This window comes from Chryseobacterium sp. POL2 (genome assembly GCF_011058315.1).
GTDB lineage: Bacteria > Bacteroidota > Bacteroidia > Flavobacteriales > Weeksellaceae > Soonwooa.
Map to the genome: position 1 here is coordinate 634,388 of NZ_CP049298.1, position 57,671 is coordinate 692,058.

The window sequence follows — 57,671 nt, forward strand, 5'->3', positions numbered from 1 at the left end:
TGTTAATTATATAAGGTCCATCAACTCCATTAAGATTATATTTTTCCTGATAATTTATAAAAATTCCAAAATCTCTATCTTTTTCAAATAACGCTCTTAGTCCAGACCATTTATCACGAGTTCCATCTTTGTGTTCTAAATTGAACCCCACAATTAAAAGAAAGAGAAAGATAAATCCAATTAAGGATAAAATTCCGTATGTTATAATTTTAAAAATCTTCTTGATTGGTGGACGTTGTTTCATAATATGTCAGCTAACTCTCAAATATACGCATATATTTTATTCAACCAAATTTTATTTTGTGATTGTTAATGCGCTGTTAGGAAGTTATACAAAATGCGCAATTGGAAATTGTCTATAAAGAATGCGCAGTTGCGCATTCTTTATATTTCAAAAAAAAATTAAAAAAAATTATATCTTAGGCAACCTTTTCTTTTTTTGCTCGTCTTTAGAGTAGAATCTTATGAAATCAGACTTTCAACACATCTTCAATTTGGCGCAAAAACAAAATCGCCACGCTCAGCAACAAATTTTTGAAATGTTTGCTGACAAATTTTTGTTTGTTGCTTCCAGCTACGTTGGCAATTTGCATGACGCCGAAGATGTATTAATGCAAGCTTTTTATAAGGCTTTTACAAAAATCGAGATGTGTCAAAATGCGCAAGTTTTCGCCGCTTGGCTTCGTAGGATTGTTATTAATGAATCGATTTCTTTTGTTCGGAAAAAACAAAATATTTTGTATGTCGATTCAGAATTTATTGAAAACAAAGCTGATGAATTTGAAGATGAAATATTGGAAAACGACGCACAAATCGACGTCCAAAGCTTAATGAAAGCTATGCCAACGGGCTACAGAATTGTTTTTAACCTTGTCGTTTTTGAAGAAAAAAAACACAGAGAAATTGCTGAAATTCTCAATATAACGGAAGGTACCAGCAAAAGTCAATTCAGTAAAGCCAAAAAATTTTTAGTCGATTTTATTTCACAACAAAAAAAGGAAAAACAAAATGTTGAAAAATCTTAAATCACAATACGAGCAAGAGAAACGCTCTGTTTCGCCTGATATTTGGGAAACATTAAAAGATAAGTTGGCGGATTCTCATGCTAATCCAAAATCAAAAATCGAAGGCAAATCGCGAAAAAAAATATTGTGGTGGTCGGCTGCCGCAGTCATTATTTTGATAGCGTCTTTGGCTAAATTTAATTTGACTAAAGATTTTCCAAAGCAAAATACAATTCTCGCTGTTAAAGAAAATAATACCGTTTTAGAGAAAAACGCCTCACCCAATCAAGACCTAAAAACATCTGAAAAGATTAAGTCTATTGATAATATTGAAAAACAACATTTGGTTCAAAATCAAAAAAACACTGAAATTTCAGAAAAAAAAATCATCGTTTCAGAAGTTCCAAAACAAATGTTGTCAACTGTTGAAGAACCACAAGTTTTAGCAGAAAATTCCAAAACCGAAACACCAAAACCCAAATATATTTCTTCCAAAGATTTACTTTTTGGGATTGAACTTGACAAAACCAGAAATGACCAACAAAACAATCAAAATTCGAAATTAGGAATGACGGATTATAAAACTCAGAATTCAGTCAAGGATTTCGATGAAAAACTAACTCCCAAAAGTTTAAAAATTCTTGGTTTTACAATATTTGACAAAGATTCTACAATTAAAAAATAAACAATTTATATGAAATCAAAACTACTCATTCTAGCATTACTCTCCAGTTTTGTTAGCGCTCAAACTACGCTCGAAACTCAAATTAAAAACTATTCTAAAAGCATCGAAAATATGATTGCTAAAGAGAAATCCAAAATGAAATCCGAAATCCAACAACTGGAAGAAGCCTACGAACAAGGAAAGATTTCAAAAGAAGAACTTGTTTCTGAAAAAGCCAAAATCTCTGAAAAATACGAAACGATTATCAATGACAAAATCGAATCGCAACGTAGCAAAATGGATAGCATTACCAAATCCACCGTTGTAGCTTCTGTATTTGGGATTAATACCAAAAACAATACTCAAAATAACAAGAATTATAGCATAAGTACTGGCTTTATAGATATCGATGTTAATACTAAAAATGGGGAAAAGAAAAATCCAAAAGATCTTATTAACACAAGTAGTTTGAGCCTTAATTATGGATTACTGAATTTGACAAAAGAAAAGGTAAGTATTAATCCTTTCGAAGAAGATTCGCAGATGCGCATTGGCAATTCGCATAGTTTTGAGCTTCAGTTTCGTAGAGATTTGCAACTTGGATCGACTTCCAGTCCGTGGTTTTTACGTTATGGTTTTGCTTATCGCACCGATACTTATATGCCAAAAAGGCCATTGGTTTTTGTGCAAAATCAGCAGGATTTATCATTAGAAAATTTTGAAAATGGAAAACTAAAACGATCCAAACTTCGTAATGTGTATTTGACTTTGCCAGTGGAATTTCAGTTCTTAATAAATCCAAAATATACCGAATATGAAGGCCAATCTTACATCGATGGACGCAAAAAAACTTGGAAAATAGGAGTGGGCGCCTACGCAGGCCTCAACACAAGAAGCATTGTGAAAGTTAAATATTATAATCCCGAAGGCAAGTTTGACAAATACCAATATACACTGGACGAGGGCGTTAACAGCTTTTTGTTTGGTGGAAAACTTACTTTAGGTTACGGAAGTCTTAACTTATTTATTAAAAAAGATTTCACACCAATTTTTAATGATAAAGCGCAAATCTCTCATAAAAATGGAATCCAAGTCGGTATAGAATTGGTTAACTTAGATTTTTAAATTTATGATTAATCTATTTATTAAATTTTTCTTTTTTATATTCGGAGTTTTTCTTTTGGCACAGACAGAAATCAACCATTATTGACAAAGTCATTGTAAGATTTGGAAAACTAAAAGATAAATTGATTGGAGAAAAAAATCGTCTAAATTCTAAATATCATGAAACATACTTTCCCGAGTATGTTTTTTTTTTGTATTTTGGCAAAGCATTTAGCAACATGAAAAACATACAATTAATAGGCGTTATTTTGGTTGTCATAGGAAGTTTTCTTCCGTTACTAAAAATACCTTTGGTAGGCAATTGGAATTATTGGAAAATCGATCCTTATCTTGTGAGTATCATATGGATTCTCTGTGCTTTAGCTTTATTTTTCATTCAGAAACAAAAATTAAAAGCAACAAGAATAGTTTCGGGAAGTCTTATTTTTTTATTTGTCTTTACAATTATCGCCATCAAATTAAAATCTTTGGATTTTTTTAGTTTTTTACCTTTTAAGTCTTGGCAAAGTGCTTTTGCGGGAATTGTAAATTTATCTTGGGGTTGGTTTTTCGAGTTTGCAGGTGCAGCTTTAATGCTTTTCGGAATTAATAAAAATCAAAACTTAAATAATTAAAATTAATATAATGAAAGAAGTATTTATAGTTTCCGCAGTGAGAACTCCAATGGGAAGTTTTATGGGAAGTTTATCAACAGTACCAGCAACCAAATTAGGAGCTACTGCTGTAAAAGGAGCTTTAGATAAAATTGGCTTAGATCCTACACAGGTTCAGGAAATCTATATGGGGAATGTATTGCAAGCGGGGGAAGGACAAGCACCAGCGCGTCAGGTGGCTTTAGGAGCGGGACTTTCTAATCATACACCTTCTACAACAATTAACAAAGTTTGTGCTTCAGGGATGAAAGCGGTTATGATGGCTGCTCAGTCTATTAAAGCGGGAGATCAAGACGTTATTGTTGCTGGTGGTATGGAGAATATGTCTTTAGTTCCTCATTATTATAACGCAAGAGTTGCTACTAAGTTAGGAGATATCAAAATGTTAGACGGAATGGTTTCTGACGGTCTTACAGATGTTTACAACAAAGTACACATGGGCGTTTGTGCAGAGAAATGTGCTACAGATTATAACTTCACAAGAGAAGATCAAGATAATTTTGCAATTGAGTCTTACAAAAGATCTGCAGCAGCTTGGGAAGCAGGAAAATTCGATAACGAGATTGTTCCTGTAGAAATTCCTCAAAGAAAAGGAGAGCCTATCATCTTCGCTCAAGATGAAGAGTATAAGTCTGTAAATTTTGATAGATTACCAACTTTGCCAACGGTTTTCAAAAAGGAAGGTGGAACGGTAACTGCTGCGAATGCTTCTACATTGAACGATGGTGCTTCTGCATTAATCCTTGTTTCTAAAGAAAAAATGGAAGAATTAGGATTAAAACCTTTAGCAAAAATCGTTTCTTATGCGGATGCAGCTCATGAGCCCGAAAACTTTACAACTGCTCCTGCAAAAGCTTTACCTGTTGCTCTTAAAAAAGCTGGTTTAGAAGTTTCTGATATTGATTTCTTCGAATTTAATGAAGCTTTTTCTGTGGTTGGTTTAGCAAATAACAAAATTTTAGGTCTTGATGCTGCAAAAGTAAACGTAAACGGTGGAGCAGTCGCTTTAGGACATCCACTAGGAAGTTCTGGATCTAGAATTATTGTAACATTAATCAACGTATTGAAACAAAACGCTGGTAAATATGGTGCTGCAGCGATCTGTAATGGTGGTGGTGGTGCTTCTGCAATCGTTATTGAAAATATGTAATATTATTTTTAAATAGATATTTATAATCAGACTCTTTAAAAGGAGTCTGATTTTTTTTCTTAAAATTATAGATCATTTTTATAATTTATTTCTGCTTAGAGGGCTTATTTTCATAAAAAAAGTTAATTTAGAACCTTCAAAAAAAGATAATCTAAATTATGGATGAAATACTAGAACTAGTTAACAATATTGTATGGAGTAATACTTTAATTTTTTTATGTCTTTTTTCGGGTGTATTCTTCTCCATCCGAATGCGATTTCCACAGATTCGTTATATCCGCGAAATGTGGAAATTATTGTTTAAAGGCTCAGCTTCAGAAAAAGGAATTTCTTCTTTTCAAGCTTTTGCATTGGCTATTTCTGGGAGAGTAGGAACCGGAAATATTGCTGGTGTAGCTACCGCGATAGGAATGGGGGGTCCTGGAGCCATTTTTTGGATGTGGGTGATTGCATTTTTGGGAAGTGCTTCTGCAATTGTGGAAGCTTCACTCGGACAATATTATAAAGAAGTAAAAGATGGACAATATCGCGGTGGGCCCGCTTTTTATATAGAAAAAGGCTTGAAACTAAAATGGTACGCGATAATTTTTGCTGGAGTAACTATTTTAAGTACCGGCCTTCTTTTGCCAGGTGTACAAAGTAACAGTATTGCCATAGCGGTAGAAAATGCTTTTGAAGTTCCTACTTATATCACTGGAATTGTTGTGGCGTTAATACTTGGTGTAATTATTATTGGTGGCGTTAAACGTATCAGTACTGTTGCAGAATTTGTAGTTCCATTTATGGCAGGTGGTTATATCTTAATGGCTTTGGTTATTATTGGGATTAATTATCAACAAATTCCCGCTGTATTCAAATTGATTTTTGATTCCGCATTAGGCATTGATTCTGCTTTTGGTGGAATTATAGGAATGGCTATTGCTTGGGGAGTAAAACGTGGAATCTACAGCAATGAAGCTGGACAGGGAACTGCTCCTCACGCTGCTGCAGCTGCAGAAGTTTCGCATCCTATGAAGCAAGGTTTGGTGCAAGGTTTTTCTGTATATGTAGATACTATTTTTGTGTGCACCGCAACCGCTTTAATGATTTTATTTACAGGAATGTACAATGTTCAAAATCCTGCCGGTGGATTTATTACCGAGAATATTCCCGGGGTGAAGATGGGAGCCGATTTTACGCAGTATGCAGTGGCGCACCATTTACCTTCTGTTGGGAAGGCTTTTGTAGCTATTTCTTTGTTTTTCTTTGCCTTTACTACCATTATGGCTTATTATTATATTGCCGAAACCAACATCAGCTATTTACAGAAAAAAGCAAACAGTAAAATTTACATCAGAATTTTCCAGGGGGTTATTTTAATATCTACTTTTTACGGTGCTGTGAAAACTGCAGACGCCGCATGGATGTTAGGAGATATTGGTGTTGGATTAATGGCTTGGCTGAATGTGATCGCAATATTATTGATGCAAAAAAAAGCTATGTTCCTGTTTAAGGATTATGAGAAACAGAAAAAAGAAGGCAAAGATCCTGCATTAGCCTTAGAATCTGAACAAAATTAATTTTTAAATAAACTTGTGTTAAGTCACATGTTTGAACTTTAATTTTATATTTGTTAAATATTTGAAAATTTTAAACGTGAGTATTAAAAACAATCCGAAAATAATGAAGGCCTGGGCGCTGTATGACTGGGCTAACTCTGTATACTCTTTAGTAATTACATCGACCATTTTCCCGATTTACTATTCTATTTTAACAACCGCTTACGAAAAAAGCGAATATGTTGAAGAAACAGGAAAAACAATACAAGTTCCTGTAAGACATTTGATTGAAATTTTTGGTAGAGAATACCAGCCGGACGCAGTATATGGTTATTCTTTGACCTTATCTTTTGTCGTAGTCGTTTTGTTATCGCCTATTTTATCTTCTTTGGCTGACATTATCGGAAACAAAAAATCATTCCTACAATTTTTCTGTTATTTGGGAGCAACTTCATGTATGGGATTGGCTATGTTTACAGGTATGGATACTGTATGGTTAGGCCTATTATTTAGTATAACCGCAAGTATCGGTTTTTGGGGAAGTTTGGTATTTTATAATTCATTTCTTCCCGATATTGCCACACCAGACAAGCAAGATGCGCTTTCTGCCAGAGGTTATGTGTATGGTTATATTGGCTCGGTAATTTTGGTAGTTATTTGTTTGGTATTAATCCAAGTTTTAGCAAAAGACGCCGAACAAGCAATATTATTTACAAGAGTTAGTTTCCTATTCACGGGAGCATGGTGGTTTGGCTTTTCGCAATATACCTTCAAGCATTTACCAAAATTTGGAAATGTTAAAGACCAATTACCCAAAGATTTGGTATTGTTAAATCATAAAAATTTATTCAAAAGTCATAAAAACAACGGCGGTTTTTTCTTTGTCCTAAAAAAGAATATTATTTTCTATAAAGATATTATAAGAGAAAGTTTTAAAGAATTATACAAAGTTGGAAATCACCTTTTTAAAGACTCCAATTTGAAGTTCTTTTTATCAAGTTTCTTTTTCTTTAGTGTTGGGATGCAGACCATTTTTTTAATGGCAACATTATTCGGAAAATCAGAAATTAATCTGGCACAAGACAAACTGATTTTGACTTTGTTGGTGATCCAGATTGAAGCCATTATTGGTGCGATTATTTTCTCACGACTGAGTCGTAAAATTGGAAATAAAAATGTCATTTCGATTTGCATCGTTTTATGGATTGTAGCCTGCCTTTCAGCCTATTATCTCAACAAAGAAAATCCAAATGTAGAGTATCAATTCTATGGTGTTGCCGCGATTGTTGGTCTTGTTATGGGTGGCTTACAAGCGATGTCGAGATCAACTTATTCCAAACTTTTGCCACAAGATGGTATGGAAAATACAACCTATTTTAGCTTTTACGATGTTTTAGAAAAATTAGCGATTATTTTGGGAACTTTCATTTTTGCAACTTTGATTGAGCATTTCAATAATATGCGTTATGCAGCCTTGTCAATGACGATTTTCTTTGCAATAGGCTTGGTTTTAATCAGATTTTTAAAAGTCAATATCAATAACGAAAAAGCAGCGTAATCGATTTCAATTCACTTCATAAAGTGGAATTAAATTTGCTTATATCATAATAGATTTTTTTTAGTAAATTTGCAAAACAAAACACAGAAAAAGAAACGATGACCAATCCTTTATTTTACGCTAAAATCATCCTTTTCGGAGAATACGGAATGATAGAAAACTCGCAAGGCCTTGTTGTTCCGTATAGTTTTTATAAAGGAGCTTTGAAGTTTTCCGATCTTGCTTCAGATTTCGAAAAAAACTCCAATCAGCATCTTGCAAAATATGCTGAGTTTTTGGTAAGTCTTAATCTTCCAGGAAATTTCAAACTGGATATCGAGGCTTTTCAAAAAGATATTGCTGCTGGTTTGTTCTTTGATTCCAACATTCCACAAGGCTATGGTGTGGGAAGTTCTGGTGCTTTGGTTGCTGCAATTTTTGAAAAATATTCTTCTAAAAAACTTAGCCCCGACAATATTTCTAAAGATAATCTCAAAATTTTAAAAGCCATCTTCGGAGAAATGGAAAGCTATTTCCATGGAAAAAGTTCTGGGATGGATCCTTTGATTTGTTATATGAATCTTCCTATTCTTATCGAAAACAAGGAAAATTTAGATAAAGTTTCTATCCCGGATCATGCTACAGAAGGCAAAGGTGCAGTGTTTTTAATCGATTCCGGAATTACAGGCGAAACAGGACCGATGATTCAGATCTTCTTTGAAAAAATGAAAACTGAAGGTTTCCGCAAAACGCTGAAAGAAGAATTTATCCGCTACAATAACGCTTGCATTGATTCTTTTTTGAAAAAAGATATGAATCCTTTCTTTAAAAATCTAAAAAAATTATCAGTTTGGGCGTATGACCATTTCAAACCGATGATTCCAGAAAGCATTTATAATATTTGGAAAAAAGGAATTGATACAAATGCTTACTATCTTAAACTTTGCGGAAGTGGCGGTGGAGGCTATATTCTTGGATTTACAGAAGATTATGAAAAAGCAGAAAAAATGTTATCCGGATTTCAAAAAGAAGTGATTTACAGATTTTAATTTGCATGAGTCAAAACATACAAAAACGAACTAAAAATTTTGCCTATCGACTAAATCAGTTGATGGGCTTTATTTTGGGGGCACGCTTTTTTGTTGTGGGCTTATTGACTTTTGCATTGTACGTTTCGACGTTTTTTTTGTTCAACCGCGAAGAGTCTTTTAAGGCTTTTGTTTTTGATTATCACGCACATCTCATTATTCTTTGTTCAATTCTTAGTATCATGGCGGGCGGCATCATCAACCAATTTTATGACCGCGAAAAAGACCAAATTACCAAACCTTTCAGAAGTCGAATACAATCTTTCTTTGAACAAAAATATTTTCTTTATGCCTATGTCATTCTTAATGTTTTGGGCTTAGGAATTGCTTGGACACAGTCTTGGCGCGTTTTTATTTTCTTTTTAGTCTATCAATTTTTGATGTGGTTATACAGTCATAAACTAAGTAAAATACTACTAATTAACAACTTGACTTTCGTTGGACTAAGTATGTATCCCTTCTTCGGTATGTTGGTCTATTACAGAACTTTTACCCCGAAAGTCTTCTTTATGGCAATATTTCTTTTTTTGATGCTCATGATAATTGACATGACAAAAGATCTCTTAACCAAAAATGCTGATCGCGTTTTCGGCTACAAAACCATTGCTAATCAGTTCAAATCTATAACAGCGCGACGTATTATTATTCTGTTTTGCTTATTCGCTTTTGTGACATCATTAATTATTATAAAAGGTATTGGCCTACACAGCATTATGGCATTTTACTTTGCTGTAGGGCTTTTTGTTTTGATTGTTACGGTATTTTGGTTACTAAGAAATTATAGAAACGACAAAATAAATGCATTAACCATTCTAAAGTTTTGGATATTCATTGGGATTTTATCAATGCTATTCGATGGCATTTATTCACGCTTTAGTTGGGCAATTTAATAATTAATAAAAAAAAAGGCTTTTTAATATTGACTTAAAAAAGTCTATCTTTGCAAAAAATTTTGAATATGAGCAGAAACGAGAGAAATTCTTCAGACAGAAATAAAAAGACCGGAAATTTTGGAGGGAGAAAATCTTCTGATAATTCGCGTGGCTCACGAGGGGATTCAAAAAACTCATCAAAAGAAGGTGCTTCTTTTGAAAGAGGTGGAAAATTTGGAAAACCTAAAACGACCAGAGGTCGCGATTTTGATTCTCGCAACAAATACGAAGGCGGCGAGAGAAAATTTGGTCCTAAAAAACCATTTATCAAAAACGAAGAAGAAGGAGAGCGCGTAAAATCTTACATCCAAAAAAGAAAATTGGAAAAGCTTTCTAAAGCACCGAAAGAAACAATCAGACTTAATAAATATATTGCAAATTCTGGGATTTGTAGTAGGAGAGAGGCAGATGATCTTATTACACAAGGTCTTGTAGAAGTTAATGGCAAAGTGATTACAGAAATGGGATATCAAGTACAAAAAACGGATAGAGTCGTTTTTGATGGACAAGGTATAACACCAGAAAAACCTGTTTATGTTGTTCTTAACAAGCCCAAAGGCTACATCTCTACAACCAAAGACGAAAAGGCCAGAAAAACGGTTATGGACCTTGTAGCGAATGCTTCGCCATACAGATTATTTCCTGTTGGTCGCCTAGATCGCCAAACAACAGGTGTTATATTGTTAACGAATGATGGACACATGACCAAAAAGCTAACGCATCCATCATTTAATATGAAGAAAATTTACCATGTTACTCTGGATAGAAAATTATCTATTGAAGATCTTAAAAGCATTGGTGAAGGTATTCGTCTGGAGGAAGGTGTGGCAGAAGTAGACAGCATATCTTTTATCGAAGGAAAACCTAAAAATGAAATCGGTATCGAAATCCATATTGGTTGGAATCGCGTTGTAAGACGTATTTTCCAAAAGCTAGGTTACGAAGTAGAATCTTTGGATCGCGTGATGTTTGCAGGATTAACCAAGAAAAATATCAAACGTGGACATTGGAGAATTCTTACCGAATTAGAAGTCAATAATTTGAAAATGTTATAAAAAAGCGCTGAAATATTTCAGCGCTTTTTTATTGGTAATATCTAAACTTTAGAAAGCATAAGAAAAGCCAGCTTGCACAAGGCCTCTTGTACCAATGCTCGGCTCCAGAAATACGCCAAAACTTCCACCATATCTCACACCAATTGGCATAATGTTAAAAGCTAAAAAAGTGTCATTCGCTTTTTGAACTTTTGAATTAAAATCGACATATTCCACATTTCTGAATAACGCCCCCACAGACGCCCCCGAATAAAAACGCCATTTGCTATCCGCATCTGACCAGAAATAATCGACTTTCGGAAGAACAGAGAAATAAGATTGCTCTTTGTAAGAGGTTCCATTTTCGCTAAAAGTCTCTACATTAGCTTCTAGACCGTAACGCCATTTCATATCTTGGCTATAAACAGTTCCTGCAATGGTGAAAACCCCTTTGCTGTTCGGAAGAACAACGTCATCTCCTCCAAAAATTGCTTTACCTGCTACCTCACCAATTCCTTTCAGAATAGAATCTGCAACGCCAAAAAGAGAACTTGTACCATAGCCTGCAGAGATTTCAAATTTTTGAGCATTCATCATGGACAATCCACCTAAAGCTGCTAACAAAAATAGTTTTTTCATGGTTTTATAATTTTATTTATCCATGCAAAAATAATTAAACTTATTTATAAATAAACAAATATTATTGAATTTTCCTTAACCAATAATAGTTACATGATGCTCTAGCAAATCATAAATCGTATTTTTGGCACTTTCTGGTTTTACGTTAACCGCTCTTGTACCTTGAAAATGCAACATAGGGACAAATCCTGCTTCCATTGCATCCAGACATGTATATTTCACACAATAATCAAGCGCTAGACCTACAATTTCTACAATTTGGATGTCATGATATTTAAGATAATCTTCTAATCCTGTTTTTACAAAATGGTTGTTATCTTGAAAAGCACTATAACTATCAATTTCGGGATTGACACCTTTTTGAATAATTTTTGTTGCTTTAGAAACGTCTAGATCTTTATGAAACTCTGCGCCGTGCGTACCTTGCACACAATGATCTGGCCACATAAACTGCGGAATACCATTCATAATAATTGTTTCGCCAACGTTTCTGTTGTTATTAACGGCAAAAGATTTATGATTAGCAGGATGCCAATCTTGGGTCAATATAATTTCGTCGTAGTTGCCTTTTTCCATGAGTGTATTAATGAAAGGGATAATTTCGCTTGCTCCAGGAACGGCCAAACTTCCACCTTCACAAAAATCATTTTGAACATCTACTACTAATAAGGCTTTCTTCATGAGATAATATTTTTACAAATTTAGTTTAAAGACTTTGTTTGCGCTAACAACTTACAGCAATTGTACCAAATTATTAATTGGTACATATTGTCATATTTTTGAAAGAAAAATTATGCTGTTATTAATATAAGAATTAGTATTTTTAAACTTTAAAACGCTTTTGATAGAAATGCTAAAAAATTTCCATAAACATTTGTCAGAAATCCTGGACGTTCCTGAAGAAAATATTCAAAAATGTGCCATACATTACGATATTCGATTTTTTAAAAAAGGGAGTATGTTGGTGCAAGAAGGCGAGGCGTCTGCAGATCGGTTTTTTGTTGAAACAGGCTTGTTAAGGATGTTTTCTATTGATAAAAATGGTAAAGAACATGTTATTCAGTTTGCACCAGAAGGCTGGATTATATCGGACTCCACCAGTCAATTACTTAATGAGAAATCTAGATTTTATGTGGAAGCAATAGAAGATTCGGAAATCGTTGTATTGTCTGATGATTTCTTTTTTAATCTTGGCGAAATCTATCCTCAAGTTGCTGAGAAAAATCAAAGATTGATGCTGAATCATATTAAAAATCTTCAGAACCGTGTCAACGCTTTGATTAGTACAACCGCAGAAGAACGTTATATGGAATTTCTGAAAAAATATCCTAACATTATGCTACGCGTTCCGCAATGGATGGTGGCTTCTTATTTAGGAATAACGCCAGAAAGCCTTAGTCGTGTCCGAAAGGAATTGGCTAAGAAAAACTTTGAAGTTTGAATTTAAAATATCATAAACAAAAAAGGAACAGATTAACTGCTCCTTTTTTTGTCTCAAAACATTCATTTTACAAAGGAATATTTCCGTGTTTTCTTGTTGGTCTTTCCACGAATTTGTTTTCCAACATTGCAAAAGCTTTAATCAATTTTCTTCTGGTATCTTCTGGGAAGATAACTTCATCTATAAAGCCTCTTTGAGCCGCTGTATATGGATTCGCAAATTTTTCGGCATATTCTGCTTCTTTCTCTGCCAATTTAGCAGCGGGATCAGCCGCTTCGGCAATTTCTCTTTTAAAAATAATTTCTGAAGCGCCTTTTGCACCCATTACTGCAATCTCAGCAGACGGCCAAGCGAAGTTCATATCTGCACCGATGTGTTTAGAGTTCATCACGTCATAAGCGCCACCGTAAGCTTTTCTCGTAATAATAGTCACTTTTGGTACTGTAGCTTCAGATAACGCGTACAATAATTTAGCACCGTGGGTGATAATTCCGTTCCATTCTTGATCCGTTCCTGGCAAGAAACCAGGCACATCTACCAACACTAATAATGGAATATTGAAAGCATCACAAAAACGTGTAAATCTAGCGGCTTTTATAGAACTGTTAACATCCAAACATCCTGCTAAGAACATTGGGTTATTCGCTACAATACCGATACTTCTTCCAGCAATTCTGGCAAAACCTACAACAATATTTTCAGCATAATTTTTATGAATTTCAAAGAACGAATCCTCATCGATCAAATGCCCAATAACGTCATGCATGTCGTAAGGTTTGTTGGCATTGTCAGGAATAATGTTTTTTAAATCCTCGCGAAGTTCATCATTTAATTCATAATCTAAACTTGGTGCAGTTTCTTGATTATTTTGTGGAAGATAACTTAATAAAGTTTTAACATCTTCAAGACATTCTACATCGTTAGCAGAAGTTGTATGAGCAACACCAGACTTTGTAGAATGCGTTGATGCGCCACCCAATTCTTCTGATGTTACTTCTTCGTTGGTAACCGTTTTAACAACGTTTGGACCCGTTACGAACATGTAAGACGTATTCTCAACCATCATGGTAAAATCTGTCATCGCTGGTGAATATACCGCGCCACCAGCACAAGGTCCCATAATCGCAGAAATTTGAGGAATAACACCAGAGGCTTGTACATTTCTGAAGAATATGTCAGCATAGCCACCCAAAGATCTTACACCTTCTTGGATACGAGCTCCACCAGAATCGTTAAGCCCAACCATCGGTGCGCCAACTTTAACTGCCATATCCATGATTTTACAAATTTTCTCAGCATGCGTTTCGGACAATGCGCCACCAAAGACCGTAAAATCCTGAGCAAAAGCATAAGTCAAACGTCCATTAACGGTACCATAACCCGTGATAACACCATCGCCTAAATAATATTCTTTATCCATACCAAAATCTTTGGTACGGTGTGTTATGAAAGCACCAATCTCTTCAAAAGAACCTTCATCAAAGAAATATTCGATACGCTCTCTAGCAGTTAATTTTTTCTTAGCGTGTTGCGTTGCAATTCTTTTTTCGCCACCGCCCAATTTAGACTCCGCTAATTTTTTATTTAATAGGTCTATTTTATTTTTCATGATTTAATTTAGAATTGATTAGGGACACGCAGTAATTTTTGATCTTCCAAATATTGTTTAAGTGCTACTAAAGCAGCAACTTCAGCTTCTTTAGCTTGATTCTCCACAATAATTTCTGGACTGTAATATTTCTTAACAAAATTGGTGTCAAAATTTCCAGAACGGAATGCCTCGTGATCGAACACAAAACTACCGAAAGGAAGCGTTGTGCTAACGCCTTCAACTTTATAATCCTGAATGGCTACTAGCATTTTCTCAATAGCTTCGTTACGGTCTTTTCCGTGAACGATTAATTTTGAAAGCATTGGATCGTAATAGATAGGAACATCCATCCCTTCGGCAAAACCATCATCCACACGGATGCCATCTCCAGTTGGCGGTTGGTAAGTCGTTAAAGTCCCAACGCTTGGCAAGAAATCGTTAAGAGGATCTTCGGCGTACACTCTCAATTCTAAAGCGTGACCATTTATTGTTAAATCTTCTTGTTTTATTGGAAGTTCTTCACCTCGCGCTACGCGAATCTGAAGTTCTACCAAGTCCATTCCTGTAATCATTTCTGTTACGGGATGTTCAACTTGAAGACGTGTGTTCATTTCTAGGAAATAGAAATTTTTGTTTTCATCCAACAAAAACTCCACCGTTCCAGCGCCAAGATAATCACAAGACTTAGCCACTTTAACCGCAGCTTCGCCCATTGCTTTTCTAATTTCTGGAGTCAAAACAGCAGAAGGTGCTTCTTCAACAACTTTTTGGTGACGACGTTGTACAGAACATTCTCTTTCGAATAAATAAAGAATATTGCCATGATCGTCCGCCATAACTTGGATTTCGATATGCTTTGGAGAAGCCACATATTTTTCAATGAAAACAGAACCATCACCGAAAGCAGAAGTTGCTTCGGAAATTGCGCGTTGCATTTGAGACTCGAATTCGCCTTCGTTTTCTACAACACGCATACCTTTTCCGCCGCCACCAGCAGATGCTTTAATCAAAATAGGGAAGCCAATTTTTACGGCAACCTTCTTCGCTTTTTCAACATCGGTAATCGCTTCATCAAGACCAGGCACCATTGGGATATCATAGGCTTTTACAGCTTCTTTAGCTGCCAGCTTGCTTCCCATAACGTGGATTGCTTTGGATCTTGGACCGATAAATGTAATATTGTTAGCTTCAGCTTTTTCAGCAAATTCAGCATTTTCTGATAAAAAACCATAACCTGGGTGAATCCCATCAACATGTAGTTTTTTACAAACTTCAATGATTTTGTCACCTAAAAGATAGGATTGATTAGAAGGCGCTTCGCCGATACACACCGCTTCGTCAGCAAATTTAACATGTGGCGATTGGCGGTCGGCCACGGAGTAAACAGCCACCGTTTTGATGCCCATTTTTTTTGCCGTTTTCATGACTCTTAATGCGATTTCGCCACGATTTGCTACAAGTATTTTTTTCATTTTTAACTTAATCGTAATTTCTAAAATTTATTCGAACTCTATTAATAATTGACCTTTGTCAACCGCCTGACCTTTTTCTACCGCGATGGATTTTATCACACCTTGGCGTGGCGAGTAAAAGCTGTTTTCCATCTTCATGGCCTCAAGTATCAAAAGATTGTCACCTTCCTGAACTTCTTGTCCTACGTTAACCGCAATTTCTAAAATAAGTCCTGGCATTGGCGCTTTTATAGCGTTAACCTGTTTCGCTTTACCAACTTCAAAACCCATGTCTTTGATGAGTTTATCGAGTTCGTTTTCGATGTTAACCTCATAGATGTTGTTGTTAACATTTACTTTGTAAGATTTGTGCTGAAAGTCAGCTTCTAAAATTTCCGCGTGATAAGATTGGTCATCGCGTAGAACGTGAAAATGCTCGGCATCCAAGCTTGCAACATCAACCGCTTTAATCTGCTCTTCGGTCAACTCATAACGTTGAGTGCCATTAACCGAAGCATTAAAGGTTTTTCCCATATTCTTCTTATTGATATTTATTTGTAGAGTTTTATAAATTTAGAATGTCATTTCTGGCGTATTATCGTCGGCAACCAATTTACCAAGCGTTGCTTTTTTAATATCTTCTACAGAAACACCTGGCGCTCTTTCTAAAAGCTTGAAACCGCCTTCTGAAAGGACTTCGTAAACGCCTAGCTCTGTCACAATTTTTTTTATACATTTCACACCGGTTAAAGGTAAGCTACATTCTGATAAAAGTTTGCTTTCCCCATATTTATTAACTTGTTGCATTGCCACGATAATATTTTTAGCCGAAGCTACCAAATCCATTGCGCCGCCCATGCCTTTCACCATTTTGCCAGGAATTTTCCAATTGGCGATATCCCCATTTTCTGAAACTTCCATAGCACCAAGAATTGTTAAATCCACTTTTTGTGCTCGAATCATCCCAAAACTCATTGCAGAATCAAAAACTGCAGAACCAGGAAGTGTTGTAATGGTTTGTTTTCCGGCATTAATAAGATCGGCATCTTCTTCACCTTCTATTGGGAAAGGTCCCATGCCTAGAAGCCCATTTTCGGACTGTAACACAACATTAATACCTTTTGGAATATAATTGGCAACCAAAGTCGGAATACCAATTCCTAAATTAACATACGAATTATTCTTAATTTCCTTAGCGATACGCTGGGCAATTTGCTCTTTTGTAAGACTCATTATTAATAAATTATGATGCTTTAAAGTTAAGATTTTTTTGCGTTAGTGAGTGCTATAAAATAAAAAAGAACCTTAAAAAAGACTCTTTTTATTATTCTGTTATTTTCTTGGATGTGTAGGAGGCGATGGCGGCGGCGGCGTACTTCCATCTCCATGAAACTGCATCGTGACTGGAATTTTAAAATAAGAAGCCACAGTTTTGTTATCTTTTTCTGCTGGTTTCCAAGTGGTATTATTTCCTATTTTCTGAATGGCTACTTCTACAGCTTTATTAAATATATTGTTAAGTCCAGTCGTTTTAATATCTACAATTTTACCATTTGCATCAACTTTTATCAAGGCGCTAGAAGTAATGTTTCCACCAATATTTCCAATTTCTGTAAGATCCATTTCCATTGCTAAAGCTTTTCTAAATGCAGACATACCACCAGGAAATTCAGCAGGAATATCCACATCATCAGTTTTTGTTTCGTTTACTTTTTTACTCTTTTTAAAGGCTTTTAAAGAAATTTGGTTTTGTTTCACGGTGTCAGAAACTTTTATTTCTTTTTTATTAATTGAAGTAGAAATGGGTTTTTCTTCTTGATAATTTTCTTTAAAATCAGAAAGAGAAGTTTTGTTTTCGGTTTTCACCAATGCGCTTTTACTTATAGCTTGCTTTGCAAAAATTGGTGTTTTAACTTTCTCAGCAAAAAGAAAAGCAACGCCACAAGTGAAAAGAACAGAGCCCAAAACCCTAGCTTTTAATTTTTTGTTTTGTGAAGTGTTCATCATATTAAATCTTTTTTTGGTGTTGTTATTTTGTTTAAAACTTTGGACTAAAGAATATTGCTGCAAAAGAATTTCTTGATAAATAATTTTTTGATAATGTTTAATTTCAACTTGCTCCAAAACCTTATCATCTGCCAAGAATTCATGATTTGTATTCATCGCTTTTCTATAAAAATAAACGGCAGGATTTAACCAAAAAACAGCTTTTAAAATTTCTATCCATAAAATGTCAAAACTATGTTTCTGTGTTATGTGTGCTTGCTCATGGACAAAAACACAATCATCAATCTCATGATTTTCAAACTTCTTTTGGTTGACAAAAATCGTTTGCCAAAAGCTATAAGCTGTTATATCTTCTTTGATCAATGCGATTTTGAATTCTTTATAAATCAATTTCTTTGAGACTCTTTTCATTTTTAAAATTTGAAAAATCTGAAATCCAAATCTCAATAACAAAAGACAAGAAATCCCAATATATAAGTAAAAACCTATCTGTGAAAAATCTCTTTGCAAAGTATTTTCTGCAATGTCCGTTTCAAAATTTCCATTTTCTAAAGTTGTTGTATTTTGTATTACATAAGTCCCAAATGGAATTTCTAAAAACGGAATCATCAAACTAAAAACCAAACTTCCTAACAAGAAAAACCTTTTGAAATGGTGATTCTTTTGGTTTTCTAAGAACAAATAATAGAAAATAATTAATAAACTACTTGCAAAAATTATTTTCAAATAAATCGGAATCATGACTTCGGATTTTCAATTTTCTTATCGATCATTTCGCGCAATTCTTTCAATTCTTCTTGACTTAATTTGGCATTCTGAGTAAAAAATGATGCAAATTGACTAACAGAGCTTCCAAAAAAATTGTTAATCATACTTTTCATTTCCATCGAAAAATATTGCGCTTTATCAATCTTGGGAAAATATTCCCGCGAATTGCCGTACAATTCGTAACCTACAAAATCTTTGTTTTGCATTCTTTTCAGCAAAGTTGCGATGGTTGTCGTCGCTGGTTTGGGCTCAGGAAAAGCTTCTATCAAATCTTTCATAAAGACTTTTTCTTTCTCCCAAAGAATTTGCATGACTTCTTTTTCTGCTTCAGTTAATTTTAGTTTCATTCTACAATCAATTAATCAACTCTACAAATGTAGAACTAATTTTTATTTTACCAAATATTTTATACTTAACTTTGAAAAAAATTAAAAAATGAGTTTGAAAATTGATGTTGCAAAAATTAATGAAATAGATGCGCTAATGCCGATGATGAAAGACTTTTATGCCATTGATAATTATCCTTTTGATACAGAATTAACCCGCAAAAATTTTGAAATTTTCATCAACAATTCCAATTTGGGACAATGTTTTTTATTAAAAGACGACAGTGGAATAGTGGGTTATATGATTCTCAATTTTCTCTTCAGTTTTGAATTTGGTGGCATGATGTGTTTCCTAGACGAACTCTATGTAAAACCCGAAGCACAAGGTAAAAAATATGGGGGAAAAGCTGTAGAATTTGCACAGAATTTTGCGAAAGAAAAAGATTTAAAAATGATGTTCCTAGAAATCGAAAATCATAACGAACGCGCCATGCATTTATACAAAAAACTAGGATTCGAGATGCATAAAAGAAGTATTATGACCTACGAAACCTAATTGTTTTTTTAAAAAAATTAGTTCAAAATATCGTTAATCTTAGGATATTCTGATATTTTTTTGAATACAAAACGCTGACTTTCTTGTAATTTTTGGATAAACAAATCCAATTCTTTAACCGAAACTTCATCATCCAAATATTGATCATGTGTTAACAAAACCAAATGTCGTGGTGTTTTTTCAAGATCATTGTAAAAAATACTATCGACTTTTTTAATCATTTCTGCATGATTATTTTTCAGCTTCATATCAGCAGTTGCGCGCCATTCGAGATCCCAACCAACCAATTTGAAGCCAGCACTTTGCAATTTGTCCGCAGCTTTTGTTGATGATTTTATATCCGTCGCTGTTACACCGTTAATTCTCCAAATATTACGACCGGGCGTTCTGGCAATGGGATTAAGAAGTTTCAGACTATCACGTAGAATTTTAAAATCCTGAACCACAACTTCTGGATTACGATAAAATTTGGAATATTTATTATTGGCGTGACTGTAACTGTGGTTCGCAATTTCTATCAAAGAATCTTGTTGCAAATCGTAAAAATCATCCATTTGTTTTTGGCTTCCGACAATATGCTTTCCAACAACAAAAGACGTTGCTACAACCTGATGTTTGTTAAGAATTGTCATCAAATTTTTTGTACCACGATTGGGGCCATCATCAAAAGTAAGATAGATAGAACGCTTGTCAGAATCCTCATTTTTTAATAAATCAATATCTTCAACTTTGGGGACATTTTTCTCAGTTAGTGGTTTGACTTTTAACTGTTCAAAAGTATTAAAATCTTCAGCTTCTTTTTTGCAAGAACTAAAGACAATTGCACTGGCGAAAGTCAACACAACAGAACCTAAAAAGACTTTATAAAAAGACCTTTTAGAAGAAAAATGCTTCATAAAATTAATGGGAATTAAATTGTTAAAAAATGTTAATTAATCTTAAAACCTCATAACAATTTGAGTGCCATATTTTCTTAAAATTACTTTTTTGTGGGAAAATAATTTTTAAATTTTTCCATTCCTTCTGTTGCTGAGGTTTTAAAACAATTTTCTTTGTTTTTAAACATTGAAAAATCCAAATTTGGATCAATCACAAAAATATCGCAATTCTCTGGAACATAATGTACCAACCCAGCTGCAGGATAGACTTGCAAAGAGGTTCCGACAACCAAGAAAACATCTGCATTAGAAGCAATTTCTTTGGCATTATCCATTTCGGGAACCATTTCTCCAAACCATACAATATGCGGTCTCAACTGTATGCCATTTTCGTCCAAATCACCAAGATGCAAATCGTCTTCCCAAACTATCGCATCGGTTTCCGAATTGACTGGTCTGGCTTTGCGAAGTTCGCCATGCAAATGCATGACTTTGGAAGAACCTGCGCGCTCATGCAAATCATCAACATTTTGGGTGATAATATAAACATCAAAATCATCTTCTAACTCAGCTAGAATCTGGTGTGCTTTGTTAGGTTTAACTTCTTTGAGTTGTCTGCGTCTAAGATTATAAAATTCCAAAACCAATTCAGGATTTCTCGCAAAACCTTCAGGACTTGCTACCTCTTCGATAGGGTGATTTTCCCACAAACCATTGGCATCTCGAAAAGTTGAAATTCCGCTTTCAGCACTAATTCCGGCACCCGATAAAACGACTAATTTTTTCTTCATCTTAAAACTGATTTTGACGTTTAAAATATAAAAAACGTGTTGATAAACTAAACAAGCTTTTACAAAGGTCTTCACTCTCGATTCTTGACTCTTATTTCACTTCCAAATTGACACCATTCAATCGTAGAGAATTCAAAATTACTGAAAGTGAGCTGAAACTCATCGCAGCAGCAGCTATCATTGGGGATAATAAAATCCCGAAGAAAGGGTAGAGCAGTCCAGCAGCTAAAGGAATTCCTAAGACATTGTAGATAAACGCAAAAAATAGATTTTCTTTGATGTTTTTCAAGAGTTTTTCACTCAATCTTTTTGCTTTTGCAACACCAAGGATATCGCCTTTTAACAAAGTAATTTCCGCACTTTCCATCGCAACATCGGTTCCTGTTCCCATGGCAATTCCGATATTGGATTGTGCAAGAGCTGGAGCATCGTTGATTCCATCACCCGTCATCGCTACAATTTTTCCTTCAGATTGAAGTTTTTTCACTTCATTCAATTTGTCTTGAGGAAGGCAATTCGCTTGATAATGTCTAATTCCAAGTGCATCTGCAACGGCTTTTGCAGTATGTTCGTTATCCCCCGTCATCATCATAATATCTACACCATCATTTAGAAGAAATTCTATAGCTTTTTTGGATGTTTCTTTTATTTTATCCGTAAAACTTACAAATCCTAAAACCTGATTTCCCTCCGCAACATAAGAAATAGTGTGTGCTTTAGATTGCACTTCTGTCGCTTTTTGTTTTAAACTTTCGGGAATTGAAATTTGATGAGAACTTAAAAGACTTTCGTTTCCTAAAAATACTTTTTTTCCATTGATATTTCCTTGAACACCTTTCCCAGAAACGTTTTCAAAGTTTTGAACTTTTTCGATATGAATATTTTCTTCTTTGGCTTTCTTTAAAACCGCATTAGAAAGTGGATGCTCAGAATTTTGATTGAGGGAAGCTGCTAACTGAAGAATATGAGTTGGATGTACATTTTCTAAAGTTTCAATATGTTCCAAAGATGGTTTTCCTTCGGTTAAAGTTCCTGTTTTATCGGTAATTAAAACATTTACTTTATTCATTTGTTCAAGAGCTTCGGCATTTTTAATCAGAATACCATTTTTGGCGCCTTTTCCAATTCCCACCATCAAAGACATTGGCGTTGCTAAACCCAAAGCGCACGGACAAGCGACAATTAAAACGGCAACCGCATTTACAAAAGCGAACAAGGTTTTCTGAGCTTCTGGACCGAAAATTTGCCATAAAATAAAGGTCAAAATAGCCACCGCAATTACCGTTGGAACAAATATTTTTGAAACTTTATCCGTTAATTTCTGAATAGGTGCTTTACTTCTGCTGGCTTCGTTCACCATTTTTATAATTTGAGAAAGCAAAGTTTCATCACCTACCTTTTCAGCTTTCATTAAGAAGACTTGGTTTCCGTTGATGGTTCCAGAAGTTACTTTATCATTTTCATTTTTCTCAACAGGAATAGGCTCTCCCGTAATCATAGATTCATCAATGGAGGAATTTCCTTCCATAATTTTACCATCTACAGGAATTTTTTCACCTGGTTTTACTTTTAAAATATCTCCAATTTTCACTTGATCTAAAGCCACTCTTCTTTCGGAATCTCCTTCCACCAAAGTAGCTTCATCAGGAGAAAGATTCATGAGTTCTTCAATGGCTTTACCCGTTTTTTTATGAGCCATGGCTTCCATCCACTGTCCAAGAATTACCAAAGTTAAAATAACACAAACTGCCTCAAAATAGAGTGGGATATTGCCATCGTGACCTTTTATTTCATGCGGAATCATATTGGGGAAAGCCAATGCAAAAATGCTGAATATAAATGCTGCAGCCACTCCCAAAGCAATTAAACTAAACATATTGAGGTTCCAAGTTTTAAAGGAAATCCAACCTCTTTTCATGAGAAACCAACCCGAATAAAATAAAACTGGAAGCGTTAAAAGAAGCTCTATATAAGCTTGAACATGGTGTGAAAATGGGAAATCTATCCACATTCCGCCCATCGACAAAATGAAAACAGGAAGTGTAAACGCCAAAGAAATCCAGAATTTTCGTTTTAGAATATTATAAGTTTCATCTTCAGAAATGCTATTTTTCTCTGGAATTTTCACCAAATCCATTCCGCAAATAGGGCAACTTCCAGGTTCATCACTCAAAATTTCTGGATGCATCGGACAAGTATATTGGGCTTTTTTCTTTTCGGGATATTTCACTAAATCCATCCCACAAACCGGACAACCCACATTAGAATCATAAACTTTGTCGCCCTCGCAATACATGGGACAATAATATTTTCCAGCTTGATCGTTATTGGTTATCGGTTGTTGGTTGTTGGTTGTTGGATGATTGGGATGGGAATGCTCGTCTTGATTCTTGGCTCTTGATTCTTGATTCTTTTCCTCAATAGGAACCAAATACATTTTACAAACGGGACATCTTTCACCTTGTTTGAAATACACTTTTTCGCCCTCACATTCCATTGGACAATAATAAACCGACGATGGAGAAACACGATCTTGAGGTTTTACAAAACTTTGATCTTTATTATTAGGATCTTGAAGTTTATAATTTCCAACTTTTGAAAGCGCTTCATTAAATTCTTCCAGCGTGAAATCTCTGTGTCCATGAATCACTGCTTCATTTTTTTCTAAGTTGACATCAGCGTGAATTCCATCTATATTATTAAGCGTTTCAGTGATTTTTTTCTGGCAGCCAGAGCAAGTCATTCCCAAAACTTCATATGTACGTTCCATAATCCTTGATTTTACAACACAAAATTGCTGAATGTAAATTGTAGTTTGTTATAAATTTAAGGAAAAGATGTATAGAATTTGGACTTTAGACAAAATTAATTCATAGCTTAAAACTCATCAAGTCCTTTTCTGTTATGATTTTTCAGTTTTTTAAATTCTGTTGGAGTAAAACCTGTATTGTTTTTGAATTGAGTTGAAAGATGCTGAACACTTTTGTAGCCCAGTTTTCCAGCGATTTCTGTTAAAGTAAATTCATTGTAGAGCAGGAGTTCTTTTACTTTTTCTATTTTTTGAAGAATAAAATATTGCTCGAGGGTTATATTTTCATTTTGAGAAAAATTCTTGGAAAGAGCGCTATAATCCCTATGCAAATTGCTACTTAAAAATTCTGACAAAAGAAAATCTTCATCCACATCCAACTCACTGATTTTTTGAATAATAAGCGTTTTAATTTTATCATTCAATTGAAGTACAGCATCTTTTATATGCTCAAAACCAGATTGTTCTAGTTTTTTCTCTAATTCTTTAAGTTGAATTTCAGAAAATGATTTTTTTGTTTTTACTTCGCCCAATTTTATTTCATCAACTGGAATATTTAATTCAGAAAAAATGCCTTTTACTGCAGCAACACAACGATTGCAGACCATATTTTTGATGAAAATTTGCATGAACTATTTTATTTAGGCTTAAAAGTATAAAAAATATAATAGCTGATAATAATATTCTAGAAAAAAAACATATCTTTGCACCCGAATTACATAATAATCATTAAATAATATTGGAATGTATTTAACAACAGAAAAGAAAGCGGAAATTTTCGCAAAACATGGTAAGTCAGCTACAGATACTGGTAGCGCAGAAGGGCAAATCGCATTGTTCACTTACAGAATTAATCATTTATCTCAACACTTAAAAGCTAATCACAAAGATTTCAACACAGAGAGATCTCTAGTGAAATTGGTAGGTAAGAGAAAAAGATTATTAGATTATCTTAAGAAAGTTGAAATCGCAAGATATAGAGCGATTATCGCTGAACTTGGAATTAGAAAATAATTCTCAGTCAAAAAGACAAACGAAAGCAACTCCAAAAGGGTTGCTTTTTTTATTGATATTAGTATTGATTGCTTTTTTAATAATTAACTTTGCAATCAGAAAAAACGAAGTATGAAGCTAACAGAAGAAAATCAAGAAAAAATTTCGGCATTAGAAAAAATTGCTAATGGCACAATGTGGTGGATTGGCTCAATCCCCTCATTAATAGTTCATACGATTTTCTTTTTATTATGTTTTGCCTTACCAGTTTTTGGCATTGTTGATTGGGACCACATGTTATTGGTTTTAACGACTTTATTATCTTTAGAAGCGATTTATTTAGCAATTTTTATTCAAATGTCTGTTAATAAAAGTTCAGAAAATATAGAGGTTCTGAGAGAAGATGTTGAAGAAATCCAAGAAGATATTGACGAAATCCAAGAAGATATCGAAGAAATTAGCGAAGATATTGAAGATATCAGCGAAGACATAGAAGAAATTAATGAAGATATCGACGAAATCCAAGAAGATATTGAAGAGATAAATGACGAAGATGACGAAGACCACAGCGAACGTGCCAGAGCCGTCATGTTGAAAAGCAAAGTTTCCTCTAACCGTTACGAAATCAAACAATTACGAGACAAAATAAAAGAGCTCGAACATCTTATTGAAATTATAAAAGAAAAAGAAGAGGAAGATTAATAATCGTTTGGTAATTATTAAAATTAATTTGTTACTAAATTGATATTTCTTTAATTGTCTCATATTAAAATTCCTTCTTTATCAAATTAACAAATTCCCATAAATTCCGTATCTTTGCCCACGAAAATTTAAAGAGTTTAAATATTAAAACACTCAATACGGAGTGTAAAACAAAATTAATTTATGAGTGCACCACAAGCAATCACAGAGCTAATTACTCTTGCAGACGGAAGAGAAATTACGCTTGAAACAGGTAAATTGGCGAAACAAGCCGACGGTTCTGTAGTCGTAAAACTAGGCGGAACAATGCTAATGGCAACGGTTGTAGCCAACAAAGAAGCTAACCCTGGCGTTGACTTTTTACCATTAACAGTAGATTACAGAGAAAAATTCTATGCAGGAGGTAAAATTCCTGGAAACTTCTTCAGAAGAGAAGCGAGACCATCCGATCAAGAAATTTTGACAATGCGTTTGGTAGATAGAGTTTTGAGACCTTTATTCCCTGAAGATTTCCACGCAGAAGTTCAGGTGATGATTTCCCTAATTTCTTACGATGGACAAACAATTCCTGATGATTTAGCTGGTTTAGCAGCTTCTGCAGCTATCGCAATCACCGATATCCCTTTCAATGGACCAATGTCTGAGGTAAGAGTGGTAAAATTAGACGGAAAACTTTCTATCAACCCTAAATATGAAGATTTAGCCAACGCTGAATTGGATATTATGGTGGGAGCAACAAAATCTTCAATCGTAATGGTAGAAGGTGAAATGAAAGAAATTTCTGAGCAAGAAATGTTAGAAGCTATTCAGTTTGCGCACAAAGAAATCATCAATCAAATTGAAGCTCAAGAAAGATTAGCTGCGAAAGTAGGCAAAGCTTTCCCAAAAAGAGAATATAACCACGAAACTCACGATGAAGAAATTCGTGAAAAAGTGTGGAAAGAAACTTACGATAAAGTTTATGAAGTAGCTAAAACGCCTTCTGCAAAAGAAGAAAGAGCGGAAAACTTCAAAGCTGTTCTTAATGATTTCTTAGCTCAATATACAGACGAAGAAGAATTAGAAAGAGTAACACCTTTCGTTAAAGTATATTACCACGATGTGGAAAAAGAAGCGATGCGTCAAATGATTTTGAACGAAAAAGTTCGTCTTGATGGTCGTGATCCACAAACGATTCGTCCAATTTGGTCAGAAATCGATTATCTTCCAGGAGCTCACGGTTCTGCCATCTTTACAAGAGGAGAAACTCAGTCTTTAACAGCTGTAACTTTAGGTTCTATTAAAGATGCTAACATGGTGGACAGCGTAATTACTAACCACGACGAAAAATTCTTCCTTCATTATAATTTCCCTCCATTCTCAACAGGTGAAGCTCGTCCGTTAAGAGGAACTTCAAGAAGAGAAGTTGGACATGGTAACTTGGCTCAAAGAGCTTTAGCAAACATGATTCCTGAAGAAAATCCTTACACCATTCGTGTAGTTTCTGATATTTTAGAATCTAACGGTTCATCTTCAATGGCAACCGTTTGTGCAGGAACATTAGCATTGATGGATGCAGGGGTTCAAATTAAAAAACCTGTTTCTGGTATCGCAATGGGATTAATTACGGATGAAAAATCAGGAAAATTCACGGTTCTTTCAGATATTTTAGGAGATGAAGATCACTTGGGAGATATGGACTTTAAAGTAACTGGAACAGAAGACGGAATTACGGCTTGTCAAATGGATATCAAAATCCAAGGTCTTTCTATGGATATTATGGAACAAGCTTTAATGCAAGCAAAAGACGGAAGATTACATATTTTAAATAAAATCACGCAAACCATTGCTGAACCAAGAGAAGATGTGAAACCTCACGCTCCGAAAATGGTGATGATGGAAATTCCTAAAGATTTCATCGGCGCAGTAATCGGACCTGGTGGAAAAATCATTCAGCAAATGCAGAAAGATACAGATACAGTAATCGCTATTGAAGAAGTTGGTGAAATCGGACGTATCGAGATTTCTGGTGTTGACAGAGAGAAAATCAATGCTGCAGTTGCGAAAATCAACGAAATTACCTTCGTACCAGTTGTCGGTGAAGTTTACAAAGGAAAAGTTGTAAAAGTAATGGATTTTGGTGCTTTCGTAGCGATTGCTAAAGGTACTGAAGGTCTTCTTCACATTTCTGAAATCGAATGGAAGCGTCTGGACAAAGTTCCTTACGCTGAAGGTGATGAAGTTGAAGTGAAATTCATGGGTTACGATGATCGTAAGAAAATGAAACTTTCAAGAAAAGTTTTGTTGCCAAGACCACCAAGACCAGAACAAAAGCCAAAAGCTGAAAACACTGAAGCTCCAGTTCAAAACAATAATCAAGAGCCACAAGCTTAACAATAGAAAACCATCGCATTTGCGGTGGTTTTTTTATGAGCATTGCAGTGTTTAGTTTTTGGCGCGGCGGCGAAGCCGCCGCGCCAAAAAACTAAACTATAATTACGAGAACAATTTATAAATACAAACTATTTCTGATATCAAATAAAATTTTTTCAGCTTTTTTTAAATCTGGATAATTTGGAAGATTTGAAAATTGATGCAAATTATTCATTTTCAAAATTAATTCATCAGCATATTCTAAAAGTTCATCATAAGAACGATTTCCTGCTTTAATGTCTAATAATTCATCTCTATTTTCCACACGAATATCTAATGTAGATTTTTCAAAAATTTGTACTGCTGATTGTAATAACCGAATGGTGTGCATCATGTTTTTAGAATCATAATTTTTACCGTGTTTTTGATTGGTATCATAACGATCTTAATTCCTTTCATTCACCCATTTCCAGTATTCTTTAAAATAAACAGAATATGCGTCTTGGTTGAAAAATAAATAGGCAACCAATTTTTCACCTTTCGGAATCCGAGGACAAAGAAACTTCGTTAGAGTCTTCATTTTTTATAATACCACGATAGTTTTTATTATCTTCAAAATCATAATACAACCCAAACATTCCTTTGGAATTGGGTATTTTTACCAATCCGCATTTTTCTTGTGAGAATTTATTTTCTGCTAACCAATTTTTGCAAGGAATAGAAGCGGATTCCTGTAAAATAAAACAAAAATCCAAAACATCTTTTCTTTCTTTTTCTAAAAGATTGACAATTTTCTTTTTTAAACCCCTAGCTTTCTGAATTTGAGCCGAGGCATAACCTCCAAAAATATCTTTGCATAATTTGGATAAGAAATCTTCAATTTTTAAGTGATTCATCAATGGAGGTTTGTACAAAATACAATCTTATGGCGCTGCCAAAATCTCCAAAATATTAGGATTGTTTTTCAAGAGTAATTCCACAAAACGACCAATTTCATAATAAACTTCATCGTTGGTTTCGTTAGAAACTTGAGGAATGTATTCCAAACCATAAAACATCTCTTTCGGCAAATAAAAAACTCCGCGAATATCCGTATCTGATTTTTCAGTCGCTAATCCAAAAGCTTTGCTTCCTGAGATGGTTTCTAAAAGAATCAAATTATTTTTTTAAAGAAAATCTATAGTTATCATCTTACCAATTTAATAAGTGAAAGATACCAATCTTTTGTATGCTTGTATATAAATCGGATATCATAATCACTGTCTGGAGATGCAAATCCCCAAGAACGATTTCCCGATTCTATTGCTAAAAGTATTTCTATATTTTTCTCTTTTTCAAGAGCTTTTAATTTTTCTAATATTTTTGTTTTCATTGCAATTATAATTAAAAAAATGAATCTAGACTCTTGGTTCTTGAATCTAGATTCTTTTTATCTACTTTCTAAATTTCTTCTTCTTCCAAGACGCATTTTTCTGCACATCACCTGCCATAATACATCCGTAAGGTAAAACCTCGTCGATGACTTCGCACAAGCCAAACTCTTCAATTTGAGCACGAACATTCTGGGCATTTTTGTAAGCACTTGGAAGTTCAGAAATATCAATATCATTGGTGAAAAATCGTACATCCAATCCTTGGGTTTCTTCCTCAAAAACTTCCTCGATGGTTTTATGAGCCAACGATCTTTTATGTTGCGTTCTGCTAAAATTTCTCCCTGCTCCGTGAGGTGCGAAACCTAAATTTCTCTCGTTTGCAGCACCACTTACAATCAACACAGGTTCTGCCATATTCAGAGGAATCAATCGTGGACCTGTGATGTCAGGAAGAAATTTGTCGTCAAGCGGCGTCGCACCTTTGGCATGGTAGAAAGTATCTCCATCTCTGAATACGAAGTTATGTTCGTTCCAATATCTATCAAGTTTTTCAATATTTAATTGTTCTAAAGTTGCGTTATGAATGGCTTCATGGTTTTCTTTTGTCCATTTTCTTATCAATTGCAAAGCGTTCCAATATTCTTGTCCTTCTTCGGTTTCAAAAGGAATCCAAGCATTTTCTTTCAAAGTTTCTGGAGAAAGTTCCATTCGGAAACGGTTGGCGACTTTCATTCCTTTATCGTACAAAGCAGCACCTGGAGCTCTGGAACCATGATGTGTTACCATCATTGTATTTCCTGTATTTTTAGAAATTCCTACGAACAAGAAATGGTTTCCGTCCCCTTGAGTTCCCATATGCGAACGTGCGATTGAAATCAATTTTTCATCATTCAAAAAAATATTTTCTCTGAAAGCATCCATCAATTCCTGAGACATTTCCATTTGCTCACCTCGTGGTCTTCCGCCATATCCGAAATGCGTGATAGAATGTGCCGCATCTAATACTTCTTTAGGATCAACTTTCCCAAAATCCGTCAACATCACCGAACAACAAATATCCGCCGAATGAAAACCTGGATGAATGGCATTTTTCGCCGCCACCACACCACCAACAGGAATATTTCCTTCTGGTCCAGTCGGACAAGCATCTGGCATAATCGCTCCCGAAATCAAAGTAGGTGTTTTCATTAAAACGTTCATCGTGTTGATTACTTTTTCAACATTGTCGGTTTCAGATTCGTGTTCCGCTCGAATGTTGACTATGAAATCAATTGGATTTTCATGCAACGGAATTGGATCTGTAGATTTGAACTGCTCCAAATAGTCCATCATTTCATTTTCTTCTAACTGATTTTCGTTGATGTATTCTAAAGCTTCAGCAAACCATTTTTGGGGTTGAAATCCTAAAGCGATTAATTCGTTTCCTGTAATTTTCATTTTGTTTATTTTTTATTTGGGCAGCTTTTTCCGCCTTCCGTTCCCGCTTTTTTGTTTCGCTACGCTACACAACAAGAGCTCCACTCAAGTCGGGCTGCAAATTTGTTATACAATTAATAGTTGTTTCAATTTGATGATGCAAAGTAAAAACTCAATTGCGCAATCTTTTTGCGTAGTAAAAAATATTTTCTATTTTTATTGAAATATTAGGATTAAAATAAATTCATAATGTGCAACGGGGGTATTTCTGCTATTTTTTGTCATTTCGACGAAGGAGAAATCTTTTTTGAGATTCTTCACTACGCTTCGCTTCGTTCTGAATGACAACCTGGACCAATAATAAATTGAAACTAATAAAAAGATTAACAATTTCAAATCTCAAACTTCAAATCTCAAAATCAGCCTTATGTCTTCTAATAAAAACGCTTTAATCCGCTACAAAACGCTCGACAAATGCTTAAAAAACAAGTATCGAAAATATACTTTGGAAGATTTAATGGACGAATGTTCGGAAGCTTTGTTTGAGTTTGAAGAAAAAGAATCTTTCGTGAGCAAACGTACTGTACAACTGGATTTACAGAATATGCGTAGTGAAAAATTCGGTTATGAAGCGCCCATTGAAGTCTATGAACGCAAATTTTACCGTTACAGCGATCCCGATTACAGCATTCATAATATCCAAGTGAATGAAAGCGACTTGAAAGCGATGAATAACGCGATCCAAATTTTAAAACAATTCAAAGATTTTTCGATGTTTAAGGAAATGAATGGTGTGATTCAAAAACTGGAAGATTCTGTGAATTCTGTTCAGCAAAAATCCATTATCCATTTAGATAAAAATGAGCAATTAAAAGGTTTAGAACATATTGATATTTTGTATCAAGCCATTTTGAACAAGAAAGTTCTTCGAATTTTGTATAAAAGTTTTACTGCACGAGAAGCCAATTACATGACGGTTCATCCGCAATTACTGAAAGAATACAACAACCGTTGGTTTTTGATTTGTTGGCATAAAAACAAAATTTACAACCTCGCTTTAGACCGAATATTAGAAATATCAATTGATGAAAAATCAGATTACATCAATAGAGAATTCAATGCTGATCGGTATTTCGGAGAAGTAATTGGTGCCACGGTTTCGGAAACACAACGACCACAAAATGTGATTTTCAGAATGGTGAGAAAACAAGCGCCTTACGTTATTACAAAGCCTTTTCATCATTCGCAAGAGATTATTAAAGAAGACGAAAATTATATTACTTTCCGAATTCGGGTGCAACTTAATTTCGAACTAGAGCGTATGATTTTGGGAATGGGCGAATTTATCACCGTTTTAAAACCCAATAAACTACGAGAGAGAATCCAGAAAAGTGTGAGATTGGCGAGTATAAATTACGACTCCGAAATCCAAGATAACAATTAAAGCAAAGTCTTTTTAAGACCTTCCATAAGGCCTTTCCAGAGTATATTAAAAAATGAACGTTCTGGATCTCTTTCTTTAGTAATTTTTACCGTTTTGCCTCCATCTTTTGCATTGCTTCGCACAAAGACATTTACAGCTTTATTCAAAAATTTCTTTTTTTCACCTTTTTTATTTAGAAAATTAACATAGACTTCGTGGTGATTTAAAAAGAAATTTCCTTTAATAATATTTTTATTCCCAAAATAATCGAAGTGCAAATAGTTAATCTCACCATCCAAAGTGATGTTAAGATAAGGCCGTACAAAAAGATTGACTTCATTGGCAGAAAGGCCTTCGATTTTACCATTAATTTTGAATTCATCCATTAGGTTTAATACATCAAAAGTCCATAAAACTTTCGTTGGTGCCGTACCAAAAAATTTGAAATTGCTATCAATTGTGACAAGGCTAGGGGCGGATTTGACTTTGCCATTTCCAACATTTTTGATATTGGCGTTGAAGTGATCTAGGAATAATTTCCCTGGTATATTACTATTAACCGCATCTTCTTCATAAGAAATATAAGAATTTTTGATCTTTACCAAATTGGCAAAAAGTGGTGGCTTTATATGTCTTAGTTTCTCACTGAACATGCTGCGCAAACTTGTATCTTCAGGCGGCAACAAATCTCTATAAATACTACATTTTACGCCATCTAAAACAACTTTATCTAACAGAATTTCATCGTGATTTTCTAATAAAGAATGGCGATTGAAAATCTGGATTTTTTGAGCAAAGATATCGTAAAGGTCTTCTTGTTTTTTGATGATTCGAGAAAAGGCTTTTCTGCTATATTTCGATTTTAGGGTCAATTGATTTATTGTACTTAGTTTTCCATCATTCTGAATGTTTTTGATGCGCAACGTATAATACTTCCCTGCATCGATAAAGATCTCATCCGCATTTATAAAGTATTTTTTTATACTAAATGGAATTCTATTTTTTGCTGTTTTTTCATCAAATTCAAAATGATCAAAAGTGCCATTTATTTTTGAAATCGAAGATTTCGGTTGTCCATCCGATAAAATATGTTGAAATCCAGCATTATTAAGCTTAATATTTTTAATTTCAATACCGAGATTAAATGTTAATTTTTTTTCATTCTTAACCGATTTGTTAAGCTTAGAAATCATCGCCAAATTAGCATCATCAACCAACAGATTATTGAGTTTAAATTTAATTTTTTCACCATCAAATTTCGTGTTGATTTTATTAAAAAAAACTTGTCTAATAGTACCAGACCAAAGATTTTGATTTGCTGTTTTTCCTGCGACAGCCAATTTTACAGAATCTAATTTTAAATCCGAATTATCGGTAAAAACTTTACCAACAAAAATTTCTTGATGATTATTGGCACGAACAAAAAGTTGCGAAATAGCAATTTTGTGCGACCCAAATTTGAAAGGAACTTTCTCCTTAACCGTATTTTTATCCAGGATAATTTTTGACAAATTAACATTAAACTCCTCAGCAGAAGCAGACTTGATTTTGCTATTATTCTGGACAAGAAATTTGCCTTTATTTAATATAATTTCATGCAGTGCTATTTTTACATTAAGCTCTTTTGGCGCGTTTTTGACAGTCTTTTTGTTGAGCGAAGTAATGATAATAGTGGGTTCGTCAAAAGTCGCAGATTCCGCAATCAGCGAGTCGCGATTAATATTAAAATCCTTTGCTGCAAAGCGTTTTACACGGAAATCAAATATATTTTTTGATTGATATTCATTAGGATTTTTGATTGGATTGAGATGAAAATTAAGAATCTCAATTTCTTTGTTTTGAGTATCTATTTTATCAGCAAGAATTTGATAATAATCGTTAATCATTATCACCGAATTTTCAGCTTTTATAGCTACTTTTTTAAATCCAATCGGAAGTCTGGAATTATCCGAATTGTTCAAATCGATATCTTCTAAATCAACATTGATTTTATTAGCATTAAAAACGGTTTTACCATCATAATTTATGGCTTTAATTTCTGCATTTTCAACTTTTAAATGATGGACAAAAACATCAGGTTTTGTCCTTTTTTTATTGTTTTCATTTCCGTTTTTACCCAAACGGATCTTGAGATTGGCATTCTTAAAACTAATATTTTCAGCTTTATAAGATTTGGAGAATACAGCTTTGAAAACTCCAAAATCCTGCACCAACAATTCTCCAATTTTTCCAGAAATCTGAGTTACAGAAGTGTCTTTAGGATTTTTATTTTTAATATCAACATCTTGGATATGAAGATTCCCCGAAATCAAATCAAAACTAAAGTTTTTCAATTCGACTTCGTAAGGCGTCTTTTCGTTGATGAGATCAGGAAGTTTTGATTTTAAATAAAGATTAAGCACCAACGGAAATGCTACCAAAATCAACAAAATAACAGAAATACTTGTTAGGATAATTTTTTTCCATTTCGAAGTTTTGTTGTGCGTTACTTTGTGTTCCATTTGATGGTTTTAAAATTAAATTTAATCAAAATTCAAATAACTCGAAGCGGTATTGTCCGTCGTCGTATTTTGCATAAATGTGCTGTAATCCGTTGGACAAGATAATCTCTGGCGCTTCTATAACCGAATTGTACCTTGCAATCTGTTCAAATTGTTTCTCGGTTAGCTTGACATTTGGCGCCTTCAGTTCTACTAAAATTTGTGCTTTTGTACGATGCGTTACCAATAGATCCAGACGTTTTGTCGTGGAATTCAGTTCCAATTTTTGTTCCAATATTAGGGAAGACGCGTTTTTAGCTTTGATTATCAAGAAATAAGCTACCCAATGCTGTCTAACCCATTCTTCGGGCGTTAAGACCAGCCACATCTTGCGCACCGAATCATAAATAAAAAATGTATCTTTGTCTTGCTTGATTTTAAAGTCAAATTCGGTACTGAAATTTAGTTTAGGTAGTTGCATAAAATCTGATGAAAGATATAGAAATTGTCCTCAAAAGTATTAAAAATAAAGAATTTTTACCAATATATTTCTTACATGGTGAAGAGCCATATTATATTGATGTCGCGACCAGACATTTTGAAAATGACGTTTTAGAAGAGGATGAGAAGGCTTTTAACCAAACGGTAGTTTATGGAAAAGATACCAACTATGGCGAAATATTGTCCTTAGCGAGACAATATCCCATGATGGGAGAGAAGCAACTTATCATTGTAAAAGAAGCGCAAGATCTGAAATTAGAAGAATCTGAGTCCGATGCTTTTCTTGCCTATCTCGCATCACCAGTAGAATCTACGATCCTTGTTTTTGCGCACAAACATAAAAAACTTGATTCCCGAAAAAAGGTCAGTAAAGAACTTGCCAATAAGAAATTTTTATTTTTAAGTGATAAAATTAAAGACTCACAATTAGCGGGTTGGATACAATCGGAAATTGAAAGATTCGGGTACAGATCTGCGCCGAATATCAGCTTCTTACTCGCAGAATATTTGGGAAGTGATCTTTCCAGAATCGCTAATGAACTTAATAAACTAAAACTTGTTCTGAAAGAAAATGATGTCCTCAACGAAAAGATTGTTGAAGAACACATCGGCATTAGCAAAGACTATAACATTTTTGAACTTCAAAAAGCTTTAGCTACAAAAAATAAAGAACGTGCTTTCAAAATTGCTTATTATATGGGCAAAAACAAGAAAACAAATCCTATCCAAATGTCGATAGGCGCGTTGTACAAGTTTTTCTCAGACCTTATTATGTACCATACTTTGATAGGGCAATCGCCATCCATTATCGCCAAAGAAATAGGTGTAAATCCCTATGCCATCCAAAATTTCGCAGAAGCTGCACGTTTTTATCCTTTAAAAATGGCAACCAGAATTATTTCCGTTATCCGTGAGATGGATCTTAAATCTAAAGGTCTCGGTGTTCGTCAAATGGAAGATGATGAAATCTATGTTGAAATGACATTTAAAATTTTAAATATCGACCAACTCAAAACTAAATAATTTTTAATAAATAAACTTCTACAAGCGATTTTGATGATTATTTCAAAATCGTTTTTTATTTATTTTAAAACAAATAAATTTCAATAACAATATCTAAATTACAAAATTGAAAAAATTCATAAGTCAAAATTAGTAAGTCCTAAAATTAATTACGATTTTTGACAATTAGATTTTTAAAAACGAATAAAAGTATATGGAAAACATTTTAGATTGCGTTATCGTAGGATCGGGACCAGCAGGTTACACCGCAGCAATATACGCAGCAAGAGCTAACCTAAAACCAGAATTATTTACAGGACTAGAGCCAGGTGGGCAGTTGACAACCACGACAGAGGTTGAAAACTTCCCTGGATATCCCGATGGTATTACAGGTCCCGAGATGATGATGCAACTACAAAAACAAGCAGAACGTTTCGACACTAAAGTACACTATGAAATGATCAGCAAAGTTGAATTTGCGACAAAAAGAGGAGGGGTACACAAGCTTTCTACAGGAAGTCGCGAAATTTTGGCAAAAACAGTAATCATCTCCACAGGTGCTCAGGCAAAATATCTTGGTCTAGATGATGAAAAAAAATATGCAGGCGGTGGCGTGTCGGCTTGTGCAACATGTGACGGATTTTTCTACAGAGGAAAAGATGTTGTTGTTGTTGGTGCTGGGGATACAGCTGCAGAAGAAGCAACCTATCTTTCCAAAATCTGTAACAAGGTGACCATGTTGGTGCGCAAAGATCATTTCCGTGCTTCTAAAGTCATGGTAGATCGCGTGATGTCCACACCGAATATCGAAGTAAAATTCAATCATGAATTAATTGGTATAGAAGGGGAGAACGCAATGGTAGAACGCGCCGTTGTTATCGATAACCAAACTCAAGAAAAATCAACAGTCGATGTACACGGTATTTTTATCGCCATTGGCCACAAACCCAATACCGATATTTTTAAAGATCAAATTACCTTGGATGAAAACGCCTACATCATTACCGAAGGAAAGTCTTCTTTAACCAATCTACCAGGTGTTTTTGCTGCCGGTGATGTACAAGACCATCATTACAGACAGGCTATTACTGCTGCGGGAAGTGGTTGTATGGCTGCGATGGATGCAGAAAAATATTTGGGCGAGCTACATGGCGAAAACCACAATTGGGTGGAACAAGATTAATGTTAAGAAATTTAATTTTAATATTCATAGGAGGTGGGATAGGCAGCATACTGCGCTATCTCATCTCTTTTTTTTCGGCGCGGTTTATCAAAATAGGGAGTTTTCCTTTAGCCACTTTATGTATTAATCTCATTGGATGTTTTCTCATTGGCTTGTTGGCATCTTATTTTATTAAGCATGACAGCACTTTGAAGTTTCTTTTCATCACAGGTTTTTGTGGTGGTTTTACAACCTTCTCAACTTTTTCCGCAGAAAACCTCAGTTTATATCAAAATGGAAATTATATTTCTCTGTTTTTTTATGTTTTATTGAGTGTCGTTATTGGTTTTTTTGCTGTATTGATGGGAGCTAGCATAATTAAAACTTAAATTTTTAGTTCTGAAAATTAGAGAGTTAAAAATATGTTCTAATTTTTTATTAAAAATATTTGCATGGCATTGAAAAGCTTTCTATATTTGCACCACTGAAAACAACGATACAAACGGTGTTTTTGGAGAGATGGCAGAGTGGTCGATTGCGGTAGTCTTGAAAACTATTGACTGTAACAGGTCCGGGGGTTCGAATCCCTCTCTCTCCGCGAAAGAAATATAAAACCTATAAATGAATGATTTATAGGTTTTTTTTATTTCAAAACTGAACAAATTTAGTTGAATCAAACTTAGAAATCCTGAATCAGTTTCGACGACTTTTCCTTCTTCCGAACAACGTATTAAATGATTCTTCTTTGCACCAAGCAATTTTCATTTCCTTATTTTTTATTTTCTCACGTGGACAAGTGAGATAACCGCCTTAGCAATGGATGCGCATCCGTGAGATGCCCGATGCGCATTGGACAAAGCACGCGTGCGCATCGGTGACATGCCCGATGCGCACGCGTTACCCATTTTCTATACACGCTGTGTTTATGGTACCTCAGAGGGGGTAATCGCGGATAAGAGGTGGAATTCTTTCTTGTTCAGATTAGGGTTTTAGGTTTAGGTTTATGTTTAATTCCGATGCTTTTAAATGAAATGGTGAAATTATTTAGGAAATAACAGAACATATTTTGCTTCGATAGGATAGGCGTTTTAATTTTTTGAAATTGTTTTTAGACTAATTTCCTCTATATCCAAAAAAGCCAGGTTATTTTTTTATTATATTTACATAATGTTTAATCCATTGTGTAGGTATGATTTACAGAATTTTTCATCCCGTTCCTATTTTAGCCGATGTTGTAGAACATTATTGGTATTCGAAGATTGACCTTTCGGAATCTGTCGTACAACATTATGCAACACCACTTTTACAAGGATTGGCTTTCAATTTCAATTTGAAAACAGAAGAACATGAATTTGCCAATCATAAATATACCTTGGATAAATCGGCTTATATTTTTGGGCAACCTACTTGTCCGCGTGTTATAACTACAAATGAAAAAGGGGTCGATATTTTGGGGGTGAAGTTTAAACCTTTAGGAATTGCCAAGATTACCGGAATCAACATGGAAAATATGGCCGATAAAATAATCGCTGTAGATGCTATTTGGGGCAACGAGTTGGAGCTGCTAAGCGATGAGATGCAGTCGGCACCCAACCTTGAAAGCACTATAAGCGTTCTCGAATCTTTTTTGATTAATAAATACCTACATACCAAGCTGCATTACCGAGTGGACAGTGTACAGAATGCCTTAGCTCTTATCGCCTATGCGCAGGGGAATATCGATGTGAAAACGCTTCAGGAAAAGACCAATATCACCCGCAAAACTTTGGAAAGGGCATTTAGAAATTATTTAGGAATCCATCCAAAATTGTATTCCCGCATTATTCGTTTTAATGCGATAAAAAATGTTTTAGATCGTACATCTATGGATTGCAATCTCACTGCACTTGCCATGGATTTCGGGTTTTACGACTGTTCTCATTTTATTTCAGAATTCAAAAATTTCTCCGGCTTAACGCCTCATACCTACCTGAAAAATAGTTCTACTGAATTTACTCGGGAGTTCGTTTAGATCCATTTTGTCCCTTTTCTCCTATATCATTACATTTTTAGAAAATAACTTTGTATGATTCTGAAATACGGTTAACATGTGGAATGCTTCATCCGATCAAATTCATCAGTTATGATACGATTTTTATTGGTTTCGTTACTGGTTCTATTAGGCTATCCTAAAAATCTATTGGCCCAATCTCCCGTACAATTGGACAGTCTGCTCACGCATGAGAAAACACTGTCGGATGGAAGTGAAAAAATTAAAACATTAACGTTCATAGGTTTCAATTATTCCAGAACATCTCCCGAATTGGCAAAATATTATTATAAAAAAGCCATTGAAATTGGGGAAAGAATAGAAGAAAACACCAGCACATCTACAGTCTATAGCCAGATTGCAAATTTTTATAATACTCTTGGAGAAACCGATAGCGTGGAGTATTTTTTACAAAAAGCCCGTATAAAAGCCGAAAAGGCAAACAACAACAACAGTTGGGCTACCTATTATCAAAACAGAACACTAATCAACAAAAAACAGAAAAAATATGAAGAAGCCATCAGCTACGGAAAAGAGTCGTTGAAGTATTGTCTTGCTTTAGGTAAAAAATCGAATATTGCTGGTGCGTACTTGAATTTGGGAAGTTGCTATGTGGGAACTAAAAACTTTGAAACCGCCGCGGATTACTATTACAAAGCTCTCAAAATATTTGAAGAAATAAAAAATGAAAACGGAAAAGCATTTTCCTATAATAATCTGGGCAATGTCTATAAAGAACTCAATCAGCATAATGAAGCGATAAAATACGCCAAACTTTCTCTTGGCTTAAAACAAAAATTGAATGATGAAGCAGGCATGTCAACCAGCTACATGCTGATCAGTGAAAATTATCACATGCTGAAAAATTACAAATCGGCGCTGGAGTATTTAAACAAATCCATCGGTTTGCAAAAAAAATTAAAAAATAAATACGAACTTGTTAATAGCTACCAACTGCAAGGAAGAATTTTCAGAGGGATGATGGATACAGTACAAGCCATAAAATCTTATAATCCCGCTATTACCATTGCTAATAAATTACAAAATACCAAACTGGTAAACGAGCTGCAAACCGAAAAACTAATCCTGACTCCGGTCCATAAAATTTCGGACAATACCACACAAAACATCGAAACCAATCTCAACTTATCCAAAGAAACCAATGATATCAATACCCAGATGCATAATCTGGAATACCTAACCCAATTTTATCATAAAACAGGAAACTACCGAAAAGCATTCAATTACCAATCGGAATTTTATCAGCTCAAAGATCAACTCTACGGCTCCGAAGTGTTACAAAAAATAAAAGCTCGGGAAAGAAATTATGAACTCGAAAAAAAAGAAGCCGCCATAAAATATTTGGAAAAAGACAAAGAACTGAAAGAAAACCAGCTGCAAAAGCAGCGCATAGGAATCTATGCATCCGTAGGAAGCATTCTCTTCATACTGATTATTGCCTCTTTGCTGTTCAACCAGAACAAAATTATTCAGGAGAAAAAACGCTTGCAGGAAATGGAAGCCATGCGCCACAATATCGCAGGAGATTTGCATGATGATATTGGCTCTACGCTTTCCAGTATTCAGATTATCAGCAGTTTGGCATCCGACCAATGCAAACAAAACAAAAACTTGCAGCATTCCATCAACCAGATTCAAGAGCTTTCGGATAAAGTAGCCTCTGGACTTCAGGAAATTGTATGGTCCGTAAATCCCGCTAATGATAAGCTGAACGCCATCGTTCCGCATTTGCATAAATTGGCTGCAGATGTGCTTGGAGCCAATGAGATTGCTTTTAAATTCAAAGAAAATATTGCCGACCTCCACAAAGAAATGACCCCACAACAGCGCAAAGATCTGGTGATGATATTCAAGGAAGCCCTGAACAATACCCGAAAATACAGCGGTACAGAGCGCGTGGATATTCAGATCAAACAAACCGCACAATTAATTGCACTACACATCAAAGATTACGGCTGTGGTTTCTGTACCCAAACCGTAAACCGCGGAAACGGTCTCAGCAATATGGAAAGAAGAGCCCGAGAAATCAATGCCGAATTAGCTGTACACAGTAAACCCGGAAAAGGAACCTTCCTTTCCCTGAAAATTCCCCTCTCCTAATTATGGTATGGACAGGTACTAAAATTATCAGGAAATTTGTAAAAATTTTTGAAAACGCAAGATTTTTAATGAGTTAAAGAACAATTCAAAAAAAAACAAAACCCTGAAACACAAAAGAATATGCCAATAAAAGTTTTATTGTATGAAGATAATACGGAGCTGAGAGACAGCCTCTCATCGCTCATTGCCTTTTCAGAAGATCTGGAACTTGTGGCGGCTTATGAGCATTGTGCAGACGTACTCCGCCATCTTGATACGTATGATCCCGAAATAATCCTGATGGATATTGATATGCCCGTGATGAATGGACTGGAGGGTTTAAAACTGATTCGTTCCATCAATACTGAAATTCCGGTTGTTATGCTCACTATTTTTGATGATAATGAACATATTCTCAACTCCATTATGAATGGCGCAACGGGATATATTCTGAAACAGCATCTTACCACAAAATTAGATTTTGCCATTAAAGAAGCACTCAACGGCGGTGCCCCGATGTCACCTGCGGTTGCACGTTTGGTTTTACAGCATATCAATAATCCCGGTAAAAAAAACTACAACCTCACCGCCCGCGAAAAAGAAATTCTACAATCTTTAACCGACGGAAATAGCTATAAAATGATTGCAGCCAATGAAGGCATCAGCATCGGTACAGTAACGACGCATATTAAAAATATTTATGAAAAATTAGGAGTGCATTCCCAAGCCGAAGCGGTAAGCAAAACGCTGAGAGAAAGAATCCTATAACACAATCAAAGTAGTTTTTTTATAAGGAAGGTGGCCGTTCAAATGATAACGGTCACTTTTTTTTAAAGTCAAGAATTAAGAGCCTCCGATAACCGACAACCGACAACCATCAACCATTTCCTCCCTTATTTATGGGATGGTGAGACTTTTCTATTGAGTTTAATTTTACACCAAGAAATCAGAGTCTATCATCAATTGAATTTTAAAGACTCTGGAAAAATAATTGAGTATAAACCTAATATTAATATCATGAAAAATTTATTTACACGATTAGTGGGTATGATGATCATTCTTTTTGCTTTTCATAATACCTTAGCACAACTTCCCTTAAATTGGGAGAAATCCATTTTTTTTCCAGGAACCAGTTCCGAAATTTTTTCGGTAACAACAACCTATGACGATGGGTATGTCGCGACCGGAATTACTTATAACAGCAATGATTTGTTTGTTATAAAACTCGACAAAAACGGAGTCGAAAAATGGCGATATATAAAAAAGTTGAGCAACTTCAATTTTGTGAAAGGCTATGAAGTGATACAAACTTCTACTCTTGGGATTATTGTTGTAGGATCCTACAAAACATCGACAACCGAATACAAAGGTTTTATGATAAAACTCTCTGCGAATGGCAATGAAATGTTTACGAAATTCTTATACGGGGTAGGAAGTTCAGAAATTTATTCGATTGCAGAAACCCAGGACGGAAACTTGGTTTTTTCGGGCTGGACAAGAAAAGTAGACGGAACAGACGGTACTTGGCGAAGAAAAACCGATATGGCTGGTAACAATATTTGGGATCATTTTAATATATTTAGACAATACGGTATATCCATTCTTCCCATTACCACTATGTTGAATGTCAACCAATATCTGCTTTGGGATGTAGCAGACAGTAAAATAGCGAGTTTATACATCTCTGAGTCTGGAAGTATCTACAGCAATACTGATCAACAGGTTCTTAATGTAGTTCCGGGAGGTTCTTTAGGAAAATCGATCAATGGTTTTTCTCAGATTGGTACAACCAACCTTAGTCACCCAACGAACGCACAAGATGTTTTTGTACGAAAATACACCGGTAATACATCAGGAGGTTATACGCTTAATTTCAATAAAACCTATGGAGGTAGCGCCGAAGAAAAAGCCTACATCGGCGGACGACAAATTGTACAAACCCCTGATGGTGGTTATGCATTCGTAACCTCTACAAAATCCAATGATGCAGATGTGAGCGGCAACCATGGCGGTTTTGATATGTGGGTGGTGAAAATTAACAGCAATGGTACGCTCTTATGGCAAAAATGCTTGGGAACTACTGGCAATGATTACGGTTTGAGTATTGATAATACCAAAGACGGTGGTCTAATCGTTGGCGGAAGCAAAAACGGAAATGCTTGGCTCGTAAAACTTGGCGGAACTTTGGGAACCAATGAGAGTTCAAAAAATAAAGTAACAATTTACCCGAATCCTGTGAAAGATTTGCTGAATATTTCCTCCGAAAATAAAATTGAATCTGTGAATGTTTTCAATCTTGCAGGACAGAAAAGCCTTTCCAATCCTCAACTGATCAACGGGCAACTGAATGTTTCCCAGCTCACCTCCGGAACCTACTTGCTGGATATCACCTATCAAAACGGTGAAACCGAGACGGTGAAAATTATAAAAAAATAACAACAGAGTTTTAAAATGTATTTCAGCCTTTCAGTCTTTGCAACACTGAAAGGTTTTTTTGTTAAAGTCAAGAACCAAGAATCGAGAGGCTTCGATTCCGCTTAGCCTCCGATAACCATCAACCATCAACCATGAACCATGAACCGAAAACCATTTCCTCCCCTATTTATGGGATTGTACCCATTCCTCCCTATACCTACTTTTACAAGAACTTTCAAATCCATACTAATGAAAAATTTAAAATTTTTATTCCTGCTATTTCTTTCAGGAATTTTCGGACAGATTCACGCACAAACAGAAACCCAGCCTTCGGTTACCTCGCAAACGGAGTATTCCGGATTTCGCATTTCGGCTAGAGGTGGATACGATTTCCCTTCCTCTTATGAATTTGATCAAACCACTCCTTTCCTGGATTACAAAGGCGGATTAGAAGTTGGGATTTCCCTTGATTACTATTGGAGCTGGTTTGGGATTGGCGCTGATTTCGATTACCTTCAGAATAAAGTAAAAAATACATTTCCTACTTCCAATCTGTTGGATCCGTATGAACACCCGATTAACCAGTTCACCCTCAATGAAAACAAAATCACCAGGATGTTTTACGGAATTGGTCCTGATTTCAAATTCCTCGCCACTCCAAACTCTGATTTTGAGCTTAAACTGCGTGCCGGATTATCTTCAATAAAAGGTGGAGAAACAGAACTCATCGGCAAGTCCGATAATCCACAATCTTACGGGCCTATTTTGCTCAATGATCACGAAGGTTTTGATGGAGATAAAAACGTTTTTGCCGGAAAAGCTTCTTTGCAATACAATTATTTTTTCAGCAAAAATGTGGGACTACACCTCGGCGGTTATTATATGTATCACCACAACGCCTATGACTTGAAAAATGAAACAAAAGGTTTTTCCAACGGATTTATAAAAACCAATAATCTTGGCAATACTGAAATGGTGAGGACTCCTATTGTACGAGTCGATCCCGTTCAGGGAAATATACAGTCTTTTGGTGTTTTCGCCGGACTTACCTTCAGATTTAACAAAAAAATTAAACCTATCGTTACCGAAATTCCTAAACCGACGGAATGTACTATTACCGTAATGGCAAAAGACAAATACACGGGCGATATTATTCCAAATGCCCAAATAACATTGCTTGATGGAAATGGTAACACGATAAAAAGTGCGACAACCGATGCTTCAGGAATGGTAGAATTTAATCAAATTGAAAAAGGAAACTATAGCGTTGCCGGAAATTTTAAGGATAAAAACCTGGAAGGAACTACCGTGGCAACTTCAGAGTTTGATGATTGTGTTAAAAAAGGAGGTATCAAGAAAGAGGTATTGCTGAATGACGAAAACTTTATTGTCATGGGCAAAGTGGTCAACTGTAAAACTTCAGAACCCATCAGCGATGCTTCGGTAATCGTTAAAAATAACAAAACAGGAGCTTTAGAAACGTACACTTCCGATGCTAAAGGTGAGTTTTCTTTTGTTGCACTGCCACATACCGCATATACCCTCTACGGCAAAAAAGCAAATTACCTATCCCAAAATATCACAGTCACAACCTCGGACTATACCAGAACCAAATCTCAGTATATCCAGATCCAAATATGCATGGATAAAGTGGACTGTAATGACGCAATCATTCTGAAAGACATCCTTTACGATTTGGATAAATCCGTGATCCGAGAAGATGCAAAACCGGAGCTCAACAGATTGGTGCAATTCATGAAAGATAATGCTGAAGTGCATGTTGAATTGTCTTCACATACCGATAGCCGAGGTTCTGATGCCTACAATATGAAGTTGTCTCAAAGAAGAGCGCAGTCTGCTGTAGATTATATCATTTCTCAGGGAATTGCCAAATCCAGACTGATCGCAAAAGGCTATGGCGAAAGCAAACTGCTCAACGGATGTTCCAATGGAGTGAAATGTTCCGAAGAAGAACATCAATTGAACAGAAGAACTGAAATGAAAGTAGTCTGTACCCACAAATAATTAAAGAAAAAAAGTGTGTACCCGCTTTTGATGCGGGTACACTTTTCTATCTGTTTTAATCAAAAATACGAATGATGAAAAAGTTATCTTTCATTTTGCTCATCACATTTCTGTTCATTTCCGCATGTTCATCTGACACAGATCCCAATGCACCCATTACATTAAAAACGATAATCATGAAAACATCAACAGGAACTGCAACATCTTTTTTTATTGATGACCAAAACAAGCTCTTTGCCTGTGGCAATAATTCCAAAAATCAATTGGCTTTTGGTGCCACTTCTTCACAATATGTACCCGTAAAAACAATGGAAAATGTAAGCGAAATTGCTTCCGGAGAATATCATACGCTAATCCTGAAAAATGATAAAACACTCTGGGTAATAGGAAATAATGACGATGGACAATTGGGTATTGGGAACAACAATAGTCTGGCGAATCCACAACAAATTGCCACTGATATTACCGCAATTGCAGCAGGAAAAAATTTTAGTTTCTTCGTTAAAAATGATGCCAGTCTTTGGGCAATGGGAAACAATGTTTTTGGACAATTGGGCAATGGAAATACCAACAACCAAAACGCACCAGTGAAAATTCTGGATCACGTAAAATCCGTTTCTGCCGCAACAGCACACACGCTTATCCTAAAAACAGACGGAACACTCTGGAGTTGCGGGCGAAACTCTTCCTATGAATTGGGCGATGGAACTGATGTTAATAAAAATAGTCCGGTAATGATCGCCACCAATATTACCCAAATGAGTGCCGGAAACCAATTTTCTATTTTCCTGAAAAGTGATGGGAAATTGTACGGTGTCGGCTTCGATGGAGCGGGTCAATTAGGTGATAACAGTACTTACACAGTACATAGTCCCAAAGAAATTTTAGCTGAGGTGAAACAAGCCAAAGCCGGATTTGGACATACTTTAGTAGTGAAAAACGACGGCAGTGTTTGGTCCGCTGGATTAAACAATTTCGGACAATTGGGAAATGGCAACAACACCAATCTTGGTCGATTTGAAAAAATTGGCGATAATACCAAGCAAATCAGCGCCGGGAATTACCATTCACTTTTGCTGAAAAATGACGGTACGGTTTGGAGTTCGGGGAGCAACGGCAGCTGACAATTGGGGACCGGAACAGGATTAAGCGACCGAAATACTTTGGAGCAGGTTAAACTTTAATCAGTTATTCAAAATGAGGGAACACAGATGTTCGCTAATGTGGAAGTCGTATTGGCAACGCTGTATGACAGTGGCGATGAGTACTGAAATGCACTGTGCATACAGCATTGTAACTAAAGATAAAGTCTTGAAAAGAACATTAAATCAATCCTTATCATGTATATCATCGGACTTGTAATTATCATTGGGCTTGTATTAATTGGTACGCTTGTCAGCATTTTCAACCGCTTTGCAAAAAACCGCAATCAGGTAAAAGATGCGTAGAGCAACATTGATGTAGCGCTAAAACGCCGCCACGACCTTATTCCCAATCTCGTGAACACGGTAAAAGGCTATGCCACACATGAACAAGAAACCTTTGAAAAAGTAATAGTGGCAAGAAATTCAGCGATGTCTGCATCGCAAAGCGACATCAATACACAAATAAAAGCCGAAAACCAGTTGCAACAAGCATTAGGAAAACTCTTTGCCCTAAGTGAAGCCTATCCCGACCTAAAAGCCAATACCAACTTTCTGGATTTGCAGGAAAAACTCAATGAAATAGAAGAAAACCTAGAACGCAGTCGAAGATATTACAACAGCACGGTACGTGAAAACAATACCTATGGGGAAAGTTTTCCGGGAGTTGTATTTGCCGGTATGTTCCATTATCAGCATTTCGATTTCTTTGAAGCCCTTGCTACAGATAGAGAAAATATAACAGTAGATTTTAAAAAATGAGCAATGAAAAAAATCGCACTCATACTGTTCTTCGCGTTTGCTTCTATTTTTGCATTTACACAGGGTTTTATTGTTGATCAATTTACGGCTGACATTTACCTGAATAAAGACGGTTATTTTGATGTGGTTGAAAAATATGATGTCAATTTCACCGATGCTAAACACGGTATTTTCCGGGATATTGTTACCGATTACAAATTACAAACCGCCGATGGCAAAACCGAAAAACGTCACCTTGTTATTCAAAATATCGAAGTTCCGGGACATCCGTTTCAGGTCAACAGTAAATTAGAACAGCGCACCGAAGATAAAATTTCCATTAAAATAGGCGATAAAAACCAACTCGTAACCGGCCCACAACAGTATGAAATCAAATACAGGGTGTATAACGCTTTCTTTTTTGATGGCGATCTGGTACAGTTCTATTGGAATATCAAACCATCGGGCTGGTTGGCTATTTTCCAAAACGTACAATTCAATATCCATATCCCCGACGGTACACCACTTTCTGCACAAAACTGTTTTGTCTATGCCGGAGTGCAGGGAACAACAGAACCCTCGACTGATTTTGACTATTCCTATTCAAAGAATGTCTTTTCAGGAAAGAACCACCAAGATTTCTTTTCCATTCCGGGGCAGGATATAACACTTTTGGTAAAAATACCGCGAAACACAATTGCTGAGAATTTTATTTCGGTTCCGCTTTGGCAACAATACGCCTGGATCGGAATCTTGGCCTTCCTGTTATTTCTATTTTGGATGCTATGGCTAAAATTTGGGAAAGACGATAAGGTGGTTTCAGTTACTTCTTATTATCCGCCAAAAGGGATTGATCCTGCAATGGCAGGCTATTTAATTGATGATAAAGACGATAGTTCCGACCTCATTGCGTTTTTACCACACTGGGCTTCTCAAGGTTACATCACCATCGAGGAAATCCCGAAAACTGGAATCTTCGGTACGGTCGATATGAAATTGGTTCGACTAAAAAATATCGCTGAAACCAATTCTTCGGATTATGAACAGCACTTATTTCAAAGTCTGTTTGGGATTTGGGGAAATACCGTTTTGATCAGCAGCTTGCGCAATACATTTTATGTAACGATGAATGTGGCAAAAAAAGAGCTAAAGGCTGCCGCACAAAAATATTATGAATCAGAGTCCAATAAAGCCATGAAAATTACAACTGGAGTTGCTGTAGCGCTGGGCGTAATACTTTGTCCGATATTTCTATTTGTATATGGTGTCTTGGCGGCAATAGCAGCACCGGTGGTTTGTGTATTCATTGCCTTGATGAGTTTTTTTATGCAAAAGAAAAACAAAACCGGAAATGCCATTTTTTCTGAATTAAAGGGTTTTAAACAGTTCATCAAATTAGCAGAAGTGAACAGAATAAAAATGTTGATTGAGCAAGATCCTCAGTATTTTGAAAAAACCATGAGCTACGCATTGGCATTTGGTTTATTGGAAAACTGGGCCAAGAAATTTGATGCATTAAATATTGCTCCGCCAAATTGGTACCACAGCAGTGGAACGCGAATGATGGGAATGCATGCGTTCTCCAAATCGTTTTCCGGAAGTATGACATCTGCACAATCGTCAATGATGAGTGCGCCTTCATCATCTTCATCGTCAGGTGGTGGATTTGGCGGCGGTGGCGGCGGAAGTTGGTAGAAATTAAAAAACATAAAGTTTACTGAATGAAAAAACAAATACTATTTACGTTCTGTTTTCTAATTTTATGCCAATCTGGTTTTGCGCAAAAAAAGGACACCCGAGATTTTTATTCCGAAATAAAAAAGCTGGATGTCACTGAATTTATTTTGGTATCCAATACATCCATTGGCTTTCTGGGAGCGGATTATCAGCGGTTTTATATTCATTTCACTTCGGTGCAAAAAGATGGAAAGAATCCGTATCAATATCTGGTAAAAGGAAAAACCAAAATAAAAGAGAACATCTGCACCTTTAGCGGAACCATTACCCTAAAAAAAGCCGTCACTTTTAAGGTGGATCAAGACGATGAAATACCGCAGGATGTACGCGCTGGAAAATTTACCGCTTCCGTAGTCCTTCAGGAAGATAAAAGCCAGTATGGTTCGGGAGAAATAACAGGAATACTCACCAAAGGGTTTGTTCTAAAAGCCGGTAAGCTGATGGATGATAATGTGCTGTACTATGGCGATATGCCTTATGAAGGAAATTACTTTGAAGGGAATTGGACAAGTTATTCCAGTGGAAAATCCAAACGATGTATGTGGTACAATGGCGGTGGATGGACAGCGCAACAGGATTTATTCCGTTTGGGCGATGACGGTGATGTGTACATCAATCTTCAATACCTCAAAAACGGTTGGGAAAATTATGTTGCAGCTTATCATCCGGCTCAATTAGAAATTGAAGAGGAAAAACAAATTCACAACGCTCAATTGAAAGAACAGGAAAAATGGTGGCAATGAAAATTCATTTTTAAAACAAAATACTATGAACATCAAAATCAGAAACGGAATTGAAGTGCAGGCTACAGGCGGGTTAATCGTAGAACAAGCCTGGTTGCAATACGCATCGGGACCATTGGTGCGGGATGGCAATATAATTAATCTCGGCGAAAAAATTAATCTTCATCTCATTATCCTCGGATGGAAAGGGATGAACGATCAAATCAGCATCGGTGCATCCGAAAAGATTGTCACCGATGAAGGACAATATTTTCTGAATGAAGCCGATTTGTTTGCCCGGTATGATACCTTGCCATTGGAAGCGGTGCAAAAAATATCACTTTCCGCTGTTATTGAGAATATAGATCGTTTAGTTGACTTTTTTCGGGTGGATTTTAGGATATACAGCAAAACATTTCCCGAACAGGAGATCAACGGCTACTATCTTTTTCATATTTAAATACACTAAAACGGGTATAATAAAAAAACATAATCCTAAAAATCTACTTTTTCACAAATCAAAATAGTTCGTATTTAAACATTATGGAAAAATCCTTTATACCCTTATAATTCTGGGGTTTTCATAACAAAACAAGCTGTATTCTGCATTCCAAAAGCTGGAAAATTTGTCGGTATTTTATAAGCTGAAAAAATCATTCGGTACTTATTAGAGAGGGAATCATGTAATGAGCAGACTCCCATGATTATGGGATTGTCGGACTTTATTATTCCATCTAATTTAGCTGAAACATTTTAAACATCATAGTATGAAATTCACAAATTTAGAAAACAAATTTTTCAGAGCACTTCTATTGCTCCTTGCAATAGGACTGCTTTTCATTTCTTGTCGTAAAGACGATTCTGAACCCTTCTCGCCGTATGCCGATGAAGATGTGTATGTAGCAGGCGGAATGCAGGAAACGTATTATACCAGAGCAGTATATTGGAAAAACGATGTTCCTGTTGTTTTACTTGATGGGCCCCGTGCTTCGATAGCCTATGATATTTTCGTGGATAATACAGATGTTCATGCAGTTGGTAGCTTCAAAGACGAAACCTATCAGGACAAGCCAGCATTATGGAAAAACACTACACTTTTCCCGCTTTCAACCAACAATACCATAGGCGAAGCAAAAGCAGTATACGTTAGTGAAAATATACATTATATCGTTGGATACGAGCAACATGGCGCTTACAAAAAAGCAAAATTATGGATGGGTGGTTTTTCTTTAACATTGAAGCCCAATGATAACGCCGATTCGGAATTTAACTCAGTGTATGTTGACCATCATAAAGTTTACATTGCCGGATATGAATACGAGGGAAGTATAAAAAAAGCAAAATACTGGATTTATCAACCCGGTGGTTTTTCGCCTAGCCCCACACCCTTATCCGATGCCCAAAGCTTTACTCTTGCCCAAAGCAGTTACGGCTTTTGTGATGCTAGATCTATTACTGTTAAATCAGACAAAATATATGTTGCCGGAACGGATGGAGACAAGAGCACTATATGGATTGATGGACAACCTACTGTTATTTACACTGGCATAGGTCCGTATTTGTGAAAGGATCAACTGTATATGCAGCCGGAACAAGCGGTGACTGGGATCATATAAAATCTTGGTACTGGAATGGTAATATGAATGAACTTTCGGCCGGAAATGCGGAATATAATAATGCGATGGATATTACAGTAGGAAAATCAAATATTTATATACCGGGATATGTAAGTGATAAGCAAGAAGACTGGGCTGTAATATGGGTAAACGGTGTGGTGAAATCACTTGCTCCGAATAAGGAAAGATCTTGGGCTCATAGTGTTTTTGTCGTGGAAAAATAGAAAAAATGAACACACAAATCACACTTTCAGAAGTTTTGGCAACGCCGAAAAAAGATACCACAGGCTGGGTACGGACAAGGGCGTTTATCGATTTTTACAGCAATCCGATAGAAGTGATGGATAACGGAGAATTGTCGGGCTATTTAATAGATATTCTCGTGAAGTTGGATGATGTATCAAATCCGGAAAAGACCTTAAGTATGAAAAATACAGGTTTCCTTATCAAACAATATTATTTTCCGAAAACTCATCTGCATTCTTTCGGCAGATATACCGGATTAATAATACTTTATAACGAGAAAAATCTTCGAGAAGTAATACCCGACCCCGAAAATGAAACCTGGCATTATGAAGTGAAATAATAATTATAAAATAAAAATGATGAACAAACCAAAAATATACCGTTTAGATATTTTCTTCTGGATACTGTTATTGGTTTTCGGAAGCTGTTGGTATTTATTGGAAAATAAGCTGAAATGGCAAACTTTCTTTTTACTTACGTTGGGTATTTATTTGTTTTTGTCCTTCATTATCAGAGCTATTGTTTTGCAAAGCATCAAAGAAAACCAACAAGTTTCTCAACTTTCAGACATTCAACAAAAGCAAATAAAAACAGACACCCATACCTGGCAGAGTGCCCACGCTGTTATCATTAATATGAATCCGCTCGGTAAAGTAATGGATAACGGAAAAGAAGTCGGTCGTTTGTATGCCTTTCAGGTACAAGTAGACAGCATAAATGGCGGCACATTTCGCACTTTAATCAAAAACAAAATCATTCCTGCAAATCATTTGAATTCTTTTGGTCGAAAGACAGAAGTACAGGTTTTGTACAATCCCGAAAATAAATACAAAGACATCACTTTTGACAACGATGACTGGCATTATGAAGTGAAAAAATAAAAACTATGGATAAAAAGAAACTTACAAAAAGGATGAAAACGCATTCCTTTTTTATACTGTCCATTTTGCTCTGCTGATATTTTTATCACAGCACTGGGAAAATGGTTTTTAGCCTATTGGCAGTAAGTTTTGCCATCATTTATGTCATGTTTTATTTGATGGGATTGTTATTCCGCGGCAGTGCATTGACAGGAGCCGCTTCCAAAGAAATTTCTATGGAAGAAGCCAAAAAGAAAATAAGACAGCATAACATTTCGGACTGGACAAAAACGAAAGGAATCATTACACGCTTTATTCCCGAAAGTAAAATCGTAGAAAACGGTGAGGTGACGGCACAGCTTTTTTCATTCTATATCCAAACAGAGCGGGATGCGAATGTATTAAGAACTGATAAAGCTTTTATTAGCGGACATATCATTCCTATTTCGCACATCGGTTCATTCAGCATCAATACCCCGGTAGCTGTTTGGGTCAATAAAACAGGAGCTTGGGCCGTATTTGATCCAGAGTACGAAGACTGGCATTATGAAATAATAAATTAAAATTTAAAACCGAAATAACATGAACGAAACAGAAAACCAAAATACAGATGCACGTATCACAGCACTCGAAAACGAAGTAAAACGCCTAACGATGTTGGTGGATAGAATTTACAGTTATACACACTTAGGCATTCATAAACCTTCCTTGGATAACCCGGAAGTTCTATCTGGCGCTAATCCCATCGATGTGGATGCAAAACTGCAGGAACTCATTCGCAACAGAGATATCATTAGTGCGGCAAAACAGTATGTGCAAATAACAGGTGTTGGACTGTTGGAGGCAAAAGCTGCTGTAAAAAATATGATATGATTTAATACAAATAAAGTTCAAAACACGAATCGTATGAACATTAGAAAAAAATTTTACATCATTTTAATTGGAGGGTTTGCCTTGACTTTTGCACTCACTTTTTTCGCTCGCAAATTCATGAGCAATTCCATTTCGAATTTTACTTCTGGGAAAATGGACGGGATAGGAAGTATGATGGGAGTGAGCAATGCACCGGTTTTCAAGTCGGGGATTTTCAGCGATAACGGTAATTATTTCGCTTACACCTATCAACCCGAAGTAGAAAAACCAGATGTGGATGGAAATGTAACGATGCGCGGTTTTGCTTATCCCGCTTATTTCCGCGTGATGGAAACCGCTACGGGAAAAATTGTGGGCAAACCTTATGAAGCCGATAAACACGACCAAATGTATGTGGTGTGGACAGAGGACAATTGGGTTTGGCTGATGAAATCGGTTTCTAATAAAGGAAATCAAATTGCTTTGTATGATTTGAAAGCCCAAAAATTTCACTTTGATTTCGGTGAGCTGGAAAAGCTGAACGCGAATGTAGATTGGAAAAGTACTTATTCTTTTTATATCAACAATACCCAAGCAAAAGGCTTGATTTTAGAAGCCAATGACAAACGTTATTACCGCATCGACCCCAACTCAGGAAAAGCGGAAACTGTGCAGGGAAAATTTGAAAGGGTGAATTATAATTTTGCCAAAAACTTTCAGGTTTCCGATAGAAATTCGGACAGACAATACAGCAAAGAACAAATCAACGGCAGCCGACAAAGCATTACCGCCAACAACGGAAAAACCGTTTCTCAGGATGATTTTATTGAGGTAAAATATCTTACGCTGACCCAAAACAAAAAATCCGCAAGTTATGCAGATGCGCCCATTACGTATTTCAAAAACAATTTCTTCGTGCTCTCACCGCTTACCTCCGACAAAGAAAAGGATATGGAATTGGCAATGCTGGATAAAACCACATTAAAAACCATTTGGAAAATAAAGCTCCCGCAAAAAGAGTTGAAAACCTTTACTCCAAATTATGAAATGGAGCGCTTTTTTATCAAAGGCGACCAACTCTTCGTCAGCAACAACGATTATTTGATGACAATCAACCTCGAAAACGGAAAAATTGTGAAACAGGAAAATTTGTTTGATTAACCCTAAAAAACAAAATGATGGAAAACAATAATTTCTCAAAAAAGTTCACCAATACGTCCTTGCTAATGGGCTTGGGAATTGGAGCTGTTGCGCTGGGTTCTATATATTTCACCATGAAAGAAACGGGGATTGGCGATACCATTAACCAAATTTTTGGAGGAAGTTTCTGGTTTATCGTCATCGGCTTCGTCATTTTCATCATTCTGCTGATTTATATTTTGCAACGCTGGATTCTGGGCAGCTTAAAACCCGCAGATATTCCGAATGGCTTGCCTGCAACGGCTACCGTAATCAAAAGCTACCAAGCAGGAATGTCGATGCGTGCGGGAGCCAATCAGTTTTATTCGATTGTCATTGAAGTGAATGTTACCAATCCGCAAGGTGAAACCTGGCCGACAAAAATAGAACAGATGCTTCCCATTACACAGGTCGGAATTTTTCAGCCCGGAGTGCAGTTTGCCGTAAAATATGATCCGAACAACAAAAGCAAAGTGGTCATTGATCAAACTAAACATTGAAATAATGAAAAAAACAATTTTAACACTGCTGATTTTAATAGCATTAAGCTTTTTCGTTTTAGCCTATTTTAATATGCTAAAAGGCATTTACATTTTTTGTGCGATCATGGTTTTCATACCGTTGATTATTTTTCTCTTCCTGCGTCGCATAGGAAAAAACGCCAGCAATAAAGGTGTACCTGCTGTTGCAACTATTTTAAAATGTGATGTTGCAAATTTTACAATGTCAAGCGGTATGGCAAGCAAAAGCTTTGTGTTGAAAATGGAGGTAAGCGTTACCAATGAAAAAGGCGAAACCTGGCAAACAAAAATGGTGGAACACATTCCTAACTTTCAGGCAGCCGCATTTCAACCCGGATTAAAATTCAAAGTGATGTATGATGAAAACAATCGGAATAAGGTAAAAGCTTTCCGAAGTATTATCGACAGCAATACGATAGAAATCGTTGTTTGAACAAAGGCTTACAAATAAATAAATGATGAAGTGAAATACTAAAAACGATGAATAAAAACCAATCGCTATGAACATAAAATCAAAGACACAAAAAATAATAAAGGCATTAGTCTTGGTGTTTGCGCTCGCGCTGTTCGGCTCTTGCGAGGTGGATAAAGACATTAAGGATGGCATTCCCGCCGTTGCTCAGATCAAACAATTGCGACAAGGAAACAAGAAAATCACTTACGGCTTAACCGAATATTATCAAGTAATTATCGATGCCGATATCGTAACCAAAGACGGAAAAACCTGGCCCGTTACTTTCAAAGAAATGGCGCAGATGATAGACATTCCCAAAATCCAACCCGGACAAAATGTTGCGGTAAAATACGACCCAAAAGACAGTACCAATATCTGTTTTGACCGAAGTCCAGAAAGAGCTAAAGAATTATTAAATCAATGAGAACAACTTTATTTATACTTCAATTATTGTGTTTGGGCATCGTTACCTCCAATGCTCAAATCAGCGAAAAGCAACTGCAACCTTTTATTCCCAAAGGATACACGCTTGCCAACACTTCGGGTGATGGTTTGAAAAAACAATCCGGTGATATTTTATTGGAATTGATTTCCGATGAATTCAATGATTTTGAAACATTGATTCTATTGCACAACGAAAAAGGAAAACTCACCCAAATTGCCGAAAACAGCGGTTTGATGATGAGCAAAGAGCTATACGGTGTTTCGGGAGGGAATTATCCCTCACTTTCGGGAACGGTTTTGTCCATTGATTATTCCATTGGTAGCTCAAGTTCATTGTCCGATATTTCCATCACATTTGAAAAGACAAAAGATGGATACTACCTGTTTAAACAATATACTTCCATCACTAAAAATCACGGTGTAGAAGACTTAAAAGCACGACAGAAAATCACAGCGGCACAAACCGGAAAAATCAATTTTTCAGACGCCACAGAAGAATTAATTCTGAAAAAAGCGGGCATTCATTCCGTGGAAAACAATGAAATATTCTTTGATAAAGACCAACCGCAATTTGGAAAATACATTCCCGATGGCTTTCAATTGGCCGCTTTTGCCGAAGGCGATTTGAATGCAGACGAATGGAAAAAAGATGCGGTACTGCTATCTTTCAACGAAAACCAATGCAACATTCAGTTGTTGCTTCAGCAAAAAAATGGCACCTACAATACCGCCCAAACCAACAATAAGCTGATGGCTGTAGATGAATCCTTCAATCCCAACAACCTGCAACTGGTCGTTAAAAACGGCTATTTTACCATCGAACAAAAAGTGCCGGTGGGCGATAATCATTTCGACCAACGCTACATCACGTTCAAATACGATGTGGCGCAGAAAAACTGGTGGTTGCACCGTTTTGATGTGGAACATTATTCAGTTTTCGATACCAAACCGTCCAAAGACGTTACGCATTTGACCACGAAAGAATTTGGGAAAATTAGTTTTACAGAAATTCAAAATCTGCCCGGCGTTTATCAGTTTGAACCTCAAACATCCGTCATCAGCGGAACGCTTACTAAAAAGATGTTTTACGGACGCCCGAACTATGGCAAAACGCCCGAAAAAGATGAAAAAGTTTGGGTGTATATTTTAAAACCTGATTATCCTTTCAATGTGTACGGTGATACAGATCCGCAAGATCCCGA

56 protein-coding genes, 1 tRNA gene and 2 pseudogenes (2 of these 59 running past the window's edge) are annotated in these 57,671 nt (G+C 35.7%); 41 read left to right on the forward strand and 18 right to left on the reverse strand.

Annotated features, from left to right (window positions below):
- Positions 1–151, reverse strand: the 5' end (the start) of a protein-coding gene (locus tag G6R40_RS03005) for a metallophosphoesterase (RefSeq protein WP_228455901.1). Its footprint begins 1,001 nt before the window's first position; the window shows 151 of its 1,152 coding nt (coding positions 1–151); it begins with the start codon at positions 149–151; its stop codon lies off the left edge, out of view.
- 313 nt (positions 152–464) lie between these two features.
- Between G6R40_RS03005 and G6R40_RS03010 the strand changes: the two genes are divergently transcribed.
- The 10 genes from G6R40_RS03010 (at position 465) to G6R40_RS03055 (ending at position 10,746) form a co-directional block, all read left to right on the forward strand.
- The gene (locus G6R40_RS03010; RefSeq protein ID WP_165131334.1) at positions 465–1,025 is read left to right on the forward strand and encodes an RNA polymerase sigma factor; all 561 of its coding nucleotides are present in this window, start codon (positions 465–467) and stop codon (positions 1,023–1,025) included.
- Positions 1,009–1,689, forward strand: coding sequence for a hypothetical protein (locus G6R40_RS03015; protein ID WP_165131337.1), 681 nt, complete (start codon positions 1,009–1,011; stop codon positions 1,687–1,689). Before G6R40_RS03010 ends, G6R40_RS03015 begins: the two co-directional genes overlap by 17 nt.
- A gap of 9 nt (positions 1,690–1,698) precedes the next feature.
- Positions 1,699–2,793, forward strand: coding sequence for a hypothetical protein (locus G6R40_RS03020; protein WP_165131340.1), 1,095 nt, complete (start codon positions 1,699–1,701; stop codon positions 2,791–2,793).
- Between the two features lie 218 nt (positions 2,794–3,011).
- The gene (locus G6R40_RS03025) at positions 3,012–3,407 is read left to right on the forward strand and encodes a hypothetical protein (RefSeq protein ID WP_165131343.1); all 396 of its coding nucleotides are present in this window, start codon (positions 3,012–3,014) and stop codon (positions 3,405–3,407) included.
- A gap of 10 nt (positions 3,408–3,417) precedes the next feature.
- On the forward strand, positions 3,418–4,596 hold the full coding sequence (locus G6R40_RS03030; protein WP_165131346.1) for an acetyl-CoA C-acyltransferase: 1,179 nt from the start codon (positions 3,418–3,420) through the stop codon (positions 4,594–4,596).
- 155 nt (positions 4,597–4,751) lie between these two features.
- Entirely contained in the window at positions 4,752–6,155 is a 1,404-nt protein-coding gene (locus G6R40_RS03035; RefSeq protein WP_410497368.1) for an alanine/glycine:cation symporter family protein, read from the forward strand.
- A 103-nt stretch (positions 6,156–6,258) separates the two neighbouring features.
- A complete protein-coding gene (locus G6R40_RS03040; protein WP_165131352.1) occupies positions 6,259–7,692 on the forward strand; it encodes an MFS transporter in 1,434 nt (477 codons plus the stop codon).
- 98 nt (positions 7,693–7,790) lie between these two features.
- Entirely contained in the window at positions 7,791–8,720 is a 930-nt protein-coding gene (locus G6R40_RS03045; RefSeq protein WP_165131355.1) for a mevalonate kinase, read from the forward strand.
- 5 nt (positions 8,721–8,725) lie between these two features.
- Positions 8,726–9,649: a UbiA family prenyltransferase gene (locus G6R40_RS03050; protein ID WP_165131358.1), complete on the forward strand. Its 924-nt coding sequence runs from the start codon at positions 8,726–8,728 to the stop codon at positions 9,647–9,649.
- A gap of 68 nt (positions 9,650–9,717) precedes the next feature.
- On the forward strand, positions 9,718–10,746 hold the full coding sequence (locus G6R40_RS03055) for a pseudouridine synthase (protein WP_165131361.1): 1,029 nt from the start codon (positions 9,718–9,720) through the stop codon (positions 10,744–10,746).
- A gap of 48 nt (positions 10,747–10,794) precedes the next feature.
- Here the strand turns inward: G6R40_RS03055 and G6R40_RS03060 are convergent, their stop codons facing one another.
- Positions 10,795–11,364 (reverse strand): hypothetical protein, encoded by a 570-nt coding sequence (locus G6R40_RS03060; protein WP_165131364.1) that lies wholly within the window; start codon positions 11,362–11,364, stop codon positions 10,795–10,797.
- A gap of 75 nt (positions 11,365–11,439) precedes the next feature.
- A complete protein-coding gene (gene pncA / locus G6R40_RS03065; protein ID WP_165131367.1) occupies positions 11,440–12,045 on the reverse strand; it encodes a bifunctional nicotinamidase/pyrazinamidase in 606 nt (201 codons plus the stop codon).
- A gap of 169 nt (positions 12,046–12,214) precedes the next feature.
- On the opposite strand from pncA, the gene G6R40_RS03070 reads away from it, so the two are divergent.
- Entirely contained in the window at positions 12,215–12,805 is a 591-nt protein-coding gene (locus tag G6R40_RS03070; RefSeq protein ID WP_165131370.1) for a Crp/Fnr family transcriptional regulator, read from the forward strand.
- 67 nt (positions 12,806–12,872) lie between these two features.
- Here the strand turns inward: G6R40_RS03070 and G6R40_RS03075 are convergent, their stop codons facing one another.
- From G6R40_RS03075 to G6R40_RS03100, 6 genes are all read right to left on the reverse strand, one after another.
- Positions 12,873–14,414, reverse strand: coding sequence for an acyl-CoA carboxylase subunit beta (locus G6R40_RS03075; protein ID WP_165131373.1), 1,542 nt, complete (start codon positions 14,412–14,414; stop codon positions 12,873–12,875).
- Positions 14,415–14,422: 8 nt separating this feature from the next.
- Positions 14,423–15,868, reverse strand: coding sequence for an acetyl-CoA carboxylase biotin carboxylase subunit (gene accC / locus G6R40_RS03080; RefSeq protein ID WP_165131376.1), 1,446 nt, complete (start codon positions 15,866–15,868; stop codon positions 14,423–14,425).
- 27 nt (positions 15,869–15,895) lie between these two features.
- Positions 15,896–16,381, reverse strand: coding sequence for an acetyl-CoA carboxylase biotin carboxyl carrier protein subunit (locus G6R40_RS03085; RefSeq protein ID WP_165131379.1), 486 nt, complete (start codon positions 16,379–16,381; stop codon positions 15,896–15,898).
- A gap of 39 nt (positions 16,382–16,420) precedes the next feature.
- Positions 16,421–17,080: a 3-oxoacid CoA-transferase subunit B gene (locus tag G6R40_RS03090; RefSeq protein WP_165131382.1), complete on the reverse strand. Its 660-nt coding sequence runs from the start codon at positions 17,078–17,080 to the stop codon at positions 16,421–16,423.
- Positions 17,081–17,179: 99 nt separating this feature from the next.
- Entirely contained in the window at positions 17,180–18,595 is a 1,416-nt protein-coding gene (locus G6R40_RS03095) for a M56 family metallopeptidase (protein ID WP_165131387.1), read from the reverse strand.
- Positions 18,592–18,969, reverse strand: a complete 378-nt coding sequence (locus tag G6R40_RS03100; protein ID WP_165131390.1) for a BlaI/MecI/CopY family transcriptional regulator — start codon at positions 18,967–18,969, stop codon at positions 18,592–18,594. The genes G6R40_RS03095 and G6R40_RS03100 overlap by 4 nt, the downstream gene beginning before the upstream one ends.
- 88 nt (positions 18,970–19,057) lie before the next feature.
- Here G6R40_RS03100 and G6R40_RS03105 point away from each other — a divergent pair, with 88 nt between their 5' ends.
- A complete protein-coding gene (locus tag G6R40_RS03105) occupies positions 19,058–19,504 on the forward strand; it encodes a GNAT family N-acetyltransferase (RefSeq protein WP_165131393.1) in 447 nt (148 codons plus the stop codon).
- A 17-nt stretch (positions 19,505–19,521) separates the two neighbouring features.
- Here the strand turns inward: G6R40_RS03105 and G6R40_RS03110 are convergent, their stop codons facing one another.
- The 4 genes from G6R40_RS03110 to G6R40_RS03125 form a co-directional block, all read right to left on the reverse strand.
- Positions 19,522–20,400, reverse strand: coding sequence for a polysaccharide deacetylase family protein (locus G6R40_RS03110; protein ID WP_165131396.1), 879 nt, complete (start codon positions 20,398–20,400; stop codon positions 19,522–19,524).
- An 83-nt stretch (positions 20,401–20,483) separates the two neighbouring features.
- Positions 20,484–21,173, reverse strand: coding sequence for an SIR2 family NAD-dependent protein deacylase (locus tag G6R40_RS03115; protein ID WP_165131399.1), 690 nt, complete (start codon positions 21,171–21,173; stop codon positions 20,484–20,486).
- 91 nt (positions 21,174–21,264) lie between these two features.
- The gene (locus G6R40_RS03120; RefSeq protein WP_165131402.1) at positions 21,265–23,943 is read right to left on the reverse strand and encodes a heavy metal translocating P-type ATPase; all 2,679 of its coding nucleotides are present in this window, start codon (positions 23,941–23,943) and stop codon (positions 21,265–21,267) included.
- A 107-nt stretch (positions 23,944–24,050) separates the two neighbouring features.
- Positions 24,051–24,611 carry a helix-turn-helix domain-containing protein gene (locus G6R40_RS03125; protein WP_165131405.1) on the reverse strand — a complete coding sequence of 187 codons (561 nt, stop codon included), beginning with the start codon at positions 24,609–24,611 and terminating at the stop codon, positions 24,051–24,053.
- A gap of 115 nt (positions 24,612–24,726) precedes the next feature.
- On the opposite strand from G6R40_RS03125, the gene rpsO reads away from it, so the two are divergent.
- The 3 genes from rpsO to G6R40_RS03140 all read left to right on the forward strand — a co-directional run bounded on the left by rpsO (position 24,727) and on the right by G6R40_RS03140 (position 28,050).
- Positions 24,727–24,996, forward strand: a complete 270-nt coding sequence (gene rpsO, locus G6R40_RS03130) for a 30S ribosomal protein S15 (RefSeq protein ID WP_165131408.1) — start codon at positions 24,727–24,729, stop codon at positions 24,994–24,996.
- Between the two features lie 111 nt (positions 24,997–25,107).
- Entirely contained in the window at positions 25,108–25,677 is a 570-nt protein-coding gene (locus G6R40_RS03135) for a DUF1003 domain-containing protein (protein ID WP_165131411.1), read from the forward strand.
- Positions 25,678–25,860: 183 nt separating this feature from the next.
- Complete coding sequence (locus tag G6R40_RS03140) at positions 25,861–28,050, forward strand: polyribonucleotide nucleotidyltransferase (protein WP_165131414.1); 2,190 nt, start codon at positions 25,861–25,863, stop codon at positions 28,048–28,050.
- A 115-nt stretch (positions 28,051–28,165) separates the two neighbouring features.
- Here G6R40_RS03140 and G6R40_RS15360 read toward each other — a convergent pair.
- From G6R40_RS15360 to G6R40_RS03155, 3 genes and pseudogenes are all read right to left on the reverse strand, one after another.
- Positions 28,166–29,186, reverse strand: a pseudogene (locus G6R40_RS15360) (DNA polymerase beta superfamily protein).
- A gap of 50 nt (positions 29,187–29,236) precedes the next feature.
- Positions 29,237–29,401 (reverse strand): annotated as a pseudogene (locus G6R40_RS03150) (DNA polymerase beta superfamily protein); the annotation flags it as partial.
- A gap of 61 nt (positions 29,402–29,462) precedes the next feature.
- Positions 29,463–30,839, reverse strand: a complete 1,377-nt coding sequence (locus G6R40_RS03155) for an RtcB family protein (protein WP_165131417.1) — start codon at positions 30,837–30,839, stop codon at positions 29,463–29,465.
- A gap of 406 nt (positions 30,840–31,245) precedes the next feature.
- Here G6R40_RS03155 and G6R40_RS03160 point away from each other — a divergent pair, with 406 nt between their 5' ends.
- Complete coding sequence (locus tag G6R40_RS03160) at positions 31,246–32,262, forward strand: helix-turn-helix transcriptional regulator (RefSeq protein ID WP_165131420.1); 1,017 nt, start codon at positions 31,246–31,248, stop codon at positions 32,260–32,262.
- Here G6R40_RS03160 and G6R40_RS03165 read toward each other — a convergent pair.
- Together G6R40_RS03165 and G6R40_RS03170 are read right to left on the reverse strand one after the other, a co-directional pair.
- Entirely contained in the window at positions 32,259–34,742 is a 2,484-nt protein-coding gene (locus G6R40_RS03165) for a hypothetical protein (protein ID WP_165131423.1), read from the reverse strand. The two genes, G6R40_RS03160 and G6R40_RS03165, sit on opposite strands and share 4 nt — an antisense overlap.
- A gap of 25 nt (positions 34,743–34,767) precedes the next feature.
- Entirely contained in the window at positions 34,768–35,202 is a 435-nt protein-coding gene (locus G6R40_RS03170; protein ID WP_165131426.1) for a type I restriction enzyme HsdR N-terminal domain-containing protein, read from the reverse strand.
- Positions 35,203–35,210: 8 nt separating this feature from the next.
- Between G6R40_RS03170 and holA the strand changes: the two genes are divergently transcribed.
- The 25 genes from holA to G6R40_RS03295 all read left to right on the forward strand — a co-directional run.
- Positions 35,211–36,245 carry a DNA polymerase III subunit delta gene (holA, locus tag G6R40_RS03175; RefSeq protein ID WP_165131429.1) on the forward strand — a complete coding sequence of 345 codons (1,035 nt, stop codon included), beginning with the start codon at positions 35,211–35,213 and terminating at the stop codon, positions 36,243–36,245.
- Positions 36,246–36,438: 193 nt separating this feature from the next.
- The gene (gene trxB, locus G6R40_RS03180; RefSeq protein ID WP_165131444.1) at positions 36,439–37,407 is read left to right on the forward strand and encodes a thioredoxin-disulfide reductase; all 969 of its coding nucleotides are present in this window, start codon (positions 36,439–36,441) and stop codon (positions 37,405–37,407) included.
- Entirely contained in the window at positions 37,407–37,775 is a 369-nt protein-coding gene (gene crcB, locus G6R40_RS03185) for a fluoride efflux transporter CrcB (protein ID WP_165131447.1), read from the forward strand. The genes trxB and crcB overlap by 1 nt, the downstream gene beginning before the upstream one ends.
- Before the next feature lie 124 nt (positions 37,776–37,899).
- Positions 37,900–37,984, forward strand: a tRNA-Ser gene (locus G6R40_RS03190).
- Between the two features lie 591 nt (positions 37,985–38,575).
- Positions 38,576–39,397 (forward strand): helix-turn-helix domain-containing protein, encoded by an 822-nt coding sequence (locus G6R40_RS03195; protein WP_165131450.1) that lies wholly within the window; start codon positions 38,576–38,578, stop codon positions 39,395–39,397.
- A 111-nt stretch (positions 39,398–39,508) separates the two neighbouring features.
- The gene (locus tag G6R40_RS03200) at positions 39,509–41,536 is read left to right on the forward strand and encodes a tetratricopeptide repeat protein (RefSeq protein WP_165131453.1); all 2,028 of its coding nucleotides are present in this window, start codon (positions 39,509–39,511) and stop codon (positions 41,534–41,536) included.
- 120 nt (positions 41,537–41,656) lie between these two features.
- Positions 41,657–42,283: a response regulator gene (locus G6R40_RS03205; protein WP_165131456.1), complete on the forward strand. Its 627-nt coding sequence runs from the start codon at positions 41,657–41,659 to the stop codon at positions 42,281–42,283.
- A 249-nt stretch (positions 42,284–42,532) separates the two neighbouring features.
- A complete protein-coding gene (locus G6R40_RS03210; protein WP_165131459.1) occupies positions 42,533–43,951 on the forward strand; it encodes a T9SS type A sorting domain-containing protein in 1,419 nt (472 codons plus the stop codon).
- A 228-nt stretch (positions 43,952–44,179) separates the two neighbouring features.
- Positions 44,180–45,955: an OmpA family protein gene (locus tag G6R40_RS03215; protein WP_165131462.1), complete on the forward strand. Its 1,776-nt coding sequence runs from the start codon at positions 44,180–44,182 to the stop codon at positions 45,953–45,955.
- Positions 45,956–46,026: 71 nt separating this feature from the next.
- Positions 46,027–47,079: an RCC1 domain-containing protein gene (locus G6R40_RS03220; protein ID WP_165131465.1), complete on the forward strand. Its 1,053-nt coding sequence runs from the start codon at positions 46,027–46,029 to the stop codon at positions 47,077–47,079.
- A gap of 375 nt (positions 47,080–47,454) precedes the next feature.
- Positions 47,455–47,859, forward strand: a complete 405-nt coding sequence (locus G6R40_RS03225) for a LemA family protein (protein ID WP_262887662.1) — start codon at positions 47,455–47,457, stop codon at positions 47,857–47,859.
- Positions 47,860–47,862: 3 nt separating this feature from the next.
- Positions 47,863–49,533: a DUF2207 domain-containing protein gene (locus G6R40_RS03230; RefSeq protein WP_165131468.1), complete on the forward strand. Its 1,671-nt coding sequence runs from the start codon at positions 47,863–47,865 to the stop codon at positions 49,531–49,533.
- Between the two features lie 26 nt (positions 49,534–49,559).
- The gene (locus tag G6R40_RS03235; protein ID WP_165131471.1) at positions 49,560–50,318 is read left to right on the forward strand and encodes a hypothetical protein; all 759 of its coding nucleotides are present in this window, start codon (positions 49,560–49,562) and stop codon (positions 50,316–50,318) included.
- Positions 50,319–50,343: 25 nt separating this feature from the next.
- A complete protein-coding gene (locus tag G6R40_RS03240; protein ID WP_165131474.1) occupies positions 50,344–50,757 on the forward strand; it encodes a hypothetical protein in 414 nt (137 codons plus the stop codon).
- 307 nt (positions 50,758–51,064) lie between these two features.
- The gene (locus G6R40_RS03245) at positions 51,065–51,862 is read left to right on the forward strand and encodes a hypothetical protein (protein WP_165131477.1); all 798 of its coding nucleotides are present in this window, start codon (positions 51,065–51,067) and stop codon (positions 51,860–51,862) included.
- A complete protein-coding gene (locus tag G6R40_RS03250; RefSeq protein ID WP_165131480.1) occupies positions 51,859–52,137 on the forward strand; it encodes a hypothetical protein in 279 nt (92 codons plus the stop codon). The genes G6R40_RS03245 and G6R40_RS03250 overlap by 4 nt, the downstream gene beginning before the upstream one ends.
- A gap of 5 nt (positions 52,138–52,142) precedes the next feature.
- Entirely contained in the window at positions 52,143–52,499 is a 357-nt protein-coding gene (locus tag G6R40_RS03255) for a hypothetical protein (protein ID WP_165131483.1), read from the forward strand.
- A gap of 16 nt (positions 52,500–52,515) precedes the next feature.
- Positions 52,516–53,040 carry a hypothetical protein gene (locus tag G6R40_RS03260; RefSeq protein WP_165131486.1) on the forward strand — a complete coding sequence of 175 codons (525 nt, stop codon included), beginning with the start codon at positions 52,516–52,518 and terminating at the stop codon, positions 53,038–53,040.
- 101 nt (positions 53,041–53,141) lie between these two features.
- Positions 53,142–53,582 carry a hypothetical protein gene (locus G6R40_RS03265; protein WP_165131489.1) on the forward strand — a complete coding sequence of 147 codons (441 nt, stop codon included), beginning with the start codon at positions 53,142–53,144 and terminating at the stop codon, positions 53,580–53,582.
- 19 nt (positions 53,583–53,601) lie between these two features.
- Positions 53,602–53,892: a hypothetical protein gene (locus tag G6R40_RS03270; RefSeq protein WP_165131492.1), complete on the forward strand. Its 291-nt coding sequence runs from the start codon at positions 53,602–53,604 to the stop codon at positions 53,890–53,892.
- Between the two features lie 33 nt (positions 53,893–53,925).
- The gene (locus G6R40_RS03275; RefSeq protein ID WP_165131495.1) at positions 53,926–55,032 is read left to right on the forward strand and encodes a hypothetical protein; all 1,107 of its coding nucleotides are present in this window, start codon (positions 53,926–53,928) and stop codon (positions 55,030–55,032) included.
- A gap of 14 nt (positions 55,033–55,046) precedes the next feature.
- Entirely contained in the window at positions 55,047–55,550 is a 504-nt protein-coding gene (locus G6R40_RS03280) for a hypothetical protein (protein ID WP_165131498.1), read from the forward strand.
- Positions 55,551–55,554: 4 nt separating this feature from the next.
- Positions 55,555–56,004: a hypothetical protein gene (locus G6R40_RS03285; protein ID WP_165131501.1), complete on the forward strand. Its 450-nt coding sequence runs from the start codon at positions 55,555–55,557 to the stop codon at positions 56,002–56,004.
- Positions 56,005–56,071: 67 nt separating this feature from the next.
- A complete protein-coding gene (locus G6R40_RS03290) occupies positions 56,072–56,449 on the forward strand; it encodes a hypothetical protein (protein ID WP_165131504.1) in 378 nt (125 codons plus the stop codon).
- Positions 56,446–57,671, forward strand: the 5' portion of a protein-coding gene (locus G6R40_RS03295) for a hypothetical protein (RefSeq protein ID WP_165131507.1). It continues 178 nt past the right edge of the window; the window shows 1,226 of its 1,404 coding nt (coding positions 1–1,226); its start codon is at positions 56,446–56,448; its stop codon lies beyond the right edge, outside the window. Before G6R40_RS03290 ends, G6R40_RS03295 begins: the two co-directional genes overlap by 4 nt.

What these genes read in the sequence shown, in the direction of transcription:
- G6R40_RS03135 (WP_165131411.1), top strand. Translation starts at nt 25,108, where the DNA reads ATGAAGCTAACAGAAGAAAATCAAGAAAAAATTTCGGCATTAGAAAAA.
- G6R40_RS03220 (WP_165131465.1), top strand. Translation starts at nt 46,027, where the DNA reads ATGATGAAAAAGTTATCTTTCATTTTGCTCATCACATTTCTGTTCATT.
- G6R40_RS03025 (WP_165131343.1), top strand. Translation starts at nt 3,012, where the DNA reads ATGAAAAACATACAATTAATAGGCGTTATTTTGGTTGTCATAGGAAGT.
- G6R40_RS03070 (WP_165131370.1), top strand. Translation starts at nt 12,215, where the DNA reads ATGCTAAAAAATTTCCATAAACATTTGTCAGAAATCCTGGACGTTCCT.
- accC (WP_165131376.1), bottom strand. Translation starts at nt 15,868, where the DNA reads ATGAAAAAAATACTTGTAGCAAATCGTGGCGAAATCGCATTAAGAGTC.
- G6R40_RS03010 (WP_165131334.1), top strand. Translation starts at nt 465, where the DNA reads ATGAAATCAGACTTTCAACACATCTTCAATTTGGCGCAAAAACAAAAT.
- G6R40_RS03085 (WP_165131379.1), bottom strand. Translation starts at nt 16,381, where the DNA reads ATGGGAAAAACCTTTAATGCTTCGGTTAATGGCACTCAACGTTATGAG.
- G6R40_RS03275 (WP_165131495.1), top strand. Translation starts at nt 53,926, where the DNA reads ATGAACATTAGAAAAAAATTTTACATCATTTTAATTGGAGGGTTTGCC.
- G6R40_RS03235 (WP_165131471.1), top strand. Translation starts at nt 49,560, where the DNA reads ATGAAAAAACAAATACTATTTACGTTCTGTTTTCTAATTTTATGCCAA.
- G6R40_RS03060 (WP_165131364.1), bottom strand. Translation starts at nt 11,364, where the DNA reads ATGAAAAAACTATTTTTGTTAGCAGCTTTAGGTGGATTGTCCATGATG.
- G6R40_RS03260 (WP_165131486.1), top strand. Translation starts at nt 52,516, where the DNA reads ATGATGAACAAACCAAAAATATACCGTTTAGATATTTTCTTCTGGATA.
- G6R40_RS03095 (WP_165131387.1), bottom strand. Translation starts at nt 18,595, where the DNA reads ATGATTCCGATTTATTTGAAAATAATTTTTGCAAGTAGTTTATTAATT.
- G6R40_RS03115 (WP_165131399.1), bottom strand. Translation starts at nt 21,173, where the DNA reads ATGAAGAAAAAATTAGTCGTTTTATCGGGTGCCGGAATTAGTGCTGAA.
- G6R40_RS03155 (WP_165131417.1), bottom strand. Translation starts at nt 30,839, where the DNA reads ATGAAAATTACAGGAAACGAATTAATCGCTTTAGGATTTCAACCCCAA.
- G6R40_RS03210 (WP_165131459.1), top strand. Translation starts at nt 42,533, where the DNA reads ATGAAAAATTTATTTACACGATTAGTGGGTATGATGATCATTCTTTTT.
- holA (WP_165131429.1), top strand. Translation starts at nt 35,211, where the DNA reads ATGAAAGATATAGAAATTGTCCTCAAAAGTATTAAAAATAAAGAATTT.
- G6R40_RS03240 (WP_165131474.1), top strand. Translation starts at nt 50,344, where the DNA reads ATGAACATCAAAATCAGAAACGGAATTGAAGTGCAGGCTACAGGCGGG.
- G6R40_RS03090 (WP_165131382.1), bottom strand. Translation starts at nt 17,080, where the DNA reads ATGAGTCTTACAAAAGAGCAAATTGCCCAGCGTATCGCTAAGGAAATT.
- G6R40_RS03050 (WP_165131358.1), top strand. Translation starts at nt 8,726, where the DNA reads ATGAGTCAAAACATACAAAAACGAACTAAAAATTTTGCCTATCGACTA.
- G6R40_RS03015 (WP_165131337.1), top strand. Translation starts at nt 1,009, where the DNA reads ATGTTGAAAAATCTTAAATCACAATACGAGCAAGAGAAACGCTCTGTT.
- G6R40_RS03255 (WP_165131483.1), top strand. Translation starts at nt 52,143, where the DNA reads ATGAACACACAAATCACACTTTCAGAAGTTTTGGCAACGCCGAAAAAA.
- trxB (WP_165131444.1), top strand. Translation starts at nt 36,439, where the DNA reads ATGGAAAACATTTTAGATTGCGTTATCGTAGGATCGGGACCAGCAGGT.
- G6R40_RS03215 (WP_165131462.1), top strand. Translation starts at nt 44,180, where the DNA reads ATGAAAAATTTAAAATTTTTATTCCTGCTATTTCTTTCAGGAATTTTC.
- G6R40_RS03205 (WP_165131456.1), top strand. Translation starts at nt 41,657, where the DNA reads ATGCCAATAAAAGTTTTATTGTATGAAGATAATACGGAGCTGAGAGAC.
- crcB (WP_165131447.1), top strand. Translation starts at nt 37,407, where the DNA reads ATGTTAAGAAATTTAATTTTAATATTCATAGGAGGTGGGATAGGCAGC.
- G6R40_RS03290 (WP_165131504.1), top strand. Translation starts at nt 56,072, where the DNA reads ATGAACATAAAATCAAAGACACAAAAAATAATAAAGGCATTAGTCTTG.
- G6R40_RS03030 (WP_165131346.1), top strand. Translation starts at nt 3,418, where the DNA reads ATGAAAGAAGTATTTATAGTTTCCGCAGTGAGAACTCCAATGGGAAGT.
- G6R40_RS03170 (WP_165131426.1), bottom strand. Translation starts at nt 35,202, where the DNA reads ATGCAACTACCTAAACTAAATTTCAGTACCGAATTTGACTTTAAAATC.
- G6R40_RS03140 (WP_165131414.1), top strand. Translation starts at nt 25,861, where the DNA reads ATGAGTGCACCACAAGCAATCACAGAGCTAATTACTCTTGCAGACGGA.
- G6R40_RS03270 (WP_165131492.1), top strand. Translation starts at nt 53,602, where the DNA reads ATGAACGAAACAGAAAACCAAAATACAGATGCACGTATCACAGCACTC.
- G6R40_RS03165 (WP_165131423.1), bottom strand. Translation starts at nt 34,742, where the DNA reads ATGGAACACAAAGTAACGCACAACAAAACTTCGAAATGGAAAAAAATT.
- G6R40_RS03075 (WP_165131373.1), bottom strand. Translation starts at nt 14,414, where the DNA reads ATGAAAAATAAAATAGACCTATTAAATAAAAAATTAGCGGAGTCTAAA.
- G6R40_RS03120 (WP_165131402.1), bottom strand. Translation starts at nt 23,943, where the DNA reads ATGGAACGTACATATGAAGTTTTGGGAATGACTTGCTCTGGCTGCCAG.
- G6R40_RS03245 (WP_165131477.1), top strand. Translation starts at nt 51,065, where the DNA reads ATGAAATTCACAAATTTAGAAAACAAATTTTTCAGAGCACTTCTATTG.
- G6R40_RS03200 (WP_165131453.1), top strand. Translation starts at nt 39,509, where the DNA reads ATGATACGATTTTTATTGGTTTCGTTACTGGTTCTATTAGGCTATCCT.
- G6R40_RS03045 (WP_165131355.1), top strand. Translation starts at nt 7,791, where the DNA reads ATGACCAATCCTTTATTTTACGCTAAAATCATCCTTTTCGGAGAATAC.
- pncA (WP_165131367.1), bottom strand. Translation starts at nt 12,045, where the DNA reads ATGAAGAAAGCCTTATTAGTAGTAGATGTTCAAAATGATTTTTGTGAA.
- G6R40_RS03285 (WP_165131501.1), top strand. Translation starts at nt 55,555, where the DNA reads ATGAAAAAAACAATTTTAACACTGCTGATTTTAATAGCATTAAGCTTT.
- G6R40_RS03110 (WP_165131396.1), bottom strand. Translation starts at nt 20,400, where the DNA reads ATGAAGCATTTTTCTTCTAAAAGGTCTTTTTATAAAGTCTTTTTAGGT.
- G6R40_RS03105 (WP_165131393.1), top strand. Translation starts at nt 19,058, where the DNA reads ATGAGTTTGAAAATTGATGTTGCAAAAATTAATGAAATAGATGCGCTA.
- G6R40_RS03020 (WP_165131340.1), top strand. Translation starts at nt 1,699, where the DNA reads ATGAAATCAAAACTACTCATTCTAGCATTACTCTCCAGTTTTGTTAGC.
- G6R40_RS03230 (WP_165131468.1), top strand. Translation starts at nt 47,863, where the DNA reads ATGAAAAAAATCGCACTCATACTGTTCTTCGCGTTTGCTTCTATTTTT.
- G6R40_RS03125 (WP_165131405.1), bottom strand. Translation starts at nt 24,611, where the DNA reads ATGCAAATTTTCATCAAAAATATGGTCTGCAATCGTTGTGTTGCTGCA.
- G6R40_RS03160 (WP_165131420.1), top strand. Translation starts at nt 31,246, where the DNA reads ATGTCTTCTAATAAAAACGCTTTAATCCGCTACAAAACGCTCGACAAA.
- G6R40_RS03055 (WP_165131361.1), top strand. Translation starts at nt 9,718, where the DNA reads ATGAGCAGAAACGAGAGAAATTCTTCAGACAGAAATAAAAAGACCGGA.
- G6R40_RS03040 (WP_165131352.1), top strand. Translation starts at nt 6,259, where the DNA reads ATGAAGGCCTGGGCGCTGTATGACTGGGCTAACTCTGTATACTCTTTA.
- G6R40_RS03265 (WP_165131489.1), top strand. Translation starts at nt 53,142, where the DNA reads ATGGTTTTTAGCCTATTGGCAGTAAGTTTTGCCATCATTTATGTCATG.
- G6R40_RS03100 (WP_165131390.1), bottom strand. Translation starts at nt 18,969, where the DNA reads ATGAAACTAAAATTAACTGAAGCAGAAAAAGAAGTCATGCAAATTCTT.
- G6R40_RS03280 (WP_165131498.1), top strand. Translation starts at nt 55,047, where the DNA reads ATGATGGAAAACAATAATTTCTCAAAAAAGTTCACCAATACGTCCTTG.
- G6R40_RS03195 (WP_165131450.1), top strand. Translation starts at nt 38,576, where the DNA reads ATGATTTACAGAATTTTTCATCCCGTTCCTATTTTAGCCGATGTTGTA.
- rpsO (WP_165131408.1), top strand. Translation starts at nt 24,727, where the DNA reads ATGTATTTAACAACAGAAAAGAAAGCGGAAATTTTCGCAAAACATGGT.